The organism is Thermoanaerobacter sp. X514 (assembly GCF_000019065.1).
Taxonomy (GTDB): Bacteria; Bacillota; Thermoanaerobacteria; order Thermoanaerobacterales; family Thermoanaerobacteraceae; genus Thermoanaerobacter; species Thermoanaerobacter pseudethanolicus.
The window spans coordinates 1,937,843-1,995,513 of the sequence record NC_010320.1; the positions used below are offsets into that span (position 1 = coordinate 1,937,843).

54 protein-coding genes, 1 tRNA gene, 2 pseudogenes and 1 riboswitch (2 of these 58 running past the window's edge) are annotated in these 57,671 nt (G+C 34.6%); of the genes and pseudogenes, 6 read left to right on the forward strand and 51 right to left on the reverse strand.

Features of this window, described 5'->3' with window-relative positions; translation table 11 throughout:
• The 16 genes from TETH514_RS09690 to TETH514_RS09755 form a co-directional block, all read right to left on the reverse strand.
• Positions 1-1,200 carry the 5' portion of a sigma-54-dependent Fis family transcriptional regulator gene (locus TETH514_RS09690; RefSeq protein WP_009052510.1) on the reverse strand. 528 nt of this gene lie to the left of the window's left edge, so 1,200 of the gene's 1,728 nt are visible here — the first part of the coding sequence; it begins with the start codon at positions 1,198-1,200; its stop codon lies off the left edge, out of view.
• Positions 1,201-1,801: 601 nt separating this feature from the next.
• Complete coding sequence (locus tag TETH514_RS09695; RefSeq protein WP_369791826.1) at positions 1,802-2,104, reverse strand: bifunctional adenosylcobinamide kinase/adenosylcobinamide-phosphate guanylyltransferase; 303 nt, start codon at positions 2,102-2,104, stop codon at positions 1,802-1,804.
• A gap of 48 nt (positions 2,105-2,152) precedes the next feature.
• On the reverse strand, positions 2,153-2,251 hold the full coding sequence (locus tag TETH514_RS13185) for a bifunctional adenosylcobinamide kinase/adenosylcobinamide-phosphate guanylyltransferase (protein WP_012268755.1): 99 nt from the start codon (positions 2,249-2,251) through the stop codon (positions 2,153-2,155).
• Entirely contained in the window at positions 2,248-2,379 is a 132-nt protein-coding gene (locus tag TETH514_RS13060; RefSeq protein WP_255345456.1) for a hypothetical protein, read from the reverse strand. Before TETH514_RS13060 ends, TETH514_RS13185 begins: the two co-directional genes overlap by 4 nt.
• Positions 2,380-2,409: 30 nt before the next feature.
• Positions 2,410-3,141, reverse strand: a complete 732-nt coding sequence (locus TETH514_RS09700; RefSeq protein WP_009052511.1) for an AIR synthase related protein — start codon at positions 3,139-3,141, stop codon at positions 2,410-2,412.
• A 3-nt stretch (positions 3,142-3,144) separates the two neighbouring features.
• On the reverse strand, positions 3,145-3,630 hold the full coding sequence (locus tag TETH514_RS09705) for an ECF transporter S component (protein ID WP_009051851.1): 486 nt from the start codon (positions 3,628-3,630) through the stop codon (positions 3,145-3,147).
• A gap of 71 nt (positions 3,631-3,701) precedes the next feature.
• Complete coding sequence (cbiB, locus tag TETH514_RS09710; protein WP_009052512.1) at positions 3,702-4,643, reverse strand: adenosylcobinamide-phosphate synthase CbiB; 942 nt, start codon at positions 4,641-4,643, stop codon at positions 3,702-3,704.
• Positions 4,644-4,733: 90 nt separating this feature from the next.
• Positions 4,734-5,534, reverse strand: a complete 801-nt coding sequence (locus TETH514_RS09715) for an ABC transporter ATP-binding protein (RefSeq protein WP_009052513.1) — start codon at positions 5,532-5,534, stop codon at positions 4,734-4,736.
• Positions 5,535-5,538: 4 nt separating this feature from the next.
• Positions 5,539-6,531 (reverse strand): iron ABC transporter permease, encoded by a 993-nt coding sequence (locus tag TETH514_RS09720; RefSeq protein WP_009052514.1) that lies wholly within the window; start codon positions 6,529-6,531, stop codon positions 5,539-5,541.
• A gap of 1 nt (position 6,532) precedes the next feature.
• A complete protein-coding gene (locus TETH514_RS09725; RefSeq protein WP_009052515.1) occupies positions 6,533-7,480 on the reverse strand; it encodes an ABC transporter substrate-binding protein in 948 nt (315 codons plus the stop codon).
• A gap of 115 nt (positions 7,481-7,595) precedes the next feature.
• Positions 7,596-7,788: riboswitch (cobalamin riboswitch) on the reverse strand.
• A gap of 126 nt (positions 7,789-7,914) precedes the next feature.
• Positions 7,915-9,063 (reverse strand): iron-containing alcohol dehydrogenase, encoded by a 1,149-nt coding sequence (locus TETH514_RS09730; protein ID WP_029687714.1) that lies wholly within the window; start codon positions 9,061-9,063, stop codon positions 7,915-7,917.
• A 301-nt stretch (positions 9,064-9,364) separates the two neighbouring features.
• Positions 9,365-10,579: an acetate/propionate family kinase gene (locus tag TETH514_RS09735; protein WP_009052517.1), complete on the reverse strand. Its 1,215-nt coding sequence runs from the start codon at positions 10,577-10,579 to the stop codon at positions 9,365-9,367.
• 15 nt (positions 10,580-10,594) lie between these two features.
• Positions 10,595-11,044, reverse strand: a complete 450-nt coding sequence (locus TETH514_RS09740; protein WP_003870152.1) for a EutP/PduV family microcompartment system protein — start codon at positions 11,042-11,044, stop codon at positions 10,595-10,597.
• A gap of 12 nt (positions 11,045-11,056) precedes the next feature.
• Positions 11,057-11,398, reverse strand: a complete 342-nt coding sequence (gene eutS / locus TETH514_RS09745) for an ethanolamine utilization microcompartment protein EutS (RefSeq protein WP_003870151.1) — start codon at positions 11,396-11,398, stop codon at positions 11,057-11,059.
• A 4-nt stretch (positions 11,399-11,402) separates the two neighbouring features.
• The gene (locus TETH514_RS09750; RefSeq protein WP_003870150.1) at positions 11,403-11,951 is read right to left on the reverse strand and encodes a BMC domain-containing protein; all 549 of its coding nucleotides are present in this window, start codon (positions 11,949-11,951) and stop codon (positions 11,403-11,405) included.
• A gap of 58 nt (positions 11,952-12,009) precedes the next feature.
• Entirely contained in the window at positions 12,010-12,813 is an 804-nt protein-coding gene (locus tag TETH514_RS09755; protein ID WP_009052518.1) for an MIP/aquaporin family protein, read from the reverse strand.
• A gap of 160 nt (positions 12,814-12,973) precedes the next feature.
• Here TETH514_RS09755 and TETH514_RS09760 point away from each other — a divergent pair, with 160 nt between their 5' ends.
• Positions 12,974-14,392, forward strand: a complete 1,419-nt coding sequence (locus tag TETH514_RS09760; RefSeq protein ID WP_009052519.1) for a transposase — start codon at positions 12,974-12,976, stop codon at positions 14,390-14,392.
• Positions 14,393-14,714: 322 nt separating this feature from the next.
• Here the strand turns inward: TETH514_RS09760 and TETH514_RS09765 are convergent, their stop codons facing one another.
• The 22 genes and pseudogenes from TETH514_RS09765 to TETH514_RS09875 form a co-directional block, all read right to left on the reverse strand.
• Positions 14,715-16,115, reverse strand: a complete 1,401-nt coding sequence (locus TETH514_RS09765; RefSeq protein WP_003870148.1) for an aldehyde dehydrogenase family protein — start codon at positions 16,113-16,115, stop codon at positions 14,715-14,717.
• Between the two features lie 14 nt (positions 16,116-16,129).
• Positions 16,130-17,131, reverse strand: a complete 1,002-nt coding sequence (locus TETH514_RS09770; RefSeq protein WP_009052520.1) for a cob(I)yrinic acid a,c-diamide adenosyltransferase — start codon at positions 17,129-17,131, stop codon at positions 16,130-16,132.
• Entirely contained in the window at positions 17,128-17,430 is a 303-nt protein-coding gene (locus TETH514_RS09775) for a EutN/CcmL family microcompartment protein (RefSeq protein ID WP_003870146.1), read from the reverse strand. The genes TETH514_RS09770 and TETH514_RS09775 overlap by 4 nt, the downstream gene beginning before the upstream one ends.
• A gap of 38 nt (positions 17,431-17,468) precedes the next feature.
• On the reverse strand, positions 17,469-18,284 hold the full coding sequence (locus TETH514_RS09780) for a flavoprotein (RefSeq protein WP_003870145.1): 816 nt from the start codon (positions 18,282-18,284) through the stop codon (positions 17,469-17,471).
• Between the two features lie 6 nt (positions 18,285-18,290).
• The gene (eutJ, locus tag TETH514_RS09785; protein ID WP_003870144.1) at positions 18,291-19,127 is read right to left on the reverse strand and encodes an ethanolamine utilization protein EutJ; all 837 of its coding nucleotides are present in this window, start codon (positions 19,125-19,127) and stop codon (positions 18,291-18,293) included.
• 35 nt (positions 19,128-19,162) lie between these two features.
• Positions 19,163-19,822 (reverse strand): phosphate propanoyltransferase, encoded by a 660-nt coding sequence (locus tag TETH514_RS09790; protein ID WP_003870143.1) that lies wholly within the window; start codon positions 19,820-19,822, stop codon positions 19,163-19,165.
• Between the two features lie 4 nt (positions 19,823-19,826).
• Complete coding sequence (locus TETH514_RS09795; protein ID WP_009052521.1) at positions 19,827-20,393, reverse strand: BMC domain-containing protein; 567 nt, start codon at positions 20,391-20,393, stop codon at positions 19,827-19,829.
• Between the two features lie 22 nt (positions 20,394-20,415).
• Positions 20,416-20,781 carry a glycerol dehydratase reactivase beta/small subunit family protein gene (locus tag TETH514_RS09800; protein ID WP_003870141.1) on the reverse strand — a complete coding sequence of 122 codons (366 nt, stop codon included), beginning with the start codon at positions 20,779-20,781 and terminating at the stop codon, positions 20,416-20,418.
• Entirely contained in the window at positions 20,778-22,592 is a 1,815-nt protein-coding gene (locus TETH514_RS09805) for a diol dehydratase reactivase subunit alpha (protein WP_003870140.1), read from the reverse strand. Before TETH514_RS09805 ends, TETH514_RS09800 begins: the two co-directional genes overlap by 4 nt.
• A 20-nt stretch (positions 22,593-22,612) precedes the next feature.
• Complete coding sequence (locus TETH514_RS09810) at positions 22,613-23,137, reverse strand: diol dehydratase small subunit (RefSeq protein ID WP_003870139.1); 525 nt, start codon at positions 23,135-23,137, stop codon at positions 22,613-22,615.
• A complete protein-coding gene (locus TETH514_RS09815; protein WP_003870138.1) occupies positions 23,127-23,816 on the reverse strand; it encodes a propanediol/glycerol family dehydratase medium subunit in 690 nt (229 codons plus the stop codon). The genes TETH514_RS09810 and TETH514_RS09815 overlap by 11 nt, the downstream gene beginning before the upstream one ends.
• A 33-nt stretch (positions 23,817-23,849) precedes the next feature.
• A complete protein-coding gene (locus tag TETH514_RS09820; protein WP_009052522.1) occupies positions 23,850-25,514 on the reverse strand; it encodes a propanediol/glycerol family dehydratase large subunit in 1,665 nt (554 codons plus the stop codon).
• A 63-nt stretch (positions 25,515-25,577) separates the two neighbouring features.
• Entirely contained in the window at positions 25,578-26,375 is a 798-nt protein-coding gene (pduB, locus tag TETH514_RS09825; protein WP_003870136.1) for a propanediol utilization microcompartment protein PduB, read from the reverse strand.
• 36 nt (positions 26,376-26,411) lie between these two features.
• Complete coding sequence (gene eutM, locus TETH514_RS09830) at positions 26,412-26,693, reverse strand: ethanolamine utilization microcompartment protein EutM (RefSeq protein ID WP_003870135.1); 282 nt, start codon at positions 26,691-26,693, stop codon at positions 26,412-26,414.
• A gap of 496 nt (positions 26,694-27,189) precedes the next feature.
• Positions 27,190-27,813 (reverse strand): sporulation membrane protein YtaF, encoded by a 624-nt coding sequence (ytaF, locus tag TETH514_RS09835; RefSeq protein ID WP_009052523.1) that lies wholly within the window; start codon positions 27,811-27,813, stop codon positions 27,190-27,192.
• A gap of 398 nt (positions 27,814-28,211) precedes the next feature.
• Positions 28,212-29,255 carry an IS30 family transposase gene (locus tag TETH514_RS09840; RefSeq protein ID WP_009052524.1) on the reverse strand — a complete coding sequence of 348 codons (1,044 nt, stop codon included), beginning with the start codon at positions 29,253-29,255 and terminating at the stop codon, positions 28,212-28,214.
• A 315-nt stretch (positions 29,256-29,570) separates the two neighbouring features.
• On the reverse strand, positions 29,571-31,163 hold the full coding sequence (locus tag TETH514_RS09845) for a response regulator (protein ID WP_003870131.1): 1,593 nt from the start codon (positions 31,161-31,163) through the stop codon (positions 29,571-29,573).
• Positions 31,138-32,382 carry a PocR ligand-binding domain-containing protein gene (locus tag TETH514_RS09850; protein WP_003867645.1) on the reverse strand — a complete coding sequence of 415 codons (1,245 nt, stop codon included), beginning with the start codon at positions 32,380-32,382 and terminating at the stop codon, positions 31,138-31,140. The genes TETH514_RS09845 and TETH514_RS09850 overlap by 26 nt, the downstream gene beginning before the upstream one ends.
• A 1,482-nt stretch (positions 32,383-33,864) precedes the next feature.
• A pseudogene (locus TETH514_RS13190) lies at positions 33,865-34,591 on the reverse strand (aspartate/glutamate racemase family protein).
• 220 nt (positions 34,592-34,811) lie between these two features.
• On the reverse strand, positions 34,812-36,362 hold the full coding sequence (locus TETH514_RS09865; protein ID WP_003867641.1) for a hydantoinase/oxoprolinase N-terminal domain-containing protein: 1,551 nt from the start codon (positions 36,360-36,362) through the stop codon (positions 34,812-34,814).
• Positions 36,363-36,378: 16 nt separating this feature from the next.
• On the reverse strand, positions 36,379-37,482 hold the full coding sequence (locus TETH514_RS09870) for a DUF917 domain-containing protein (protein WP_003870126.1): 1,104 nt from the start codon (positions 37,480-37,482) through the stop codon (positions 36,379-36,381).
• An 83-nt stretch (positions 37,483-37,565) separates the two neighbouring features.
• Positions 37,566-38,885 (reverse strand): cytosine permease, encoded by a 1,320-nt coding sequence (locus TETH514_RS09875; RefSeq protein ID WP_009052526.1) that lies wholly within the window; start codon positions 38,883-38,885, stop codon positions 37,566-37,568.
• 442 nt (positions 38,886-39,327) lie between these two features.
• On the opposite strand from TETH514_RS09875, the gene TETH514_RS09880 reads away from it, so the two are divergent.
• From TETH514_RS09880 to TETH514_RS12405, 4 genes and pseudogenes are all read left to right on the forward strand, one after another.
• The gene (locus TETH514_RS09880; RefSeq protein WP_003867970.1) at positions 39,328-40,908 is read left to right on the forward strand and encodes a sigma-54-dependent Fis family transcriptional regulator; all 1,581 of its coding nucleotides are present in this window, start codon (positions 39,328-39,330) and stop codon (positions 40,906-40,908) included.
• An 8-nt stretch (positions 40,909-40,916) separates the two neighbouring features.
• Complete coding sequence (locus TETH514_RS09885; protein ID WP_003867969.1) at positions 40,917-42,026, forward strand: DUF917 domain-containing protein; 1,110 nt, start codon at positions 40,917-40,919, stop codon at positions 42,024-42,026.
• Positions 42,023-43,234 carry a hypothetical protein gene (locus TETH514_RS09890; protein WP_009052527.1) on the forward strand — a complete coding sequence of 404 codons (1,212 nt, stop codon included), beginning with the start codon at positions 42,023-42,025 and terminating at the stop codon, positions 43,232-43,234. The genes TETH514_RS09885 and TETH514_RS09890 overlap by 4 nt, the downstream gene beginning before the upstream one ends.
• A gap of 149 nt (positions 43,235-43,383) precedes the next feature.
• A pseudogene (locus TETH514_RS12405) lies at positions 43,384-43,638 on the forward strand (transposase); the annotation flags it as partial.
• 235 nt (positions 43,639-43,873) lie between these two features.
• Here the strand turns inward: TETH514_RS12405 and TETH514_RS09895 are convergent.
• The 3 genes from TETH514_RS09895 to TETH514_RS09905 all read right to left on the reverse strand — a co-directional run bounded on the left by TETH514_RS09895 (position 43,874) and on the right by TETH514_RS09905 (position 46,411).
• Complete coding sequence (locus TETH514_RS09895; protein ID WP_003867967.1) at positions 43,874-45,322, reverse strand: MFS transporter; 1,449 nt, start codon at positions 45,320-45,322, stop codon at positions 43,874-43,876.
• Positions 45,323-45,437: 115 nt separating this feature from the next.
• Entirely contained in the window at positions 45,438-45,944 is a 507-nt protein-coding gene (locus TETH514_RS09900) for an ABC transporter ATP-binding protein (RefSeq protein WP_003870120.1), read from the reverse strand.
• A 26-nt stretch (positions 45,945-45,970) separates the two neighbouring features.
• Positions 45,971-46,411, reverse strand: coding sequence for a MarR family winged helix-turn-helix transcriptional regulator (locus TETH514_RS09905; RefSeq protein ID WP_003867965.1), 441 nt, complete (start codon positions 46,409-46,411; stop codon positions 45,971-45,973).
• A gap of 214 nt (positions 46,412-46,625) precedes the next feature.
• On the opposite strand from TETH514_RS09905, the gene TETH514_RS09910 reads away from it, so the two are divergent.
• The gene (locus TETH514_RS09910; RefSeq protein ID WP_009052528.1) at positions 46,626-47,975 is read left to right on the forward strand and encodes an SEC-C domain-containing protein; all 1,350 of its coding nucleotides are present in this window, start codon (positions 46,626-46,628) and stop codon (positions 47,973-47,975) included.
• A gap of 291 nt (positions 47,976-48,266) precedes the next feature.
• Here TETH514_RS09910 and TETH514_RS09915 read toward each other — a convergent pair whose 3' ends face one another.
• The 10 genes from TETH514_RS09915 to der all read right to left on the reverse strand — a co-directional run.
• A complete protein-coding gene (locus TETH514_RS09915; RefSeq protein ID WP_003867963.1) occupies positions 48,267-50,156 on the reverse strand; it encodes an APC family permease in 1,890 nt (629 codons plus the stop codon).
• A 593-nt stretch (positions 50,157-50,749) separates the two neighbouring features.
• A complete protein-coding gene (locus TETH514_RS09920; protein ID WP_003867962.1) occupies positions 50,750-51,394 on the reverse strand; it encodes a lysophospholipid acyltransferase family protein in 645 nt (214 codons plus the stop codon).
• Between the two features lie 262 nt (positions 51,395-51,656).
• Positions 51,657-52,457: a response regulator gene (locus tag TETH514_RS09925; RefSeq protein WP_003867961.1), complete on the reverse strand. Its 801-nt coding sequence runs from the start codon at positions 52,455-52,457 to the stop codon at positions 51,657-51,659.
• 73 nt (positions 52,458-52,530) lie between these two features.
• Positions 52,531-52,680, reverse strand: a complete 150-nt coding sequence (locus tag TETH514_RS13195; protein WP_003867960.1) for a diguanylate cyclase — start codon at positions 52,678-52,680, stop codon at positions 52,531-52,533.
• Complete coding sequence (locus TETH514_RS09930; RefSeq protein ID WP_003867959.1) at positions 52,662-53,030, reverse strand: PAS domain S-box protein; 369 nt, start codon at positions 53,028-53,030, stop codon at positions 52,662-52,664. Before TETH514_RS09930 ends, TETH514_RS13195 begins: the two co-directional genes overlap by 19 nt.
• Before the next feature lie 680 nt (positions 53,031-53,710).
• Positions 53,711-53,786, reverse strand: a tRNA-Pro gene (locus TETH514_RS09935).
• 54 nt (positions 53,787-53,840) lie between these two features.
• Positions 53,841-55,319 carry a stage IV sporulation protein A gene (gene spoIVA / locus TETH514_RS09940; protein ID WP_009052529.1) on the reverse strand — a complete coding sequence of 493 codons (1,479 nt, stop codon included), beginning with the start codon at positions 55,317-55,319 and terminating at the stop codon, positions 53,841-53,843.
• A gap of 121 nt (positions 55,320-55,440) precedes the next feature.
• Complete coding sequence (locus TETH514_RS09945; protein ID WP_009052530.1) at positions 55,441-56,433, reverse strand: NAD(P)H-dependent glycerol-3-phosphate dehydrogenase; 993 nt, start codon at positions 56,431-56,433, stop codon at positions 55,441-55,443.
• 15 nt (positions 56,434-56,448) lie between these two features.
• Entirely contained in the window at positions 56,449-57,045 is a 597-nt protein-coding gene (gene plsY / locus TETH514_RS09950; RefSeq protein WP_009052531.1) for a glycerol-3-phosphate 1-O-acyltransferase PlsY, read from the reverse strand.
• A 19-nt stretch (positions 57,046-57,064) separates the two neighbouring features.
• On the reverse strand, positions 57,065-57,671 hold the end of the coding sequence (gene der / locus TETH514_RS09955) for a ribosome biogenesis GTPase Der (protein WP_009052532.1). 713 nt of this gene lie beyond the right edge of the window; only the last 607 of its 1,320 coding nucleotides appear in the window; its start codon lies off the right edge, out of view — the gene reads right to left on this strand; the stop codon is at positions 57,065-57,067.

The following is a 57,671-nucleotide window of genomic DNA, read 5'->3' on the forward strand; positions in this document are numbered from 1 at the left end:
AATTATTCGTACATCTACTTTGATAGGTTTTATACCACCTACTCTAATAAATTCTTTTTCTTGTAAAACTCTTAATAATTTTACTTGCAATGATAAAGGCAGTTCACTAATCTCATCTAATAATAAAGTTCCCTTATCTGCAACTTCAATAAGCCCCGGTTTACCTTCGCTTTTTGCTCCTGTAAATGCCCCTTTCTCATAACCAAACAGCTCTGCTTCTAAAAGATTCTCAGGTATCGCTCCACAGTTTATTTTTATGAATGGTCCCTCACTTCTGCTGATATTATGAATGTATTTTGCTAAAACTTCCTTTCCTACCCCTGTTTCTCCATAAATAAGAATAGTAGATTCTGTAGGTGCGACTTTATTTACTAATTCTATCAATCTTTCCATTTGTTTACTTCTATAGATAATCTCAGAATTCTTAAGATGGGCAATTCTAAGTGAAGATAGTTCCTCTTCATATTTTTGAAGTAATTCTTTTGTTTGTTTTAACTCAGTCTTTAATTTTTCCTCGTCTGTAATGTCTTTTGATATACTAACAATTCTTTTAATGTTATTATCTTTATCAAAAAATGGTGTAGCTGTAACTAATAATTTTCTGCCTGTCTTTGTTTTTTGAATTACAGTAACTTTCTTTTTTTCCTCAATAGCAATCTTTGTAGCTGACGGAAAATACATACCATTCTTTTCAAGTTCACTCACATTTTTACCTATGAGATCTTCCGGTTTTAAACCATATATTTTTTCAGCAGAAGAGCTAATTCTCACTTTTAAACCAGATCCGTCTGTAATACAGGCCAAATCGTCTGAACACGCCATAAAAGCGTCAAGGTCAGTTTTGACAAGGTCAAATTCAGCCTTAATAGATTTTAAATTATCTAGTAAGAAAAAGATTATTTCTCTATTTGTAACAACACCTTTTATCTCATTGTAATCGTCAGTCACCAAAAAAACTTCCCCATTATAACTTTCTAAATCAATATCTTCGTTTTCCTTAACTGTCAAAAAGGATGTTATAGCTAAACGTTCAGCTGTATTCCCATTTTCTAATATTGGAATTATTTTTTGAGGTAAACGATTAGAAGTTAATATAATATAATTATACTTTTTAAAATTAATTTTGCCATTTCTATTTAGGTCTTCTTCCCTGAACAATATTATTTTTTTGTTAACAAATCGAGCAATTTTTTCTTTCATAAAACATCACACCTTTTAAATAAAATTAAGACTAAGATAAATCAAGTATTGTCACCTCACGTAACTTTTTAAACTTTTTATGTGTTATATTTTATAAATCGCTAGTCTAAAAACTAAAAAAGTATTCCTATTTGTAATTTAATTACCACAAAGTTAGAACGGAGAATTTCTTATTGAGAAGAAGTACAATTCTTAGAAATGTTAAAAACAGATATTTAGTTATTAAAGCACAATAAACAAAATTAGTTCTCTCATTAAAATTTATAAGTAATCATATTTTTGGAAAACAACAAGTAAGATAGAACTATAAAACTAACTTAAAACATTGTAAAATATTGATAAAATAAGAATAATACTGAATTTGTTAGTGTCACTTTTTACTCTTTTTGTTTAAAAATGTTATTAAAACATTTAATTTTCCATATCTTAATTTTACGTTTTCGCTTATATTATATATCACTGTAGTAAAAATTAAAAGCCCCTCCCTTTCAAAGTTCGTGTCAAGGTATTGTAGGATAATTTTGGGCAACAACCCCTGTTTGCATTAGATTTCACCAATAATATAACAAAAGTTTGGTGTAAAGTTTATGTAGGAAATAGTTTAAATAATTTTTATTATTAAAGATTTGAATACCAGTTTCTCTATGAAAATTTTACAATGTTTGCAAAAGAAAGCAATTTTGAAGCTATCCAAATGAGCATTAGGCATTCTTTGAATGCCGCAGTCTGCATATATCATAAAAGCAGTTAAATTATTTTGCCAAGTCAAATCGACTTCTATTAAAAGATTAGTAATCATAACTGTAAGACAGTCAACTAATACAACTTTTGCATTGCTTTCCACTATTACCTTGTTTAGATTTTTATAAACTTTTGTCTGCCATGAAGCTGGTCTTTTTTTTATGCCTTTTGATCCTTTTTTTCATTTCTTCGTCAAAAGGAATAGAAGTAGCTATATAAAGGACGCTGTCTCTTCCTTTTCCAATGCCAATTTTTCAGCAAATTCACTTTTGCCAGACCTTGCACCGCCTGTAATCATAATGAGGCTCATTGTATTGCAACCCTCTCTTTCTCTTCTATTAAATCTTTATCTATTTCTTTTAAAGCCTTTATCAATTTTTCATTGTCTTCATGTGTTTTTATAGCAACTCTAAAAAAACTTTTGTCAATTAGAAGCATCTCTTATGAGAATTTGTTTTCTCCTTTATCCTAAATTAACCTTCCAATGTATGTTAAAGACTTGTCTGTCAGTCCTTTAATAGAGGCTGTATCTTCCTCACTGTGGACTACAAGGCAGCAGGTAGAAGGCCCCCCTGATTTTAATACATCAAGATGTTGTGGAAAATTCGCCTCCACCTTTAATCCTGATATCTTCTCTAATATGCCAATTTCATATTTTATCCCTTTTGAACCCACAGGTATTGCTTCCACTATTTCTTTTGAGTTGGAAATTTTTACGTAGTCTTTCAATGTAAGCACATCGTTTGAGCTTAAAACTTCACTTCCTACACGTGGATAACCTAAAATAGAAACATGCATACCTGTTTTGACTTTTTTTATTTTTAAGTCTCCAATATTTGCTTTTGCTATTACAGTGATTCCTATACCTGTCATAGATGTGGGAAAATTTTCTTCAGTACTTCCTGTAAAAACTACGTCTGAAAGTCCGTTCTCTTCAAGCTCGCTTTTTATGCCTCTTAAAATTTTTTGCCCTGTTGGATTCATTTCAACGGATAAAGTATCGGATATGACTAAGGGTTTTGCTCCTACACATAGTACTTCCGAAAGAGCCACTTTTACAGTAGTCCTTCCTACAATCTCTTCATCAACTTTTAACACATCATGCTCTTTATTCCCTATTGCTCCGAGGCTGTCACAAGATATCACATATGCTACATCATTTTCATAAATTACAACTAAATCTCTGTATCTCTCAATCACTTTTTATTCCCTACTCCTTTTCGGTATCGCTTTGTAAACCAATGCTGCAAGAAATACATTTGCAAATGACGCAATTGTTAGTGGTAATACCCATGCCGCAAAAAATCCCCATCCGAATATGGGCACAAACAAAAGGGTTGCAACAGGACCATTTAATATCGTAGCAGCGATTACTGCAATATAGATGTTAAATTTTCGATAAAAAAATTTAAACAAATAGGCGTATAATGCCATTTGCACTGCTATGTATATGTGATTTGTAAGCCCTAAAGGAAATCCAGAAGTAATTGCTGTAAGCATATGCCCTAAACTTATCACAAGGGCTCCATACCAACCTCCAAGGTATAATGCGGCAAAGTATCCTGGCATTGAATCGAAAGCAACTGTGTTAAAAACTTTTATGAGAGCACCTACTGCACTTAAGGCTATAAGCATAGCAACAAGAGTAAGAGTTTTAACATTTTTTAATGCATTTGCTTTTTCTTTCACATCAATCTCCTCCTATTTACAATTTTTAGGTGTTTTTATGTAATATTTTGAGGCAATTATAAGTTATTCCTTTATGGTACCAAAATCTTCATCCCATAAAACACCACAAGACCTAAAAATGAAGTCATATACATTATTTTTATGCTGTATTTTATGTGTTGGGGGGTAATTTTTTCTTTTCCATCCCCAAGAGTTGGTTTAATTTCAGGCTTTCCAAAATAATAATTAAGCCCTCCCAGTTGTATATTTAAAGCACCGGCAACTGCTGCTTCTCCGTGAGCACTGTTTGGACTTTGATGTTTCAACCTGTCTCTTAAAAAAATCCTCCAACTATTTTTATAATCATAGCCTAAGAGAAAAGCAGCTATAACAATCAAAAAACCTGTTATGCGAGCAGGGATAAAATTTAATATGTCGTCAAGTTTTGCAGAAGCAAATCCTAAATCGAGGTACTTTTCATTTCCATAGCCTACCATAGAATCAAGAGTGCTTGCTGCCTTATAAAAGACAGCCAACGGCGCACCTCCTATAAACGCGTAAAACATAGGGGCTATTATACCGTCTGATATATTCTCTGCAACTGTTTCTATCGCTCCTCTGGATATATTCTCAACATCAAGCCTATCTATATCCCTACTGACTATATAAGATAATCTTCTTCTTGCTTCAACTATATCACCCTTTGCCAACGCTTCGTATACTCTTCCAGCAGCTTTACCAAGGTCTTTTGTAGCAAGACAGGTATATATAATTAAAACGTCGAAAGCATATTTTAAATATGGATGTATAAGTCCTGCAATATAAAGTAGTACATATGTTGCTGCAAATGCCAAAGTTACTGTAAGTCCACACAGTATAAAACCTGCTATTTTTAAAGCTCTGTTGCTTTTAGCATATTTTCTAAGTATACTCTCTAAATGCGATACCACTTTCCCTATAATTCTTACAGGATGAGGATATCCTTCAGGGTCTCCTATCAACAAATCTAATAAGTAGGCTAATACCACTTCCATTAATCTCTATACCTCTCCATAATTTCATAGACTTCTTTCATGTCGATACTTTAACCTGCTCCTGAATGGGTGCCTGCAATCATTAAAGCTTTACACAACTTTGAGTTGCTCCTTTCCATTTAGCGATGGAATGACGTAAGGAGTATGTGTGATGGGATTTTCAAACACTTCCACATCTATTGAAAAGGCTGATTTTATGTTGTTCAATGTTAAAACACTTCTGGGAGACCCAGATGCTATTATTTTGCCTTCTTTCATAATGAAAATCTCATCACAAAACTGTGAAGCGAGGTTAATATCGTGAAGCACAATAATTACAAGTATCCCTTTTAAGGATAAATCTTTTACAAGAGACAGTATTTCAACTTGGTATTTTATATCAAGTTGAGAAACTGGCTCATCCATGAGTAAAATTCGAGCTTTTTGTGCTAATGCCCTTGCTATATACACTCTTTGCCTTTCACCGCCGCTTAACTCTTTTATACTTTTGTCTTTAAACTGCCATGTATTTGTAATTTCCATGCACTCTCTTACAATATCTCTGTCCTCTTTTTTCTCCGACTGAAACCTTTTAAGATAAGGAATTCTTCCCATCATTACCACGTCATAACAGCTAAATTCAAAGTCGTAAACTATATCTTGAGGCACATACCCTATATATTTTGCCTTTTCTTTTATAGTAAAGTCTTTGATATTTTTCCCTAATATAAAGACATCCCCAGCTGCTGGCTTTAAATAGCCTGATATATTTTTTAAAAGAGTAGTCTTACCACTGCCATTAGCTCCTATTATTCCTAAAACCATATTTTTGTTTATGGTAAAATCTATTCCTTTTAAAACTTCCTTTTCTTCATAAGAAAAGTGCAAATTATCCACCTGTAAAATAGCCATATCATCACATTCCTTCACTTTTTTGTTTGCTCTTTATTAACAGATATAAAAAGAATGGTCCTCCAAGTGCTGCTGTAATTATCCCAATTGGAATTTCCATTGGCTTTAAAATAATTCGTGCTAATAAGTCTGCAAAAGTTAAAAATATCGCTCCTGATATAGCACTAAAAGGTACAAGAATTCTATTGTCAGGTCCTACAATAAGCCTTGATATATGAGGCACAATAAGTCCCACAAAACCTATAATTCCACCAACTGACACAGCAGTTGCAGTCACCAAAGACCCTGTAATAAGAATTATTTTCTTGACTAGTTCTGTGTTGACACCTAAATGTTCGGCAACTTCTTCTCCTGTCAATATCGCATTTACATCCCTTGAAAATACATACATCACAAAAGAGCCAATTACTATTATAGGAGTAGTAAAGACCACACTATTCCAATTTATGAGGCTAAATCCTCCCATAGTCCAAAAAACAATTCGAGAAAACTCATCATGGTTTAAAAGCATCATGAGAGAGATAATTGCAGACATAAAAGCACTTATAGCTATACCTGCCAATAACATTGTGGTCATGGATACTCTTGTGCCAGTTTTAGAAATAGTGTATACGAAAAATACAGTCATTAAAGAAGTAACAAAAGCCATAAAACTCAGTCCAAATATTCCAAGCCCCAAAATTATCGCAATAGTAGCTCCAAAAGCCGCTCCTGATGATACACCCAATACATAAGGGTCTGCCATTGGATTTCTCAAAAGCCCTTGAAAAAATGTCCCAACAACAGAAAGTCCCATACCTACAATCGCAGATTCAATAGCTCTTGGAAGTCTTAAATTAAGGATTATTGTCCTAGAGGTTTCACTGCCACCGCCCAAAAAAACATTTAAAATCTCCTGCAGGGGTATTTTTACCGCCCCTGCAGAAATTGATAAAATCATGGTAAAGACAAGCAGTGAAAAGGCTGTACCAAAATATATCCCTTTTTTTACTCCCACTTTACTTAAATGCCTCCGGATGTAAGAATTTTGCGATTTCTTCAAGTCCTAAAACAATTCTATTAGAAGCTCTTGATATTATGTCGTCATTGCTTATCACAAATACTTTGTCATTTTTAACAGCATTAGTATCTTTATATCCTGCCATGTTTTTAATGTCTTTCACATCCCCTGCATGAGGAGAAGTTATTATCACATCTGGATTTTTCTTGACTAATTCTTCTACGCTGTACTGCGCCCAACCATTTACATCCTCTGCAACGTTTTTGCCACCTGCAAGGTTTATGAGCTCATCAATAAAAGTCCCTTTTCCAGATGTCCAGTTTCCGTCAAGAGAGACAAGATAAAATACGCTGACTTTCGGAAGGTTTTTGACTTTGTCGTTTATTTCTTTTATTTTGTCCTGCATTTCTTTGATTATTTCTTCACCTTTTTTCTCAGTACCTGTTATTTGGCCTATTATTTTTATAGATTGGTATATCTGGTCAATGTCTTTAGCCTCTAGCATCACGACGGGTATACCCATTTTTTCTAAAGATTCCATTTGCTCTTTACCGGAAAGAGTGGAAGCAAATATTATATCAGGCTTTTGAGCAGTAATCGCTTCTACATTTGGCCCTTTAAACCCCCCCACTTTGGGTACATCCTTGACCTCAGGTGGATAATTGTCAAAGTCTGTAACACCCACTACTTTATTTCCTGCTCCTAAAGCATATATAAGCTCTGTTGTAGAAGGCGCAAGAGAAACTATCCTTTGGGGTTCTTTCTCTATAGTTACTTCTCTTCCTAAAAAGTCTGTAACTTTTAAAGGAAACTGTGTTTTTACAATTTCAGTTGCTGTTTGAGATGTATCTTGTGGCTTTGTAGCATTGTTTGTTGAACAAGCCGCCAGTGAAAACATTAAAGCAAAGACTACCAATAAAGCAAGTAAACCTTTAAATCTTCTCATAAGTACCCTCCTAATTTAAATTTTTCAAGTATCAAAAAAAGACCTACCCCACGGAGGTAGACCTTTTTTGCCAAAATTAAGCATAAAAATTCCATTCCACCTTCCCTCCGAAGGCGAACTTCCGAAATCTTATGGCAGGTCTCCTGGCTCGCGATTCATCTTCCACCCTGCCTTCCCACCCGGCACATCTCTTGAACGCCAAGCAGTGGCTTATTAGGGCTTCATCCTCGCTCACAGTAGCGGGGGCTGCAGCGGATTTTCACCGCTTTCCCTTTTAACTTCTCAAGACCATAAGATTTTTTGTATTCACTTGTACACCTATATATTTAATTACTCATTATTTATAAATCTATTTATAACTCTATGCGTTGTGGCATTTAGAAGCAAGGTAAAATTTAATTAACTTATTCCCGCTAAAAATTTTATGCTAGTTTTTACATTGCAGACTTGAAAATATTAATAATATCTTCTAATGTTGCCTTTTTAGGATTTGTAAAACCACATACATCTTTTAATGCATTTTGCGATAACTCTTTAATGTCTTCTTCTTTTACCCCCAGTTCTTTTAACCTCGATGGTATACCAATCTCTTGAGAGAGCTGGTTTATGCTTTCAATAATTTTGCCTCCTATTTCTTTTGTTGTTAATTTATCTACATCTATACCCATCGCTTTCGCTATATATATAAGTTTATTTTGAACTGCCTCAAGATTATATTCCAAAACATGAGGTAATAATACGGCATTACATACACCATGAGGAAGATCGTAAAATCCTCCTAATTGATGAGCCATAGCATGGACATAACCTAAACCTGCGTTATTAAAAGCAATCCCCGCCAAGAACTCTGCATATGCCATCTTTTCTCTTGCTTCAATATCATTTCCATTTTCTACCGCTCTTTTAAGGTAGTTGAATATAATTTCAATAGCTTTCAAAGCAAGTGCATCTGTAAATGGATTTGCATCAATCGAAATGTAAGCTTCAATAGCGTGAGTTAGTGCATCCATGCCACTTGCAGCTGTTAGAGATTTTGGCATACCTATCATCAAGAGAGGATCATTTACTGCTATTAGAGGTGTAATGCGCCAATCCACAATTGGCATTTTAATACGTTTTTCTTCATCTGTAATTATAGCAAATTTAGTAACTTCACTACCTGTTCCAGCCGTGGTATTTATAGCAACTAGGGGCAGTAATAATGCACTATTCCAACCACCACACTTTACTTTGTCTAGACGCTCTACCTCATCAATGAAATTCTTCTCTTTAGCAATGAGGCCTATCCCTTTTGCGCAGTCATGAGCTGATCCTCCGCCGCACGAAATAATAAAATCACACTTATTCTCTATCAAAAGCTTAAGTCCATTTGTTACATTTTTAATTGTAGGGTTGGGTTTTGTTTCATCAAAGACAACATATTCTATTCCTTCTTCTTCTAAAACACTAATTACATTATTCACAAGCCCAGCTCTGACAAGTACTTTATCTGTAACAATAATTCCTTTTTTAAAACCTAATTTTTTGATCTCCCTTCCCACATCTTTTAAACATCCCACACCTATTAAATTTATAGGGGGCATATGGAATTTAAATATTTTCACATTTATCACCTCATATCAAAAACTTTTTTAAAGTTTATAGAAAATACAATCCTTCCTCAATCAATAAATAAGAATACTCTCCTAGTTTATAACTGTAATTTTTGTAAACAAGTCAGTCAACATACTTAGTTTAAAGATGACTATGTTCTCAAAAATGCTAATAAGCCGGTATGCAAAGTTTTTACTTTTGGTCTTTGACTTTTTGTATTTTTAATTTCTTGTGTTGTTTTTTTGGTTTTACAATCCACTAAATCCACTATATATACAGGAAGAACAAAGATTATTTGTTATCAAAAAAGCTCATTACTTCCGCAGTTTCCTTAGCAATCATGAGTTCTTCATTTGTAGGAATTACAAGCACCTTAATTTTCGAATTTGGTTTTGTTATTTCTACAATTTGATCGCATTTTTTATGGCTATAATTCTTTTCTTTATCATATTCTATACCAATCCATTCTAACCCAATTATAGTTCTTTCTCTTACTTCTGGGCTATTTTCTCCAATTCCTCCCGTAAAGACAATAGCATTCACTCCATCTAGAGTTGTCATGTATCCACCAATATATTTTCTTACTCTATAGCAAAACATTTCTATAGCAATTTGAGCTCGTTGATTTCCGTTGTTTGCTGCCTTCAATATATCTCTTAGATCATTGCTTACCCCTGAAATCCCCAACAACCCAGACTTTTTATTTAAAATCTCATTCACCTTTTCAACACTCATATTTCCCTTTTGCATAAGATATATAACAATTGCAGGATCAATTGAGCCGCTCCGTGTTCCCATCATTAAACCTTCTAAAGGTGTAAAACCCATACTCGTATCTGAAGACTTCCCTTTTTTTATAGCACAGATACTTGCTCCATTTCCTAAATGACAGGTTATCAAATTCAACTCTTCTACTCTTTTATTCAAGTATTCTGCAGCTTTTAATGCTACATACTTATGCGAAGTTCCATGAAATCCATATCTTCTTATCTTGTGTTTTTCATACAGTTCATACGGTAAAGGGTATAAATATGCATATTCTGGGATAGTTTGATGAAATGCGGTATCAAAAACTCCTATATTGGGTTTGCCAGGTATCTTGTGTTCACAGGCTTCTATCCCCCTTATATTAGCAGGGTTATGCAATGGGGCTAAATCTATGCACTTTTTAAGTAATCTTTTCGATGTTTCATCAATAAGGGTGGGTTTTGTAAAGTATTCTCCTCCATGAGCAATGCGATGGCCAATAGCATCAATTTCATCCAAGCTGCCTAATACTCCTATTGATTGATCTGTAATAAGTTGCAAAACTTTTTGAATCGCTTCTTCATGATTTTGGATCTGCTCAGTAGTTGCACATTCTCCATTTAATGAACTATATTTTACCGTTGAGTCATTCAAACCTATTCTATCAATAATTCCTTTTGCTAATGCCAACTCATTATCTGTTTCAATTAGTTGGTATTTTACAGATGAACTTCCACAGTTAAGGACCAATATCTTCATCAAAGCTTCCTCCATTCATTCCTTCAATATTTTGTTAATTGTTTCTTCCAGTTTCTTCATCCCTTCACCCGTTATTGCTGAAACGAAAATAATATTTTCCATTTTAACTCCGCTTTCAAGTAATAGCTTTTTTCCCTTTAAAGGATTAGCTCCTTTTATATCTATTTTATTTACTACTCCAAAGATTTTTTTGCCTTCAAATGTACTGCAAAAACCAGGTGGTACTGCCATTTTACTGCTTGTCGCATCCTGAACAATAACCACTGCTTTGGCACTTAAGATTTCATTTATAACTGCATAATTGAATTTTCGTATCTCTATATATTCACCGGGAATATCTACAAATTCTCCCATATAAGTTATAGTTTGTGTCTTTAAAACATGATTTTCGCTTTTTCTAAGATTTGCTATCAATGTAGATTTGCCTGCACCTACTGGTCCTACAAATACTATTTTCTTACTCATTACTCTCTACCTTTAACTTTTTGTTATAGGGCACGGAGAAAAGTTCAAAACTCTCACAAGAGTATTCATTATTCGATGAATTGCTTCATCCACTGCTGAAATATTACCTATAATTACCAAAGAACCACTAAAACGGTCTAAAAAACCTATCTTTACTGTGGAAGTTTTCAGAGCAATATCGGCTGCAATTATTGCACCTTCCGCTGGAGTAATTGTCATAATTCCAATCGCTTCTTTTTTCTCTATTCCTAGTTTTTCGCACAACTCTATTTGAGGGCTTGCAATTATATGAGCAAGTGTAATCTGTTTGCCAGGAACATACTCCTGAATGATTCTCTGTTTTTCTTCCATCATTTATTTACACCCACATTTCTAATAACTTTTCGTTAATATTAGCAACAACAGTTGAGGAAACCAATTTTCCCTTTTGCACAGCACTTATTCCTGCATCTATTGCTACTTTAACTGCACTTATTTCACCACCTAAAACAACTATAGCTTTTCCTCCTAAAAATCTTGCTATTTTAATATCAATTATCTCAACGTTTGCTCCTTTTGCTGCCTTATCTGCAGCTTTTATAGCCGAAGAAACTGACAATGTTTCAATAATTCCTATTGAATTATAGTTCAACTTTTTTGATTGCTTTTTTCGTGGGAATACCGTACTTAAAGACGGATGAGGATTTGTTAAAACAACTTCTTCTATTACTCCTTCACTAAACACTTCTTTACCTCTAGATATTGCATTTTTTACCGCGCTTACCTCTCCCTCAATCAACACAATCAGCTTTCCAGGACATATATTATCAATTAATAGTAATTCTACAGGAGTAGCTTTTAGCATCACGTCAGCTGCGTATACTCCTCTCGTTATTTCTTTAAACTCTAACAATCCAATCGCCCGCATAAAAAATCCTCCTTTTAAAACGGTCTCATCTTCCATCAAATGTAAATTTGGGTTTTTTCTAATTTACACTTTCTTTTTCCGCTAATTCTTCTCTTTTCTTCGGCAGATTTGGAGCTATGCAGTAATCATAAATAATTGCTCCCAATACACCACCTACTAATGGTCCTATTATTGGAACAAGTAGCCAATAAGCTCCAGAAAATGCTGCCTTGTCTCCTATTAATGCTGCAAATACTCTTGGACCAAAATCACGGGCTGGATTAATCGCATAACCAGTTGGCCCACCTAAACATAATCCTATCATCAGTATTATAAAGCCTACTCCTACTGGCCAAAGGTTTGCTGCCATACCTATATTATACTGTACATCAGTTACTGCATATATTCCTAATACCAGGACTGCAGTAGCTATCATCTCGACTAAGAACGAATTAGCAAGTGTATAGCTGTCGTTAGCAGCTCCTGTATAGAATATATTCATATATCCATCTTTTATAAAATTGCCTCTATATATTACATATGCTAAACCAGCACCGCAGAATGCTCCTGCTACTTGAACTATCATATATGCTATCGCTTTTCCTAGCGGAAAGCCCCTCCTTACTACTGCTGCTAATGTTACTGCTGGATTAAGATGTGCACCAGTTACGCCTCCTGCTACGTATACTGCTATCGTCACTGCCATTGCCCACCCAAAAGCTATCACATTCCAATCGTAACCTGCACCTGTTTTGAAAATTCCAAAACCATTTAGCCGTGGTGCAAAAAGAACATTAGCCACAACTCCACAACCTAGCATAATCAACAACAAGGTTCCTAAAAATTCTGATAAAAGCTCCCCTTTTAAATTTTCTCTTTTCATAAATTATTTCTCCCTCCCTACGATAATTTATTTAGGTCTTTGCAGAATCCCAAAATCCTTATGGATTAAGGGATTCTGCTATATATTTTCAAAGGAATTCCTCCACTTTCGTCGAATTTATATAGAGAACCAAATCCCAAAAAGAAATGGAGGAAATCCTATGAAAATCAAAGCTAAACAACTTTCTCTCTCCGATATTTACGATGATGTTCAATCCTTCTTTGAAGAAGATAAACCCAAGTTTATTAAACTCTTTGATTCCTTTGTTGATTTATCTGAACTTATTCCATCTTCTTTTTATGCCCACTATTATTCCCACTTTGGACGTCATAGAGATTTTTCTCTTGAATCTATGCTCACTGCTTTGATTATCCAAAAAATTCTCTCTATCCCTACTGTTCAACTCCTTGCACATGTTCTTAAACTATCTAAAGAATTAAGAGAGCTTTGTGGCTTTAAAAGAGTCCCTCATCCTTCTCAATTCTCTAGATTTAAATCCATTTTCCTCAAAGATTTGGAGAATTTCTTCAATAATCTTGTTAATTTAACTGAGCCTATTTGTCAGGCTATTAATCCTTCACTTTCTAATATCCTCATCGCTGATACTACTGGCTTTGAACCTTATGTCAGAGAAAATAATCCTAAGTTCTTTGATTCCCTTTATAGAAATATTAAAAAGTTCTCTAAATCTAATCCTGATTTTGATGCCCACTCTTATGCTTGTTCTAAAATGCCTAAGTTCGCTCACTCTAATCCTGATGCTAAATTCTCTTATATTAATGGCCATTATTGTTACTCTATCAAAGCTACCATCCTCACTAATGGCTTAGGCATTATTCAGCATATTAGTTTCTATGACGATGATTCTTTAAATGTCAATACTGCTAAATCTGCTGCCGAGTCTAAAGATTTGTACGATTCTAAAACTTTAATCCCTTCTCTTAAGGAATTCTTTAATTTACATCCTAATTTCTCTTATAGATACTTCTTAGGTGACGCTGGGTTTGATTCTTTTGATAATTATAAATACTTGTTCTCAAAGCTTGGCATAATCCCTATTATCCCTATTAACCCTCGAAATTCTAAAAACTTACCTCAGCCTACTTTTAACTCTGATGGTATCCCTACCTGCCCCCGTGACCCTTCTCTTAAAATGTCCTATGATGGCATCGTTCGGGAAAAAGGTAGAGCTACCAGAATTAAATGGCTTTGCCCTATGTCCAAAAAAGTTAGACTAAATGGTAAAACTACTTATATCCTTCAATGTGATAACCCCTGTACCTCTTCTAAATGTGGCAGAATATTCTATACTACCCTTGATATTGATTTTAGAAAAAATACTGTTGTCCCTCGTAACTCTAAAAAGTGGTCCAAACTTTATGAAAAACGCCCTATTATTGAAAAATCTATTTCTCTTTTAAAAAGTTCTATCGCTGTTGATAGCTTTAAACTCATAAATACCAGGTCAATCAAAGCTGATGTTTTTCTTGGGGCTATCACTCAACATATTGGTTTAATTATTACTGCAAAGCTTGGTACTTTTGAACATCCTTTATCTTTGAAAAAACTTTTGGCTTGATAACTTGTTCTTATGATTTGATTTGTTTGTCATCTTTTTACATTAAAAAGGTGTGTTAAGTATTGTCTTTTTTGAATTTGTATCTTTCTTCCATTTCTCTTTTTCCGTCTTGAGTGTGCCTTTAAAATGTAATTTCTTTATTTTGTTCCTTGTAATGTAACTTTTTTACTCTAATATTTATCTCATTTTGCAATCACCTAATAATTTATTTTTTGTTGTTTTTAGAATTAAATAATCATTTTTACAATCTTATCTGCAAGTTTCTTAACCAGTTGGAAGATGAGACCGTTTTTCTCCCCCCTCTCAATTTTTCGCCTATACTTTAAACTATCCTAAAAGCATCAACTAACACACATCTTCTTTGTCTGGTAAATGTTCTTGCTGAAGTCAAACCCTCACCCGTAGGTCCTGCAATGGTAAATGTTGTATATCCTTCTCCTCCAAACCCTATCCCCGCATATGAAGGAGCATTTTTAACAAAGATGGTAGTTTGGATAGCTCTTGCAAATGCAGTCATGTTTTCTACATTCTTTGAATGCATCATTGCAGTATGTCTATTACCACCTTCTGCTTTTACAGCAAGATTTATAGCTTCTTCTACAGTAGGTACTGTTACAAAAGGGATTACTGGCATGAGCTGTTCGTGGTATACAAGGGGATGTGAAACATCAACTGGCATTACTACTAATCTTATGTCCTTACCTGTTTCGATACCTATCTGCGATAGGATAAAATGAGCATCTCTTCCTATTAAATCTTTATTTATAGCCCCTCCTTGGAATATTAGTTCTGTCATTCTGTCAATATCTTTACCGTGTAATACATATGCACCTTCTCTTTTCATTCTTTCAAGCAACGTATCAGCGATTCTCTCAACAGCGATTATCTCCTTTTCCGCAATACATGGTAAATTGTTGTCAAAGCTTGCACCACATGCAATATCATGTGCTGCTTTTACTATATCTGCAGTTTCATCAACTACTACTGGTGGATTACCTGCTCCCGCGCCAATCACCTTTTTGCCACATCGCAAAGCTGTCTGAACGACTGCTTTTCCTCCTGTTACAACTACCATATTTACTTCAGGATGCTCCATTAATTTTTGTGCCGTCTGTATTGTGGGGTTATTTATACTGCAAACTAATCCGTTTGGTGCCCCTACTTTTAAAATTGCTTCATTTATTATTTCCACTGCCTTGTTTGAAGTCTTTTTAGCACTTGGATGAGGATTGAACACAACTGCATTCCCAGCTGCAAGCATACTAATTGTATTGTTAATAATGGTAGCTGTTGGATTAGTCACTGGAGTTATAGATGCTATAACTCCTACTGGCGCCATTTCAACTAAGGTTAGCCCTCTATCCCCCGTCCATGCTGTTGGTTTTAAGTCTTCTGTACCAGGCGTTTTTTTAGCAGCTAATATATTCTTCGCTACCTTATCTTCTACTCTACCTCTCCCAGTTTCACTACATGCTATCTCAGCTAATAGTCGGGCATTGTTTACACACGCTTCTCTTATTGCCGCTATTATTTCTTCCCTTTTTTCCAAGTCCATAAGTGCAAATTTCTTCTGTGCTTCTTTTGCACATTCTACTGCTTCGTTAACATCATTAAAAATCCCAAGATCCGGATTATCCTTTTCCTTTTTTTCTTCTGCTTCTTTTAAATTTATTTCATTTAATATTTTTTTTGTAATAGTAACTACCAAATTTTCATCAATCATTTTGCAAGACCTCCTCACTTATATAAAATTTCTAAAATGTGCTCCATTTCTTTTACACAAGAAGTTGCTACAGCAATATCTTCCTCCACACTTCCTCCACTAACTCCTATCCCGCCTATTAACCGTCCTCCCCACCTTAATGGTATCCCGCCACCAAATGTTACAAAATTTAAACTACTAGCATTATTTATCCCATATAATTCACCACTTGGTTGAGCTAATTCATGCAGCTCAGAAGTTTCCATCTTTAACAAAACTGCTGTTTTTGCCTTGTTAATAGCAAGTTCAATACTTCCTAGCAGGGCACCTTCCATACGCTCAAATGCTATTAAATAACCATATTCATCTACTACTGCAATACACATAGGTTTTCTTATTTCTTCTGCTTTTTCCTGAGCTTTCTGAATAATGTCTTTCACAATCTTAAATAGAATCTTTTCCTCTTTCATTTCATTGCTCACCTTTTCTTTTACACTTTTTGAAATTTCAGTTACTGCCTGTTTAATAATTTCTTCTGTTTCCTCAAATAAGGCACAACAGTATAGAAAATCAGATAATCTGTTGAGATACATTAAAATTTCTTCTCTTATATTTTGGCTCCTCTTAAGTTTTACAGCTTCCCTTTCTGCCCTTCTTACAACTGTTCTCGCAAGATGTAAAGACGAGGAAGACAAATAAGGTCCAGGTAAAATAAAATCCCTAGGCAATTTAATATTTTCAGTAATTTCATCTATTTTCTTTTCCACCCATTTAACTTCTTCTTGAGTAAGCCGTACTTCTAGTTTTTCAGGCTCTAATGTTGCCAGTTCACTGTTAAGAATAAACAAGTCTTCTTCTATTTTTTGCAAATAGCCCCTTACTTGTTCCCTTTTTACACACGACCTTGCCAGCGAGATTGCACTTATAGCCTCATCAACTGTCCCATAGGTTTCAACTCGTTGGTCACACTTTTCTACCTTCCTGCCTCCAATTAGAGATGTTTCTCCCTTATCCCCCACTCTGGTATATATCCTCATTTCAAGCTCGCCTCTTCTATTTCAATATTATCTACAATTCCCACTATAGCCGCATCTATAGGAACACTTTCATTCGCTGCAACTCTCGTTGCAGTACTTCCTCTTACAATCAAAACTGTCTCCCCAATTCCAGCACCTACTGTATCTACTGCTACTAATAGTTCACCATTTTTACTTTCTTCTTTTTCATCTGCTTTGTTAATAAACTTCATAGGCTGTACTATTAATAATTTTGTCCCTATTAAAAAGTCATTCTTTTTTGTTGCAACTACATTTCCTACCACCTTTGCTAATTGCACTTTACCCACACCGCCTTACTTTTTACTTACTTTTTAGATTATGTTTTTATAACTTTTAATTGGTTGTCACGGATAAAGTCCATTGCCAACGGTGTTATTATTGAGTCTTTTGCTATCTCAATTGTATCTATCTTCCCTTTTAACCCTATTATATCTTCTCGAGTTATTATTTTCTTTTCTAATCTGATATTTTTCGCTCCATTATAGTAAGAATTTTCCCTTTTGCTTTTTTCTTCTTTATTTATTTTTTCTGCAATTGAAAAGCTATTACTATTAAGATAACCTAGTACTTTTTTTGCCAGCTCAAATGAATTACAAAGTTCTATCCCATAGCTTTCAATGTCTTTGAAAATCTTGTCGTAAGAATTTTTTAAAGCAGGTGGGAAATTCGAAAAACCTAACTCTCTCCACGTCTCTACGTTTAGATCTGCAGCATCCCTTACTGCCACTATTGGAACGTCTGATAATACACAATTAATTGCAATTTGAGTTGGAAGGGTATCTAAAATAAGATGGGATATTTTTGAAGCAGTATTTCTTGTCAAGGTTGCAAAAATGACCATGTTATGTTTTTGAACACATTCTCTTGCGTTTATAGCTTCACCTTCTTCAATAACCTCCACACTCTCAAGCTGGTCAGAGATCATTTTTTTGTTAAAAATTTGCGACGCTGCCCTAGAAAATACAAGAGTATATTCTACCATACTGTTTTCTTTTATTTTTTTCAGCTCGTCTAGCGATATATCAAAATTTACTTTTCCACCAGTAAAAACTACAAGAATTTTTTTTGAAAGAAACTTTTTTACAACTTCCTCTACTATTCTTTTTATCATTTCAATTGAAATATCACTCATTTAAATTCACCCCTTCTCACAGGAAAGAGCTATGCCTAATGGAGTTATAAAAATAGGATACTGAGGGACTATCACTTTTTTCCTTGTCGTATTTTCTACTACTTCTTTCAAACCATGCAATGCACTTGCTCCTCCTACTAGATAAATAGTATCTATATTGTCAAAAGAAAAAGTATGCCTTTTTATAATTTCAGCTACTTTCTCCATGCATGGTTTTAAAATAGGAGTCAGCAATTTCTGCCTTTGGACATCTAGTTTTATTTTCTCTGCCTCTTCAAAACTGATGTTGAAATGTCCCGCAAGTACAAGTGTAAAATGCGTACCTCCCGTAGGCTCATCTGCAACATATACGACCTTCCCATCCTTCAATACAGAAATTCCTGTTGTGCCTCCTCCTATATCCACCACTATACCATCCATAATTTCTAGCAGTTTTGCAGCTGCGGTTGGTTCATCTACCACCTTTATTACTTCTAAACCAGCTTCTTCTACGACATATTTTGTTGCTTTTGACACTCCTTCCCCTGTCCCAGGAGGAATAGCACATGCCGCAACTCTAAGTTTCCCTTCTAACTCTTCATTCAGGAAATCTACCATTCTCTTCACTATCTCTTTTGCCCCCACAAAATCTACTACTACACCATCTTTTACAACCTGGGCACTCTTCATTGCCCCTGCAACTGGTTCATTATTCTCATTTAGCACTGCTACAACTACATTTGCTGTTCCTAAATCAACCCCTATCTTGTATTCTTTACCTTTTTTTTGAGGCTTTTTGTTTATAATATTTGCAAATTTCTCACATATCTTTTCAGATATTTTAGGTACAACTTTTGTATCCATCTCTTTAATGCTCCCTTTTAAATCAGTTTTCCTCCTTATAGTAAGATATACCCTTTTGCTTGGTTCTTAATTCCTGCTGCGTTTGCTTCATCAGTATCTACGTGCATTTCTAATACGAATTTTTCTGAAACTCGTGCAAGGACGTTTTCAAATATCAATTTCCTTTCCTCACCTACTTCTACCTTTAACAAGTTTTTATCTTTTATTCCTATCTTTTCTGCTAAATTTTTTGGCATATGAACATGTCTCATGGCAACAATTACACCTTCTTCAAGTTTAACCGCACCCATTGGCCCTACAATGATACATCCAGGAGTACCTTCATGATTCCCTGAATCTCGCACCTGAGCTTCTATTCCCAATGTATAACAATCTGTTTTGGAAACTTCAACCTGTGTTCTCTTCCGTGCTGGCCCTAAAATTCTCACGCTTGGCAAAATACCCTTAGGTCCTACTATTATAACCGTTTCTTTTGCAGCAAATTCACCAGGCTGCATTAAGTCTCTTATGGGAGTAAGAGTATAACCCTTGCCAAATAAAGCTTCCATGTGTTCTTCGCTTAAATGAACATGTCTTGCTGATACATTTATTGGTACTTCTATTTTCCTTCTACTTTTAACTCCTTCTTTTTCTTCATAATCCCTAATTTCTTTTATTATAATCCGGGTAAGTTCTTCAATATTGAGGCAGTCCATCATATCACCTCATTTTTAGCTCGTTGTAATGAATGCACAGTGTACGTGGTTCACCTTTTTTACGTGGACATCCAGGATCTTTGCAGAGATTGCACGTATATGCCATTCCTTCCTTATCATCTTCTTCCTCTACTTCTCCAGTTTCTTCTTTAGCCTCACTTTTATCCTCTTTCTCAAATTTCTGTTCTATTTCTCTTTTCTCTATTGTCTCTCCTTCTGTTACTTTTATCTTTGGCTCAGAATCGTTTTTCTCTTTTTCCTCTTTCTCGATAACTGGCATCAATAAAGTAAGGTTTTTTTCTTCTCCCACAATAAATCCTACCTGCTTATCAGGCCGAGGTATTATATGAACTGCATAAACTTTGCCTACCCTTAAAGCCGCTGCTTTGCCAGCTTCTACTGCTGCTTTCACAGCTCCAACATCTCCTTTTATCTTTACTGTTGTAAGACCACTACCTCTAGCTAATTCGTAACCTATTAGTTTTACATTGGCTGCTTTAACTGCTGCATCAGCGGCTTCAATTGCTGCAACAAGCCCTACTGTTTCTATTAATCCTATGGCTTCACTCATACCACCTCTCCACCTCACTTTCTTACGCAAAAACTAATGGTAAATTTTTGGCTAACCTGGCTGCATTTATACCAATATTTCTATACAAATTGGGATCGTACTTTTCTCCTCTCAGCGTCTGAATAGGCAAGTTGGGTGGTAAACGTCTCTGCAGCAATGCACAATCTCCATTTTTCAAAACCCCAATCCCAATTCCTAAGTTAGAATTTCTTGAAGCGTTTTGTGCTAAAACCTCTACAGAATCTTCAACCTTTTCTACTTGTTGGATTTGAAAGGGTACGCCTTCTTCTTCTAAACCTTCGCAAATTTTCTTTAAATATATGTTTGTTCCTTCTATTGTATCACAATATATAAGTACTACAGGTTTTTTTATTTCATCCTTACTCATTTCCTTTTACACCTCGACAAAACCAATCCTGTTGCTACCGCATTTCGTGGTCCTTCTACATTTCTTATATTACCCCTTCCCGCTACAATACCATAGCCTGCTAATGTATCAGAAATCATTTCTGGGATTTCAAAATCTAATGCTGATCCTCCTACCATTACCACAAAGTCTATTAGTCGAATATTACCTGCAGGAGCTACTTTTGAAAGAGCACGTAATGCGTTAGTAACAAAAACTTTTCTTTTTGCATTTCGTCGGACATTTATTACCTTTTCCATGTTCAACTCTGGTGGTAATGGTAAAAGCCCATCTTCTCTTAATAAGCACACTCTTGCAAATGTTCTTGGATCTAATGGTTCTTTGAAAAATCTTACTGTTCCATCTTCTAAACGAATGGAAAATAAGCTTTCTACTCTACATACCGGATATTTCTTTATATCTTCTACCAAATATTTATCTTCTATCCCTAGTTCTGTTTTTATTAACATATTAACCATTTCTCCTGCGCCTGCCATATGAACGCTTTTCACTTCCCCGTTTTTAGTCATTAAAGCCGCATCAGTAGAACCTCCTCCTAAATCAAGTATTGCTAATGGCAACTCTGTACCCGGTGTAGTAAGTGCACCTATGATGGCCATATTTGCTTCAATTCCTGCTATTTCAACAGCAATGCCAATTTCCTGTTCTATTTTTTGAGCAACCTTTTCCATTGGTAATTTTGAACTTTTTACCATTGCAGCAAGTGCCACTGCATTTTCAGATGAAAATTCCTCTGCAATTCCGCCTTTTACTTTTTGCCGCACTAAGGTATCTACTGCAAGCACATCTTGAATTTGAATATTAGAACTGTCTTGCCCTGTCACATCTGCCATGGTTTCTTTTATCCTTGCAATTAAGCCTCCAACGTTAGTACCCGGAGTCCCTTCCGCATCTACAAGTGGCCATGTGCTTTCTACTGCACTCATGATTGCCTCTGCACCTTCTTCAATGTCTACAGTAAAGGTTCTGTTGTTTCCCTTTATAATTAGGGTTCCTGCCGGTATTTTCCTTTCCTGAACTTCTCCTTTTGGAGTCCTTATAACTACTGCTGATCGGTTACCTATCAAAGCTCTTGCTACCGGTACAATATTTTTGGTTTCCTCTGCCGTCAAATTAAAAACCGATGCTATTCCATAGGGATTTGAAAGAGTTTTAATTGTGTATCCAGGTTCCGCCACTTCCACACATGCTAACATTCCTATTGGAACTTTCTCTATTTGTTTTACTTCATCAACAATTGGAATCCTTCTTTGAAGTCTAGTGGCAATTAAAACTCCGTCATCCTTTTGTGCAATTGCTCCTTTTACTTCTACTCCTTTGGAAAAAGCATTATTTATAATCTTTGCAGCATCTTCATAATCAACATTTTTAGGGATCACTACAATTACTTCTTCCCCGTGTTTACATTTTTCTAATTCAAAGATGGGGATAGTAATACCTATCCCCAGCCCCACCCCTCCCGGAGTTGTGGGATTGTGACCTATCATTGTAGATTCTGTGATTATTGTTTCAGTAATAGCTTCCATCGCAATATCTGAAATAACGGGTGTAGCTTCATTTATTCTCAGCAAATCTATATCTTTAATAGTTAAATTGGCCTTTCTTACAGCATCTTCTAAAGCATGTCGAACACCTTCAACATTTTGAGGCGTTCCTTTAATACCCGTCGTGTTTGAAATACCACTCGCTAAAAACCTTATTTCGTCCCCGTTCACTTTTGCTAACGCTACCTCAGTAGTGCTATTCCCTATGTCTACACCTGCAATGATCATATTTGTCTCCTCCACCCATGTTATTCCATACCTTTTAACCTACCACGTCTCTCATACACCTCCGCAGCTTCTCTTACAAAGGCTGCACACACCTTCGCCCCATATGCATTATCAAGTTCATCAGCTATCGCTAACAATTCTTCTTTAGTAGAACGATAAGGCCTCAGCGCATTGTAAATTTCAAGAATTCTTTTGTCAGGCACTTTTGTAAGCTCGGCTGCACGTCTAAAGTTATTTGCTAGTTGCTTTCTCCCTGCTGCTTCAGCTATTTCTGCTTGAGCTAACAAGGTTTCTGGTGAAATCTTAAGATCATCTGGTAATACTTTGCCTTCTCTTACAGCTTGAAGTGTTATTTCATTTATTGTCTTGCCTGTTATACTTTTCGCTAATTCAGGTTTATTTTTCGCAAGTGGATAATCTCTCTTAGGATCTAACTTTGGCAAAGAAGAGCTTGCCGTTTTTTGCTGATTTTGTGTTCCTTTATCACTTGTCAAGTTGGTTAATACTTCTCGTACTATTATTTCAAGGGTCTTTTCATCTATCACTCTTATTCCCCCCTTTTCTAGCAAAAGACACCTTTAACTCTACTGGTTTAGCACCAGTTTGCACATATTTGGTTTCAAAATTATGCATTACTGCAGCTATTGCCTGGTATTTAGGCCTTGCCATTTGATCGTTTTGTACAGGAACTGGTGTAGGAGATTCGCCTTTGGCATACAGTGCAGCATTTCTTCCAATTGCTCTATACGTTTCTAGAGTCAAAACTGGACATTGTGGGAAAAGTTCTAGGTTGTTCAAAGGTTGTAAGTCTTTCTGATGAATAACAACCGTACCTCGTGATTGAATACCAATTCCAATTCCCGACCCCGAAAGTTTTGCAGCTGTGTGGGCAATGAACCCAACATCAGCTGTGTGTTTCACTCTTACTATTCGTGCTTTTAATCCTTGTTCTGTAATTCCTGATATTATTTCGCGAAGGATATTACCCAGTGGTATACCAATGATATTTTTCTTAAATTTTATATAAAAGCCAGGAGAAACCCCTATTACAACCTCATCCACATTTACACCTTGTTTTGCTTCCCCTATCTCCTCAATTATCATTTCCCATTCTTGATTTGCATCATCTGATGATTGTGTCGCTGGAGCTGCAATTTCAACATTTTCCAACTTTTTCAAAACTTCCTTTACAATTTGCTCAACCAATGATTCTGTTTTAACCATTCTTACACTATCCCCCTTTATTTATCAAACTCTTCAGGCTAGATCTTCTGGCTTAAGCGCTTGTGGTACATTCTTGATTCGCTCCCATCTCTCTTTTGAAAGCCTGAAGCCTGTACCAGGGCCTTTATAGTCATTTGAATTATTTACAGCCGAATCTATGTTAAAGTCTTTATCCAAAACAGCTGACGTCTGCAAATAATCACCTGCTATCCTCTGTTTGAGCATGTTCAACACATTTTCTGCTACATCTGTAAATCCACTTTCCGCTAATGCCTTTACAACGTCAAGACCTGTTAGCCCTTTCTCCATGAGTTCTGTTGCAGCTTTGAGATCTGCATTGACATCTCTTGGAGGCATATCTTTTGAACCATGCGCATATGTTGCTGCTTCCACTTCTTCATCTGTAATAGGCGGCAGATTCAACTTCTTGAATACCGATTGTAAAGCTCTTGCTGCCTTGTTCCTTACAGCAATAACCTCATCTTCTGTCACAGGACTTACTCCACCTTCTACCATCAGATCTCTCTGCAACATGAGATAATCGTCAAAGTCCTCTGCATCAAAATTAGAACCTGCAAACATATTATCATAGTTTGGTACAGCACTATATCCTGAGAAGATAAGGTCGGTACCTGGCAACATTAGCAATAATGTTCTTGCCGTTCTTCTGATATCAGAATGAGAGAATGTCTGGTCATTACCAGATGCAACTTCTAAATCCTCCATCATTGTGATAAGGTTCTCAGCAGCAACAGCTCTAATGCCCCCTGGTACGGCACCTGGAACACCAATGCAACTTATAGAACCATTTTGTAATCCTTGAACTCCTGCACCTTTTGCTATCATCACACAGCGTGCTTCAAGGTAAAGCATTGATTTCCCTTCTGCGAATCCCATTTGACACTCAGAACCTGTTCCTGAAGTGAATCTCATCTTCAACCCTCTTGAAGCATATGCAGAAGCAAGAAATGCTTTTGACCATGGAGTATCATCGCCATCTACGAATACTTGCTCTGTGCCATACACAGAAATGGTTTCCGCATAGGAAGTAAAGCCTCTCATACCAATCGTTAACTCAAATGATTCCTCTAACGCATCTTGTGTAAGCACTCCACCACGTCCTGTTTGAGAACCAACTAGTAATGCTAAGGCGTTGAAAGGTGCATATCTTGTTATTCCTACTGTCGTTTCTAGCTCATCAAATCCACGTAATGCTGCTTCTGCTGCATCTGCTGCAATAAGCACTGGATTATCGCGTAAATTTGTAACATGTGCCTGGTTACCTGGTCTCTTTCTTGCTCTCATCTTTTGTATAGCCATCATAATCTCAACAACATTCAAGTGGTTGACAACTTCCACTACTTTTGCAGGTGTTAAGCCTGATACAATCTTTACTATTTCTTCTCTTGGAACGTTTATATCTACCAACATCCTTGCAATTTCTAGGCTATCCATCCCCATAGCCTTTTCAGCCATTTCTATGTTGATTGCGTAATCTGCGATAAACTGCTCAATCATATCAAATTCTTCGCGTTTTTTACCATCCATTTCAACAATTTTACCATTTTCTATTTTAATGCTTGGTTTAGGATCATTAGGACTGTTTACAGCAATCAAGCCTACTTCTGGCCATTCTGCTATAATACCGTCTTGATTCACAGGTCTTTTAGCTAATACTTCAAATCGCTTAGACCTCATTCTCACTCCCTCTTTTCTTTCAAATTTGTTTCGCTATCGTGCGAAGTTAGATATATGGATGAGTTAAATATAAGGTTCACCACTCAGAGATTTTGGTGCCTCTCCAAGTGTACTTAGAAGCTTCAATCCCACTTCTCTTGCAGCAATAATAGCTTGTCTCACTGCTCCAGAATCTCCTGAAATAAATAATATCGCCTCATTTGTCATACTGGTACCTTTTGCTGGACTAGCATAGCCAATAACTTCTACTTCTGCTGCCTTTACAGCAGTATCACAGCATAATACTCCAATTGCAGCTGGTGCTCCCACAATCAATCCAAATGCCTTTCCTAACGGAGCTCCAAATGCTTTTTGCAATGCATAGCTTGCTCTTGCAGTATACTGGAATTCTAAATGTCCAGCTTCGTTTACATATACATCGCCAAAGGTGCGTCTCAGCTCTTTCAATGCAACCTCTACTGCTCTTCTTGCATCCGAGACTTCTTCTGCACCGAAGATGATAAGGTTCCCATGTCCAGCGCCACCTTTCGTATCCCTTGGCAATTCAATAGCAACTACTTCTGTGTTTGTAGCTTTTACTGCTTCATCCGCAGCCATTATTTGTGGTCCTGCTCCTGTACGACCACCAATTATTCCTATAGAACGATACTTTGGGTCAATTCCCATTTTCTCATGCAAAGAAGCATCCACATTTGCAATTACCAATCCAATTGTGTCACCTAGTGCAGTACCTACAAATTCAGTCAAGCCTGGATTTGTAATTACTGGCTCTCCTCTATTTGCTTTATTTTCTTCTTTTTGCTCTATTCCTACTTTTTTCAATACATCTTCGACTACTTTTTTGATTACTTGTTCATCCATATTATCCTAGTACCTCCTTTCTTTCACATAAAATTTTTACTCTTCAGCTTTAGGAAGAATCTTCTCAACATCTGCGTGAGGTCTTGGAATTACATGGACAGATACAACCTCACCAACTTTTCTTGCTGCTGCTGCCCCTGCGTCAGTAGCAGCCTTAGTCGCCCCTACATCTCCTCTTACCATTACAGTTACTAATCCTGACCCTATTTTTTCATAACCAACTAGTTTTACGTTTGCTGCCTTTACCATCGCATCTGCAGCTTCAATTGCTGGTACTAATCCTCTTGTTTCTACCATTCCTAATGCTTCACCTGTCATTAAAAGACACCTCCATAATAGTTTGTTTTTTAATATTTTATTTTTCTTTATTTATAATTCGCCTTAATAACAAAATTACCTCTTAATAAAAATGACATATCCACTGTAATAAATAGATGAATTAATTTTATAGAAAAAATTACTAATTAAGTATTATAACTGTAATAGAATTTTTTTGACTTCTAGATGTTCTTTTTTGACATCCCACCAGAATGAGTTCTAATCTTTTGCATAGAAATTTAACATCGCGTTAACAGAAATTATACATAAAATTATATATTTATTAAAAACTAGAAACTTTATAACTAGTATCTAATAGATCTCTTTGACTATTAATTGGCGTCCTCGCATTATTTTAATGAAAAAATATATATATTAAATGTAAAAAAATCCCTTTGTAATAAGGGACATAAGAAAAAAGCACTAAAAAACATCTTATTTCATTTATTAAAAAATTATTAATATTAATGGAATAACGTTAATTTAATATTGTCAATTAAAACAAAGTACTAATTGCTATAAATAGTAAAATAATACCACTTATCAGTGTTCCAAACTGACTAAGTGTAAAAGAACCTATCCGTATTTCCGCAACTCTTTTTCCTAATTTTACACCTACCCAAACAGAAATAAAGCTTCCAATTGATGTAGTTAATGATATAGTAAAAGGAGAAAAGCTTAAAATGCCTGCACCCAAACCGTTGGTAAGAGCATTTGCTGAAAGGGCTATTCCTAAAAGAATTGCTTCAATCAAACTGATTTCTCCTGATTTATCCAAATCTACAATTTCGGGACTTTCTAAAATGTCTTTTATAGAATTATATTTTGACTGTCTTACCTTTTTGTTAACTGACTTGCGAGGTACGGCTAGTAAAATAATTCTAAGTCCGATTATAAACAGCAAAAAAGCCCCTACAAAAATAGAAAGTGACCCAGGCAGTACTGAATTTAACCATTTGCCAAAGATAATCCCAGATATACTGAACAAAAAAGCTATTATTGCGATAATAGCATTAGAGAAAAAACTTATTCGTATATTTCGTATGCCATAAGAAAGGCCTACACCAAAGTTGTCTATGCTTGCTGATATTGCAAGGCCTAAAATAATTAGCCATTTCATATTTTATACATTCCTTTCTATCGAATTAATTTAAAAAATGGCACTGTTGATTAACATTAAAAATGGTTATTTTTAAGATACTCCTGGTTTTTATCTTGATAAAATTATAAATTTTGGAAATAATTTATTTTAATATGAAATTTTTCATTTTCATCTTTTAAAAGCTTTCTATTTTTTCTCTGAAACTTTTAACAAAATTATATTTATAAATTGCAATATTAAATGCAACACCTAATGAAAATCATGTAGATATAGGATTTGGAACAAATCATATATAACCTTAAGCCCATCTTAGTTAACAAATTGAGCGAAGGTCGTGATTTGTCAAGGGTTTAAGTCAGGCGAAGCCTGCCCCTTGACAAATCACGAACGAGCTCTATACTTTATAAGAGATGGGCTTAACAAATTTTTGCCAGTTCCTCATAAAAGCATTCTTTAGGTGTTTTATAATTTAACAATTTTCGTGGAAGGTTATTAAGCCAATTTTCTACTTTCTTTATCGTATCTATAGATAAATCTCTAATACTTTTTCCTTTAGGGATAAAACGTCGTATAAGACCATTATGTCGTTCATTTGTACCTCTTTCCCAAGATGAATATGGATGTGTATAATATACTTCTACGCCATATTCTAAAAGAGCACTTTCTAAATCACTAAACTCTGTACCATTATCAGATGTTATTGTTTTAAAGACCTTGCTTAAATTGTCACCAAACATATCTTTTAATTTTGATAGTGCATCTTTAACAGATTTACTGTCTTTTGTATCCAATAGTAATATTATTTCATGGCGAGTCTTACGCTCTATTAATGTTAAAAGGACCTTGTCATTAGACTTCTTGCCAATTAACGTATCTATTTCCCAATGCCCAAAAACTTCACGGCTTTCAACTTCTTTAGGCCTAAAATCAATACTTTTACCCATAATACGTTTATTTTTACGGTTTTGTTTCTTCCTTGGTTTTAAACGTAGTTTTAAAGGTAAATCAATGTTTTTAACTTTTAATAATCCTCTATCTATATAGTTGTAGAGTGTTTTAGTACAAACAATGGTTTTATTATTCCAACTTGGGTCCTTCTTACAATAACCTACAACTGCGTCTGGTGACCATTTTTCATTTAATATTTTATTTTCAGCATATTTCAAAAAATCTTCTGCTTTAGCTGCTTTAAATTTAGCTCCACAATTTGAACGATTTTTTTCGTAGACAGCCTGACCAGTTTCAGGAAAATAGCTTGTATAAGAAGACAAATCACTTCTAAGTTGTGTAGTAGTTCCACGTTTAATTTCACGGCTTATAGTACTTGGAGATCGATTAAGTTTTTTAGCAATATACCGAATGCTCCTTCCTTCCTTGAGTAATGCATAGATTTCTCCTCGTTCATAGCTACTTAAATGTTTAAAAGAACGCTTTTTTGTGGTACAATTATTATGAACCATAGTGAAAATCCTCCTTGTATGATGTTTAGTTGACACCTATATCATACACGATTTTCACTATGGTTTCTATTTTTTTATCTGTTGCATTTAATTATACAACTAACCAATGCTATTTTTAGTGATAAAAGGCATAAATATTTTTGTAAACAAAAGATATTTCAATCATTATGGAGCCTGAATGGAAAAGCATGGATAAATACCCACTCATACTTCTAACTCTCTCTCTCTCTCTTATTATAACTAATAACTAACAATCATTACCATATTATGTGATAAAATTTAAAGGTTGGCATTCAGAAAAAATACCCACCCCAACTATTGACAAAGAGCCAATTTTCTAAACTCACTAGGAGAAATTCCAACAACTTTTTTAAATACTTTACTGAAATAATTAGCATCTTGATAGCCAACCTTTCTTGCAATTTCAGAAATTGTTAACGAAGGATTAGCTAGATATTTTTTCGCTGCCTCAATTCTTATTCGTGTAAGATATTCAGCATAGGTGCATCCAACCTCTTTCTTAAAAAGTCTACTAAAATATTCAGGATTAAGATATATTGTTTGAGAAAGTTCTTTTAACCTTATTTCTTTTTCAAAATTCTCATTTATATACTTTACTACTCGTTCGACTATATTATTCTCATTCCTTTTGGCACCAGCAAAAAGATCGCTAATTTCTTCTAAAAATGATGTAGCCCACAAGGTAATACCTCTATAATTTTGAGTCCTCATAAGTTTTTGCAAATGACTAAAGCAAAATTGAAATACTCTGCCTTCTTCACCAGTTAGCATTCCTACTTCACTTATTGTTTTGACTATTCTCATCATTATCTCTATAAGATTTATTTGGCATTCCAATAAATTGTTTTTAGTTGTTGTTAGAATTTCCCCTACAACCTCCTTTAGAAGTTGGAGCGCTTTTTGACTATCCCCTAATTGTAAAAATTCTATCATTTCTTCTTGCTTCCTTTTGGTATTTAAAGAAACAAAGTGAGGCTTTAGAAATACTTCTATATCTTCCTTCTTTATTATATTTCCTTCTCCTAGAAAAAATTTTCCTAATTTCACCATTTCATCTGTTTCTTCAAATAACTTTTTTAAATTATTAAATTCTCCTATATCACTTATTCCAATTGTAGTAATAATTCCTGTCTTTGTTTCCACTTCTTCTTTCAATTTAATTGCTAGCTCATATCTATCGTATTTACTACCATTAAATCCAATAACTATTTTTTCTCCTAAAGCAAGTACAAAAATGTCTGAATGTTTTCTTGTAATTTTTTCAATTGTATGGTACACAGCATATTTATTGTGTATTATTTTTTTGCTTTGAGTTTCAATTTCTGGAACAATTATTAATACGGAGTTGGGGAGTGATTGTATTCCTAAATATTTCATTTCTATATCAGATACTTCTTCTTCAAAAAAGCACCCCAGAATTTTTGCCGCTAATATTCCTGTTTTTATAATTTTACTCATATCTTGTATAATCTTCCTTGTTTCTTCTTCTCTTTTTTCATTTAACCTTTCATTCTCAAAGATTTCTATTACTTTTCGGGCAACCGTCTCAACCTCTTCTGGAGTTACAGGTTTTAAAAGATATTCAATAACACCCAATTTTAAAGCTTCTTTGAGATATTCAAATTCATCATAAGCAGTTATTATTATTAACTTCACGTTGGGAAGAAAAGTTATTATCTCCTTTGCAGCAGTTATTCCGTCAATTCCTGGCATTTTAACATCCATAAAGATTATATCAGGTTGAAATTCTTTAGCTTTATTAATTGCATCATTTCCATTTTTGGCATCGCATATTACTTCAATTGGCAAACCTGTTTTATCAACAATCATAGAAAGTACTTCTCTTTCTAAAGGCTCATCATCACAAATCATTGCTTTGTATTTCATTATATTTTCCCACCTCTTTCTTAATTATCGGTATTTTTAAAACAACTAAAGTGCCATTTCCTTTTTCGCTCCTTATTTCTAACCCATATTCTTTTCCAAAGTACATTTTTATTCGTCTATCAACATTTTGTAGGCCTAGTGCCGTTGTATGTCCTTTACCTTTTTCGATATCATTCTTAATTACTTCAAGCATTTTCTTATCTATTCCCACTCCATTGTCCTTTACTTCAATGAATATTGTTTCATCCTTTTGATAAGCTTTTATATTAATTACTCCCCCTTCTTCTTTTTCTTCCAGACCGTGAATTATAGCATTTTCTACTATGGGTTGTAGACTCATGACCGGAAGAAGTACGTTTTCGATTTCAGTTGGAACATCAATTTGCGATTTTATATGGTCTTTATATCTTATTTCTTGGATATGAAGGTAGTGTTTTAAGTACGATATCTCTTCTTTTAAGGCAACAAGTTGATCTAGATTTCGAAGTGAATACCTAAGAAGACTAGCAAGAGAATAGATAATTTCCGCTGTTCGTGGCGCATTTTCTAAATAGGCTAATCGAGCAGCCGTATTGAGGGTATTGAATAAAAAATGAGGATTTACTTGAGACTGAAGAGTTTTTAGCTCTAAACTTTTAATAATATTTTCATATTCGGACCTCCGTTTAGTTTCCTCAAGAAGTTTTTCTTGCATAAGTTTATTAAGGCCAAGTTCTATTAAGTAACTAGCAATAATCTGGAGCATATTCCCAGCTGCTATAATGTAATCTTGGGGCACTACTTTTATCTTTAAAAATTTTTCAAGATATACTTCAGGAGCTATGCCGAAATTCTTTGCCCGATCTATTGCTCTTTTAACCATTTCTTCTGTAGGAGGAGATAAAAATACTTGTCCACATAATACATATCCCCAACATTTCCCATCTACCAGTAATGGAGCTGCCAAGTCAATTATCTCACAATGGCAAAGTGAAATAGCTACCCCCCCTTTTTGTAAAGAAAGCCTACCTAATTCTGCATCAGATCTAAAACACCCTTTTTTTCCATGCAAAGTATCTCTTACGAGTAAACAATGTTCTGTAAAATTACTAGGTTTTGTAATACTTTCTCCATCTGGTGTTGCGATAATGGCACCAAGTCCTGTAACATCCGAGAAATTTTGTAATATTTCTTCTACTTTTTTTACGTCAATTACATCTCTTAACTTAACTTCTCCCATTTTTCTCACCTTCTCGCCTCAAAATAGGTATTATCTAAATTGCAAACACCACAAAATTCATCAGTGTTCTCTTCCCTTCTGCTAAGATAAATAATTATACATTCTTATTTTACACCTATATTCCAAGAAAGAAAGGATGCAGCTTTTTTGATGTAATGAAAACCAATTAAAATTTTTAGCTTTTGATAACTTTATTTAATGTCTAAATTTTAACAATCTTCCTCTGCAATAGCTACTGTTTTATACTTTTAAATTTTTAATTTCTACACATATTCTCAAATTCCTTCTCTATTTACATCAAAATCTTTATAAAAAATAGTCAAGTCCAAATTTTTGTGTAAAATTCCTCTGGTTAGAATCTGATTTCTCTCTATCACCACCGTTCAATTCATTATACCGCTTCCAGCCCTTTTGGCATCAAGGATAAACTATCACCGGTCTTTTACCCTTCTTGACACCAAGGGCCTTCGGCAGTCACTAAAAGTGTTGCATGAGCTCAGCCCATGATAGTGGGAACCCCTCAGCGTCGAAACTCTTCAGCAATTTCATAAGCTCTTGGCGCATGAGGAGTTTCAGCAGTGAGCCCGACGAGGTTAACAGGATCATGGTAAGGTATATCTTCTATTTGATCATCAACAATCTTGACTTCTACATCGGGGTAGGGACATAGCGCAGCAAGCGCGGCAGAGTAAGAGCAAAATTTAGTGTGGAAAATTGAAGTATTCTTCGCTTCATTTGCCGAAGTGCACACCCTGCTAGTAATGAGAAGTAGTCGCATATACCTCACTTCCATTATTCTTCTTTCTCTTCTCATCTACACAGTCAGATCTTTTTAGTTTATAGTGCTTAATTCTCTATTAATAGTGAGATTCCCGCAAAAAATTTTATATGTTTATTATGTTTATAAATTATAAAAATAACGGTTCTATATAAATGTTGACGTGGCTAGGGATTACATCAACATTTATTATAGAACCAAATTAAAGAAGTCTTAAGTGCCATTGACTTAATAGTAATTGGAATAAGCAGAATTATAGATACAGGTATATTTGTAATTACTAGTGTTGCTACAACTGAAAAATTTTGTCTTGCAGTTGTGCTCTCATATATTCTAGCAAGATTAGCTTGTGCTTTTGCGGCAATTTCTATGCAGAATTGGCATACATATTTCCAATTATAGGTTCTACCTATAACTACATCTATATGCTAATGAAAAAACTTATTGCTTGGACAATAGGATAGGACTTAATGCTTGATTACGTATTTGCTCTTCTGGCAATCTCTTTGGGCTGGTTTGTTTATTATTTCACTAACCTAAATATTAGTGCTGCTTTTAAAGCATTTGTACTTCTCTTTTTTGTCTTAGTCGATAAACCACATGTAAAACCAGCTAATTGGTAATATTTTTATCTTATGATATAATTTATCTTTTACGCATGTAAAAGGAAAGTTTACCTGGCCATTATAAGCAAAAGTTTTTTACTATTTTCCCCACCAAGTATATGGTTTTGCAGGAGGAGTCATGTAAGTCAACCGGCTATGCTTCAATCCCATGCGTATATAAGTTTTAACCATTCTTACCGCAGCAAAGGCCGGGTCTATTACTGGAACATCATAACCAGCTTCTTTTAACCTGTTCATTAGATTATTAGCCACTCCCATCATGCCAGTACAACCTAATACAATAACATGAACATTTTCTTTTTGAATTGCATCTAAGCTTTCCTTGAATAAGGCATCTTCTAATTTTTTCTTATCGCCCAAATCTAATACTGGAATGTTAATATCGTAGTGCTTTTATTCGCTTTTCTATTCCCATCTTGGCAACTAAATCGTGTAGCATTGGAATAACATTGGGCAAAACTGTAACAGCACCAATGTTTTGACCAAGTCCTAAAGCAATTTGCATAGAAGGTTCAAAACCACCGCAAACGGGTATATCAACAAGTTCCCGTGCAGCATGTACCCCCGGATCCCCAAAACAATCAATAACTATACCCTCAAATCCTTCTTCTTGAGCTTTCTTTACCTTATTTAAGATATCTGGTACAGCCATAGCTTCATCATATTCACACTCGATGGACGCCGGACCATAATTCAAATTTTCAACATCAACATAATCATCAGGATCTACATAGTGTTTGATTTCCTTTTTAACTTCCTCATTAAATACCTCTGAAGTAATTGGCACAATAATTTTTAGTTTCATAAGTAACCCTCCTTGTTTTTTAAAATTAAATGAATTGCCTTCCATCTATATTAGGCAGTGGCTCCCTGCTTCATAGAATGCTATCGCATCCTCCACAGACACTAGTTCATGTCGTGCTCACCTACTACTCGTAAGGTAAATGCCTCCCCAGATTTGGTTTCCATTTATACTCTAATTCATCTCCATTTTATAGAAGATGGAAGTAAATTACTAAAGTCTGTTAAATTAAATTTCCTGCTGCTTTAACTCTAATTCTAACTGCATTTCCGGGAAGATAAGCTAAAGGTATATCTTCAACATAAACGACATCCACTGATTCAGGATTAGCCCCTGCTTTTATTGCTTCATTTATTGCCCGTTGCTTTGCATCGTTTAATGCTGCCTCTCTGCTCATATCACTCAAAGAATAAATGCGATCTATTTCACCACTAACCTGAGCTATAGCAGCACCTAAAGCATTGGCTACTCCAAAATTTTTCGGCCTTACTATTTCATTTACACCGTGTACTTCATCGGCAACAATAATACTTCCTCCGCCAACCAATACAAGAGGTTGTGGTTCTTTACTGGTTTTCATTTTGTCAATGGCTTCATTAATCATTTCTTGCATTTTGGCATGTGCTCGCTTAGCAAATTCTAAAGGTATATCTTTTACTTTTTCCTTAGAACCTACTTCTGCCAATCCTAAACGAACTGCAATGTCAGTAGCAGTTATGGTTTTCCCTCCAAATACCAAAGCCTCTTCGGTAATTCTATACCCTACACTTTCAGGACCTACTTTAATTTCGCCGTTCTCTTCACGAATAGTTGTACCACCGCCAAGTGCGAGTGAAATTAAGTCAGGCATTCTAAAGTTTGTCCGCACCCCGCCAATTTCTACTGCAATGGAAGATTCTCTAGGAAATCCCTGAGAAATAACTCCAATGTCACTTGTAGTTCCACCAACGTCAAGCACTAATGCATTTTCTAGCTTACTAAGAAAAGCTGCTCCACGAATACTGTTTGTAGGACCACAAGCAATTGTTAAGATAGGATAACGCATCGCATAATCAATCGACATTAAAGTTCCATCGTTTTGACAAAGATATACGGTAGCCTCTGTAAGACCTTCTCGTTTCAAAGCATCTTTAAAACTATTAGCAGTTGTCCGAGCAACTTCAACTAAAGCGGCGTTTAAAACAGTAGCATTTTCCCTCTCAAGTAGGCCAAGGGAACCAATTTCATGAGATAGAGATATTGGTATTTCCCCAAGAACTTCTTGCAATATTTCTTTTGCTCTTAATTCATGTTTATTGCTAACCGGAGAAAATACAGATATTACCGCAACACTTTCTACTTTGCCTTTAATTTCCTTGGCGATTTTACCAAGCTCATCTTCATCTAGTGGACTTATTTCTCTGCCATCAAATTCATTTCCACCGGCAATTAGGTAATAATGATTCCCTACCGCCTCAACCAAATCCTTAGGCCAACCAACTAGCGGAGCAATTGCTTCGGTTGCGGGTTTACCAATTCGAATAATTGCAGTCTTACAAAGCCTTTTGCGCTCAGCAATGGCATTTGTAGCATGGGTTGTTCCTAACATTGCATATTTTATCTTTTTGCGATCTATGTTACTTTTATCTAATACCTTATTCAATGCTTCAAATATACCGCTTGAAACATCTTTAGTAGTCGGTACTTTAACACTCTCTATTAGTTCCATATTTTCATTTACTAAGACTGCGTCAGTATTGGTCCCACCAACATCAATTCCAATACGATATTCCATCTTTTTCTACCTCCTTTTAACCTCTATTGAGTTCTTCTAAAGGTATATAATCAACATCATATCCAAAGTAACGCGGACCAACAGTTTCAATGCCTTTTTCAGTTCTCCACTTCTTATCACACGGAATTCCTATAATAAATACTCTCTGTCCATAACGTAATCCTTCGGTGGTTATAGGTAAAGCTGTATGGGCGTCAACGGTACAAATCAAGTCAGGTACGGTAGCTACAACTTTTCCATTGCGGCGAGCTATTAAATTTTCATTTTGGAAATTAATAGTCATGGCTTCCCCTTTATATTGGTCAATTCCATCAATATGAGCTTCCCCGCGGACAAATCCACCAGTAGTACGCCTTTGCACATCAGAAATTTTGCCTTTGAAAAGCATGTATCCACCTGTCACTTCTAAAAGTGCCTCTATAGGATCTTCACCTTTCTTGTGGGCTTCGCGTATCGCTCTTCCAATTTGAGCCGAATAAGAAATAACATTTCTTATTCCTGCTCGTTTTAAATCTTTTCCAGTCATCGGATAAATTGCTATCATAACTGATCCACCCATAACTACCGTAGCATTTCTAGCAAGACTTTCCGTCCAGAAATTACTGATTGTGTGTAAAAGTATAGAATTACCTTTTTCATCTGCTAAAACCATAGGTGTTGCAGAAACTCCATAAAGGTGATATGTCACCATTTGCAGCTCCGGGAAAGCCCTTCCCATGCCATCTACGTCTACCAGTGGTAGTTTCTTCTCAGCTGCAACCATAATAGGTATCATTGAATTAACTCCACCAGCTTCAATAGGAAGAACCGCATATACTTCCTTCCCAAGGAAACTTTGGAGACTATCAAAAGCCTTGAAAATCTCTTTTCCTGAGGGTACTTTTTCTACTAATACTGTCGGCGCTCCCATCATTGCTACAGGAACAACTAATGCATCATCGGGGATATCGTCAACATCAATAAGTTCTACTGGACCATTTTTTTGTAGAGCTTGAATAGCCATGAGTTTGCCTACATAAGGGTCTCCTCCTCCCCCAGTTCCGAGAAGAGCAGCTCCAACCGCAATGTCTTCGACTACTTGCACATCGATTTTCTTAATTTTTTCTATATCCTTTTTCATTTTTTGTTGTACCTCCTTTTAAACATTTTTAATAGATTTTTTGTAAATTTTCCTGAAAAAGTTATATTTTACTACCATCCTTTTCATGCATTCTCACCTTTTACAAAACGAATCATTTTACGGCCTGTGGTTATAGCCCACATTTTCGATATTAACCAGTGTGCTAAACCAGCAGCCACTAAAGAATTTAATGCTGGAATACCCCACTGAACATAATAACCTATTAAAGCTCCAATTAACCAAGCTAATAATGCAATAGGATTGATATGCTCCACAATCTCCGGTAATTTGCCCTCTGCACGACTTTCCTCAAGTTCTTTTTTGAAACGCCTTAAGATAAAATAATCAACAACCATGATTCCTGCAATAGGTGGTATTGCAATTCCTAATATCATCAAAAAACTTGTAAATTTCTCTAATATTCCCATCATAGAAAGTGCTGTTCCTATTATTCCAATAATCAATGTAACTATTCCTCGGTTAACTTTTACATTAAAGGCAGCATCTAAAAAATTAGTAACACCCAATGAAGCAGCATAAAGATTTAAATCATTAATTTTTATAGTTGAAAAAATAACCAACAATGCAGCAAACCAACCACCTAGATTATACATTATCTTAACAACATCGCTTGTACTTGCTGCATGTGCCATCGTGGCTCCTATAAAGTTTAGTAATATTTCTCCTAAAAGTAGACTTAGTAAAGTCATCCAAAAAACATCTTTGGCATTTCTGTTAAACCTACTCAGATCAGGCGTTATAACCGAACCTACCATAAAGCCACCCGCTATCATAGTTGCAGCAACACCAATAGTAAGATGCGGACCCGGAGGGGGAGATGAAAGAATTTCGCTCATATTGTAGTTACCTAACATTTTAAATGTAGCCCACAATACTCCGGCTATAAAAGCAGGAACAGCAATATTTGCTGTATAGCTAAGCATTTTATAACCATAAACTACAATTAATGTAATTGCAATACCACTTATAAGCATTAATAACTGAATATTAACCTTACCCCTAAAAGCACTATAAAGTCCCTCAGCAAAAACAGAATTTTGAATACCAAACCAACCCGTAGCCGTAATTGAAATTACAAGTCCAATAAGACTCGAACCTAGTTGACCAAAGCCTGCCCAGCGAGAAAGAAAACTAGTAGACATTCCTTCTAAAGCTCCAGCTACCCCAGTTAAAAAACTGACAATTTCCATAATTGTAACACCCAATAAAGTAGCAATAATTACATCTTTCATTGTCATGCCATAGCCTATAGTGGCACCAGTCATAAGTAAAGGCAAACAAACCACACTGCCAAAACGAATCATGAAAACCTCCCACATAGGACGTCGTGCATCTAATGGAACACGACTTAAAGAATAGTCATCAGCAGTCTTAAAAGCCATTTTGACTCCTCCTCTTTAAAAAGTTAATTTTTTAAAGTTTAAAAAGTTAATTCTGTGAAGCAATAGTTTAGCAAAAATCATGCCAATTTCTTCGCCAAACTTTTATGATTTTAACTAAGGATGTGTAAAGTTATACGATGGGAAAGTTCTTGATAATAAGTAGAATTCCATTTTGAAAGGTAAAAAAACAAAAAGTGAGATGTGTTAAAAAAATTTTCTTAATCTTAAAATGCCAATTGTAAGCAAAATTAAAACGTTTAAAAATTTTATAGCTAAGAAAAAATTATTGACGCAGAATTTCTTTTGAATTAAAATATAATAAAAATTAACTTATATTTTTTATATTTTATTTTATTTTCTCATTTATTCTCAAAATTTCTCATTTTTTATCATGTTTTCTCATGGCTATTAAAATTTTTCATTTTAAGTGGTGATAAAATTTATGAGAAAAGCTTTTATTGATTCTTTTATTGATTCTCTTAAAGAAACTTTTGGCGTTGTGACCAATCTTCCGGAAAAATGTTTCTCATTTATTTCACTTCCGAAAACAGGCTATCGTGTTTGGGCACCACCCTGTACGCCCACTTGCCCGGAAGGCACTGCTTGCCCTTATGAGCTAATACTTTCCTTTAAACTAGAAGAAGATATTTTTGTGGTTGCATTGCCTAAAAACATTGATAGAGATTTAAAGCTAACACCCGCATTCCTTGTTAAATTTCTTTTGACTGTATTGGAAATGTTATATATTCCTGAACAAAAATCCGATAATTTGTTAATCGCGGAAGCATTGCAATTTTTGGCAAATCAATTTAATATAGAGTTTTTCCTTTTTGACAATAAAGGACAACTAATTTTAAGTCAAACTCATTCGCCTATCCAACTTTCTACCTTTACCCTTTGGGAAAAGGTAAGTCAGACAGGTGAGCCAGAAGGTTTTATAAAAACCACATGGGGAAACTTTTATTATCGTATTTTTACAAAAGATGGAATAACAACGGGTTCGATAGTCTGGAAAACAGAACCAACCAAGCAGGAAGAAAACAAATTCCTTTTTCACGACGATTCTTTTTTTACTATTCCAGGTAAAAACCCTCGTTTTTTAGAAATAAAAGACCTTGTACGACAAATCGCAGTAACCGACAGCACAGTACTACTTCAAGGTGAAAGTGGCACTGGTAAAGAACTCTTTGCCCGCTATATTCACTACTTAAGTCCTCGGAAAAACCATCCTTTTATTGCAATAAACTGTGCTGCAATTCCCGATAACCTTCTTGAAAGCGAACTTTTCGGCTACGAAGACGGCTCATTTACAGGTGCTCGTCGTGGCGGCAAGCCTGGTAAATTTGAACTTGCTAATGGTGGAACAATTTTTCTTGATGAAATTGGTGACATGCCTCTACAATTACAAGCAAAACTTTTACGGGTTTTGGAGAACCGACAAGTAGAAAGAATTGGAGCTACTGTTTCCCGTCCAATTGATGTAAGAATTATTGCGGCAACTAATAAAGATTTAAAAGAATTAATTGATGCTAAACTGTTCAGAGAAGACCTATTCTTCCGCTTAAATGTTTTTCCAGTTTTCATACCACCACTACGTGAGCGTCGAGATGATATACTTCTCCTTTTAGACTTTTATTTAAAAAATATTTGTCTTGAACAGGATAAGCCATTTAAAATTTTCAGCCCAGAAGCTATTGAAATTCTTCAGAATTATGACTGGCCAGGAAATATACGAGAATTAAAAAATGTAGTAACTTACGCCGTCTCTATTTGTAAAGGTGATATAATTACTCTGCATTATCTACCAAAGTACTTACAAAACGGTTTATCATCCACTAAATCCCAGTTTGGTGAAGTTAAAACTACTCATCCAATTATCCAGGTCGATCAATTAAAAGATCAATTAGAAATTCTATTAGCTAAATACGGTAATTCTACCCAGTCCAAAAAGTTAATTGCCCAAGAGTTAGGTATTAGTCTGGCAACTCTCTATCGTTGGCTTAGAAAATACCATCTAAGGTAGGTGTAACTATGCAAGAAATTACCATTGATTGGATTGAACCACTTTGGTATGGCAGTATCTTCCTCGGTTCGGGTGGTGGCGGGAAAAGTGAACTTTTGGCATCTGTACTGTATAAAGCTTTACAAAACCGTTCTATTCCATTACTAACCCTTGATGAATTGCCAGAAAACAATTTTTTTTGCGGCGTAGGTCTTCTAGGCTCACCGGAATTAAGTGAAGAAAGCCTACCTTCAGGAATGGAAGCACGTATTATTATTGAGGAGCTAGAAAAATATACTGGTGCTAAGTTTAAGGGGATCTCAATCGTTGAAGGAGCAGGGGTTAATATTTTTTACCCACTCTTAACTGCGCTTCAAACAGGCTTACCAGTTACTGATGGTGATGCTATGGGGCGAGCTTTTCCCGAATTGCAAATGACCACCTATCATCTTGAAAATTTAACTGTTACTCCTTTAGTGTTAATTGACAGCAATTATAATTTGCATTTGTTTCTTGATAAGCAAGATACCTTCCTTTTAGAATTGAATACTCGCCAGATTATTTCCCAGCAGGGAGGAGTAGGTTATTTTGCTGGTTTTCCTTATCCTGGTTCTGTGCTAAAAAGAGTCCTTCTTCCAGGCACGTTAACTTTTGCTCGAGAAATAGGTGAATGCTTTCTACAAGCTGATAATTATCGTGAACTGTTTAGCTTGCTTTTAGAAGTAACTTCTAACTCTTTCTACGGGCCAGTAGTGGAAATTTTCCAAGGTACCGTAACAAACATCTCCACATATGAAATTACTAAATGGAAAGCTGCAACATTAATTTCGCCAAAAGGTGAAAAATTACAACTTCTTTTTCAATATGAAAATCTGCTCGCTTTTAAAAACGGTAATATGGTTGCTAGTGTGCCTGATTTAATTTCTGCAATTGATTTAAATAAACTTAAACCAGTAAACAACAACGAAATTTATGAAGGACAACAGCTGGCACTTCTGGGCCTTCCAGCACCGCTTCGACTCAGAATCAGCAAAGCTCTAGATGTCGTTGGCCCTCAATGTTTTGGCTATCGAACTATTTATGTACCGCTGGAAAAGCTATATTGGGACTACTACCATAAAAAGGAGGTATTTTCTTGAAACTTACACTTGGAATTTTTTTGAATGGTCAATCTGGAACTCTTATCGCTGGCTCAGGTAAGTACTTTCTTTATGAAGGAAAATTTTCTTGGCAGACTTTTTTAGATGAATTAGAGCACTGCCTTTCCATACTAGGCTTATCTAGAAAAGATGTAATTAAAGTCTATTTTACTCCACCTCTTTCTTCTTCAGCAAAAAGTGATATTAAGCCAATCTTTCATCTTCGCCTAGTACCAGAGCAATTTAGTGCTTTTTTTACCCAATCCCAAAATTTACAAAAACTAGTAACAATCTTTCAAGTAACCCCAGAAAAACTTTTACAAAAATTAGAAGAAAATAAAGAGCAGATTAAAAAAGCCAATGTAATCTCCATCATTGCGCCTTTTGGTCTAGTCTACCCTGAAAAAGAAGACAAAGCTATTCGTATACTTAAAAAACTCGCTTCGGCAACAATCTTAAAATCTCAGGATTATCCCCAGCTTGGCTTTTATGAACGAGAAAAAGCTTTGCTAATAGCTGATAATTTTATGGTTACAGTATATCCTTATCTTAAGCAACTTAGAGATTTTTTTGCTCCTTACCCCCCAGGAATATATTGGGTTGAAAACGAAGCAGTCTGCTTAACCGAAGATTTTTTACCACAAACTTGCGGTAAAATTTACGAATTTGCTCCTTTGTTACAAATAGCCCGAGGTGCTGCCGTTTTATTTGGTTACCGTTATTCTTTAGCTCTTTTTAAAGTCGGTTCTACATTTAAACTTTTTCAAGTGCAGAATTCTTTAGAAGTCAGCGAATTATCTCCACCTTTTAGTTTCATTAGCGCCTCGTCAGTGCAACCTTTACTTGCCAGCCTTAAATACCGCCTTCCTGAAAATGTGCAGGGCATAATTCCTATTTTTAATTTTTCCAGTTACTATTTTTCTGATTCTTATCCATACCGATTTTATCAGCTTGCTTTTTCAAAATTACTCCGTTATATCGGTTTTCTTACAGCTCCAGCGGTTTTAACATCTCTTACCATCTGCAAACAAGAAGAACTATATGAAAACAAAAAAAATTTATTAAAAAATTTACACCTTATTAATAAAAAGCATAATTTTCTGGAAAAGCCTGTAGTTTTTTATCAAGAAACTCCTATTCGTTATTTAACTTTTAATCATACAATCTTAAAAGTGGGTCTAAAAGAGTCAAGTTCATTGCAATTATAGTTATTACATTAGCGGCTTCTCTATGTATTCTGCAATTTTGTGACCTGGTTTTTTCCTATATTCCTAATGCCTTAAGGATATTCACCTTTTTGCCGCACTATTATGCTTTAATAAAGTAGTGTGGACGAAATTGAAATAAAGTAACTAAGGCAATACAAGTTTTAGAAGAGGGGTTTAAAGATGCGATAGCGGTCTTAGAACTTCCTGAACCTTATCGGAGAAGGCTTCGTACTACTAATATGTTAGAACGGTTAAATGAAGAAATTCGTTGATGTGAAAGAGTAATAAGGATATTTCCCAGTCGAGAATCTTCTATTTGCCTAATTGGATCCTCATTAATGGAACAAGATGAAAAATGGGCCTCAGGAAGAGAGTATTTGGACACGACTGAGTATTTTGAGTAGCAAAAAAAGTTTCAACAAAATCGAAGGACAAGGTTATTCCAATAAAATGACCAGTCTTAGGATAAATTAATTTGAGAAATTGCATTTATCTACTTTTTTGTTTTAGTTGTTATGCTATAAAAGTAAGGAATCCCTCTGCTGTAAAGGGTTCCTTAGATTTTATCAAAAGCAATATTTTCTCTCTGCGTTGCAATCCATCTTTCTGCTACTGGTGTTTTTTATTATCTTAACTTACTTACATTCTTTTATTAGCACTATATTCTGATTCCCATTTGGGCTGTGGTCCTCTTAGATAGGATATAAAAGCTGCAACCAAGCTTATTGCAAAAGAAATCCCAAAAGTAGACCTTAAGCCCTTAATAAATTGAGCAACTGCTATCCCTTTTGCCCCAACTTGGGTTCCTACAAAAAGTGCTTGCATTGCTTGTGGATCTATGCTTGAAGAAATTATTCCCATTGCTAATGCTATACTTATTACTGTTCCGGCATTGTTCATCATTGTCCTTACTCCTGCCGCTATTCCTCTTTTGTCGACCGGAACATTGCTCATTATAGCATTGGTATTAGGAGATATAAATAGTCCGGAGCCAAAACCCATTATAGCCATCCACAGTATTAACTTTGTAATTGACGTTGTAGCATTTATTCCCATAAAACCTAAAAGTCCTACTGCAGATATAAGTAGCCCTATACTACTTAACTCTCGTGACCCATACCTATCAGATAGCCAACCGCTAATTGGTGAAACCACCATCATTGCTAGAGCAAATGGTGTCAATAAAATACCTGCAGTCAATGGATCCATTGCCTTAATACCCTGCAAGTAAAAAATCAAAAGAAAAGTAACTGCTCCTCTTGCTATTCCATTTAAAAGATTACTCGTATAGGCAAAAGCTAATATTCTCGTTTTAAAAAGATTCAAATCAAGCATTGGCTGTTCCACGGTATTTTCAATATAAATAAATAAAACAAACAAGGCTATTGAGACAACAAAGAGAGTAATAATGTGTGGATTTCCCCATCCTGCAAATCCTCCAAAAGACAGGGCAATTAAAAGTATTATCATAGCAATAGTAAATACTAAAGTACCGCTGTAATCAAATTTTTGATGTTCGGGAAGAGCCTCTATTTCCCTAAGCTGTAGTGCTGCCCACAGCGTGCCAATAATCCCAAATGGCACATTGATGTAGAAGATGCTTCTCCATCCAAATTTAAGCAAAAATCCTCCTAAAATAGGTCCTATGACATTTGCAATGCTTATAACCATGCTGTTTATACCTAAAGCTTTCCCTAATTCGTTTTTAGGAAAAGCGTCTGTTACAATCACTGTACTATTAGCCATCATTAAGGCGCCACCAATAGATTGAATAATTCTAAACAAAAGCAATTGAATACCCGAATTTGACATTCCAGATAGTAAAGAACTTAAAGTAAATATCGCAAAACCTGTAACATATAATTTCTTTCTTCCAATCATATCTGCAATTCTCCCTATTGTCGGTACAAGTATTGTAATAGAAAGCATGTAACTCATGACAACCCACATGATTATAGTCATATCAGCATGTAAAGCTTTCATAATATCAGGCAAAGCAATTAAAAGCATACTTCCATTAAGAACAGAAAAAAGAGCACCTATTGTAGTGCATGAAAGTACAATCCATTTGTATTCCAATTTTTTCACAGTATGCATCTCCTTTCATACAACGATTCTTGGATATAATAATGCGGCACATAATTGCAAAATAACAGTTATGAATATTATTATTAGCCAATCCAAGCCTGCATTTGGTATAGGACTATTTAATAAATATCCTCTTAAAAGTTCTACAATATAACTCAGAGGATTTATGTATTAATGCCTGGCCGATTTCCAGTTTTCTAACCATACCACCAGAGTACTCTTTGACAATCCTGTTTGCTGCTTCACTTAAATTTAATATGTCAAGAATATGATTAATCCTTTCTTCTCTCTCTTTTTTAGGTAAGCGCAATAATTTTGCAACAATTAGAAGATTTTCATACCCTGTTAAAGTTGAATCGGCTGATAAGGCTTGCGGTACATATCCTATTAAATTTCGAATATAACCTCCATTTTTTATAACATTTATTCCCTCTATTTTGATTTCGCCTGATGTCGGAGGCAAAAGCGTAGTTATCATACGAATTGTAGTTGTTTTTCCTGCTCCATTAGGTCCCAATAAACCAAAAACTTCTCCTTCGTTTATGGTAAAACTTATACCTGCAACTGCTTCATACTTTCCAAAAAGCTTCCTTAGATTTTTAACTTCAACAGAAAAAGGCATATAAACACCTGCTTCCAAATTAAAATTTAGCAAGTCTCACATTCTTTCAATTGATTCCAAATTAACCTCAAATCCCTGTTTAGACGTTCTACGTCAAGTCCATCAATCTTTTTCAAAATATTTGCGAGTATTGATGTACGATATTGTAAGATCTCTTTTAATAGTTTATCACCTGCTTGGGTTAATTTAAGATAAACAAGCCTTCTGTCAGTTTCATCTCGCCATCTTTCAACGAGCCCATCACTTACAAGATTGTCAACAAGCCCTGTCAGAGTGCCAGGAGCCAGCAGCAACCTTCTTTGCAATTCTTTCATGGTTATTGGGTTGTCAGCCGACAACTTGTTCATAACCCAAAACCTCGCCATTGTTATATTTTTTTCGTTGAGATAGCTTCGAGTATATAAATTTAATATGTGGTTTATCTCTCGTAAAAACATTTCTAAATTGTCTATATACCCTAGTTTCATCAATTTGCCTCCCTAATATTTTGGTTTCCAAATTATATTATAACATTATTTTTACAAAGTCAATAGGGTGTAAACATTTTATTATAAAAATGATAGATAAAGATATAAATAAATGCGTGAACAATGAGATAAATATCCTTAAAAATAATAGACAAGAAGAAAACAGTGTGGTAATCTATAAAAAGAAAGTAAAAATCAATTTGGAGGGCGTTAAATGAGTAAAATTTTTGATATTGATAGAAATGATGAATGCATTTGTGGAAGTGGAAAAAAATATAAAAAATGCTGTCTTCCTAACATAGAAAAAATTGAGAAAACCCTCTTAAAAGAAATGGAAAAAGATGACGTATTTTTACCTTATGATTATGAATTTATACGAATATTAAGTGTAATGTATGGAATTAAGCTGGATGGTAAAAATGAAGCTGTAAACGTGGAAAAATTAAAAGTATTACTAATAGAATCATTGGAAGAAAGAAAACGACAGGCGGAAGAACTTAATGAAGAAAATGAAGATGAAATAACCGAAGAATTATTTAGAAAAATTGTAAGCATATTCAGAAAAAATGAAGGGTTGAAAGACTTAAGGATCCCGGTTACTTTTATAATGAATGTAGATCTTGATAATGAGGAAGAAATGGAAAGAGTTTTAGATGAAATATCTAATACATCTTTTTTAGAAAACTATTTATTGAATTTAGCCTATTCTCTACGTACAGAAAAATTTACCGAAGAAGAAATGAAAAATATCTTTATCTGGCTTTCAATAGCAGTTATAGATAAAACTTATAAGATATTTACAACACCTATCTTAGAAGCAACGGAATTTGACCTTGTGGATGGAGAAGATGAATTAGAAAAAGTTATAAATGATGCAGAAAAATTACCTCATGACTTAGTGAAGGAGAAAGTGATGGAAATATTCTATAAATATCCTATATTTGCCGAATATTTAAGTGCCAATATGCTTATGGAAATGGAAGATGATTTAAATTATATTTTAGACCCTGAAATGGAAATTGAAATACCATTTTATGTATTTTATATATTTTATTTAAAGTTCCTTACAAAAGCTGCTGAATTCTTTAAAAAGAAAAACACAGAACAACAAGAACTTTTTGATTCTATATTTGATGAAGTGATAGATGAAATTTTTGATGAAGATATAGTTGCAGAAAAAGTGTATTTTTCTATATTAGACAAAATAGTAAAAATAGAAAAAACTACAAAAAATAATGACCTCAAAGAAAAGCTTCAAAACATATTAGAATTTTTAACTATACCAACAACATTCCAGATTAGTTTAATAAAGATAAGATTTGTTATATCCCTATCTAACTATGTTAATACTTTACCTCAAAGAATAGATGATAGCAATATGATTTTAGAAAATCTAGAACAGCTATTATCAAGAAAATTTTTTAATGAATATATAGCCTATTTAGAGTCAAAGGATTTTGAAGAAGTGCAATACTTAAAACAGCTTTACAATAAAATTGAAGAACAAAAAGCAATTATATATGATAATATGAATGCGATTGTAAATGCATTAAAAGGTTTTTGATTTTTGTTGTGTAGAAATGTTATGAATTTATAAATAAATCAAAAAGAATTAATATAAAGCTACTTTAAAGGCTTTTTAAAGTTTTAAGGTAGCTTATTTTTGTTAACATTTTAAATTTTATTATTCGATGAGATAATGGCTGACTGTGGCAAAACTTTTAAGCTTTTTCTTTTTAATTAAAAAGTTAATTAAAAAAGAGCAATTAACCACTGCCCTGGCATTGCTCTTTCCAAGATAACACATTAATTTTTCTTATATTAAAATCTGTAAATACTTGATAATCACAAAAATCTAATCTTTCTCTAACACATTCCACAAAGATTGCTTTTTATTCTTCAAAACAATTTCATCATCTTTTAGTTGAAGGGGCATAACAGACACAACAATGTGCTTTTCTTTTAACAGCTCTTTTTCAATAAACAACCATGTATGATTGTGCAACAGCTTTTGCCACCACTTTGGTGCAGTAAATTTTGGTATAATTACAGTTATTATATCTCCCTTTTGATAGTTATACTCTTCTGACTTTATATATTCTAAAAGTGGTTCGATGATTTTTCTGTAAGGTGAGTATCTGATAACTAAAGGAATAGAACAATTTAACATTTTATATCTTTCTTGCAATTTCTTTGCTTGCTCCTCGCTTATAGAAACATTGAATGCAATTACATTATCAGATATAGTCCTTGCAAACCTTAATGCTCTTACACTTGCTTTGTTTAAACTTTCTATTGGAACAATTACTCTATTTCTATAGATATTGTGTTCAATATCTAACAATTCTTTATCAGCAGGTGTTATTCTGAGCTGGTCAGCAACAGCAATATAATGAAGTTTTACTTTTACCATTGCAAGAACAAGTACAGGTATTAAAAGAACAACAATCCAAGCGCCTTCTTTGAATTTGGTTATTGCAATTATAATGACAACAACAAAGGTAGTAAGAGCTCCAAACCCGTTTATAAAAGCTTTTATGTGCCAGCTATTACCTTTATGTTTGAGCCATCTTACAAACATGCCACTTTGAGACAATGTAAATGATATAAATACACCAATAGCATAAAGACCAATTAAGGCCGAAACATTGCCTTTAAAAATGACAATTAATAAAGCAGATATTAATGAAAGAATTATTATTCCATTTGAATAGCTCAATCTGTCTCCTTTCATACTTAGTTGTCTTGGAACAAATTCTTCCTTTGCCATGACAGCTACAAGCATTGGAAAACCTGCAAAAGCTGTATTTGCAGCAAATACAAGAATTATAAATGTTGTTGCAGCAACGAAATAATACATAAAAGTTTTGCCAAAAACTTCTTGAGCCATTAAAACAAGCATTGCACCTTTTTCGGGATTTACTCGATAGTAAGTCGCCAGTAAAGATGTCCCACCAAATAATATAAAAATTATCAAAGATAAAAGCATAAGAACCATTTTTGCATGTTTTGTAGCAGGCTCTTTAAAGTTGGGAACAGCATTAGCAACTGCCTCAACACCTGTTAAGGCAGTACATCCACTTCCAAATGCTTTCAAAAGCAAAATCATTGTAACAGGGTGTATTGGATAATTTATTTTTGGTTCAGGCGGTATATAACCAGTTTTGAGCTTGAAAAATCCCGCGATTATTAGTGAAACTATCGCCAACATAAAAGCATAAGCCGGAATACCAAATATACGTGAAGATTCTCTTATTCCCCTTAAGTTTCCTATCATCAATAATAAGACTAAAAGCAAGCATATCTCCAATTTATATGGTCTTAACACACTGATAGCAGTTACAATTTGATCAACACCAGATGATATAGAAACAGCAACAGTAAGTATATAATCAACTGATAAGGCAGCACCAGCAATGATTCCTGCTAAAACTCCAAGATTGTCCTTGGCAACAATAAAGGCTCCACCACCGTTTGGATAGTTATCAATGGTTTGACTGTATGAAATCATAAGAATAAAAAGTAATACAATTATAGCTAGTGAAAGAATAGGGATTTTTTCAAACGCTAAAATTCCTACAGCAGGAAGTAATGCATATAGCATTTCTTGCCCTGCATATCCAATGGATGATATAGCATCGCTTGACAAAATCGGCAAACCCCATAAAACACCGTATTTTTCTGATTTTTCAACTTCATTTGGCAATGGTTGTCCAATTAAAACCCTTTTAATTTTTTCGAGCAAGGAAATCCTCTCCTTTGCCGATAATTTGAAGTATTAAATGGTTTTACAGTCAACTATATTATTATATTACCTTATTGCAACAAATTCAATTACTAACGTAGTTCATCCGTGTCAAGATTTTGTAGTGTAAATTGCAATATTAAACGCAACATTTATTTACATTAAATGCCATTATTTCATAACCATGTATGATACTTATATGTACTTCCCCTATAGGGGAAGTACAGTTCCATAATTTTACATATTAACTAAATCTGCAATAACTTCTGTTTTAAATTTTTTGCTCCCATTTGTTATGCTAGTTAATAGCTTGAGCTATCTCTTGCAAAAAGAATTCTTCTGGTGTCTTATATCTTAAAATTCTTCTTGGAAGTCTATTACAGTGTCTTAGTACAAACTGTTTCTTTTTTTTCATCCAGAACTCCTTCTGCAAATAACCTACTACTGCATCTGGCGACCATTTGTCTTTTAATATTTTTTCCTCTATAAATCTTAGAAATTTTTCTACTTTGGCTATTTTGAACTTTGCTTCGCAATTTTTTTTATTCTTCTTATATACTTCATACCCAATTTTCGGAAAATATTACAACCTTTTAATTTATTACAGGAGTGCTAAATTTTGATATGAACTTTAAAATCATTGCCCTTGTATAATTTACTAAAAAACTGTAAATTTCTTTTTTATCCTTTATATTTACTTTTTCTAAAAATATGGGTTCCCCAATGCAAATTTTAACTTTTGCCCTTTTTGGAATCCATTTTCCTGGAGGAAGCACTCTTTCCGTCCCTATTATCGCTATAGGAAGGATAGGTGCATTTGTTTTAACCGAAAGGAAAGCAAAACCAGGTTTAAATTCTTTAACATTTTCATTTACGCTCACCCCGCCTTCCGGAAAAACGCCGACTATATTGCCGTTTTTTAGCAAATCTATTGCTCGTTTTAATGTCCTTAAATCTTGCTTTTTTTCTTTTACAGGAAGCACACCCACAAGCTTTAAAATTATATTTAAAAACGGTATTTTAAATAGGTATGAAGCAGCAAGAAAAGTTATATAATAAGGTAATATAACCATTAGTATTAATGGATCCAATATGCTTTTATGATTTGATGCGATTATAAGAGGCCCTTTTTCAGGAAGGTTTTTCTTTCCTTCAACTTCAATTTTGATAAATATTTTAAATAAAAAATAAAATATCCACTTTCCTAAAAAGTAAAAAAATTTTCCTATAATCTTCATAGATCTTCACCCGATAAACTTATGTGTTGTTATATAAGTCCATCTTTTGAATTTCACTTTATATTATAATACTTTTTAAATTTTCCCAATAAAAATGTTTTGTAAATAAAGGGGTAAATAAAATAGGTCAAGAAAAGCCTTGGCCCGCCTATCTTCAGAGTATTTAATTTAGCAGCTTTTTTTAACATTTCCTTTGCAATAGCAATTTTATTATTTTTTTGTCTAAAAATATAATACCAAAAAATTACTGTCTGTATAACTCCTATATTTCTTTCCTTTCTGCCGTCTCTTGTTTTAAATTCGATATTTCTTTCATTAAGCTTTCTTTTGCAAAATTAATTAGCTCCTCTTCATCTTTGCCGTTATCGGGATATGTACTTATACCAAAATACCATTTACCCGGCAGTTTACCTTTAACTTTTTTTATTACAACCACTGCGCCATTAGCTCCTGTAACAGGAAGAACTAAAGCCAAAGTATTTTTATCAATCTCAAATACTGTATCTATGTCGCGAAGTCTGTTCTTTACCTGTTTTGCTATTTTTGAAATTTCTACTCTGATTTTTCCTTCGCATTGTGCCAGAACTAAAGAAAGATTTACATTGCTTCTCTTGGCCCGGTTTATTTCTTTTTTTAGCAGCTCTTTAAGTTCCGGATAGTGATCTTCTTCTTTAATGTATCCTATTAGTTTTACTACACGTTTTACAAGCTCAGCTGCTTTAAAGGGCTTAATGAGATATTCTACCGCACCAGCTTCTACTGCCTGTCTAATTGAAGGTGCTGTAGCATCTGCGCTCAATATCATTACCGGGATGTCTCTGTATTTTTCCTCTGACTTTAATTTCCGTATAAATTCAAAACCATTCTGATTCGGCAGATTAATGTCTACAATTACTAAATCAAATAATTCTTTTCTATTTTTTACTTTCAGCATCGCTTCTTCAGCGGTAGCTGCAGCTTCAACGTTATATCCTTCTGCCTCTAATATATTTTTAGCCATAAGCCGTATTAATACAGAATCATCTATTACTAGAATATTTTTACTATCTTTCCTTTCCTCCATAGTTCTTTTAGTGAGGCTTCATTACAAGCCTCTCTTTTTATCCTCCTCCCACATTATATTTCATTTCCATTTTTTATTCGCTTTTTACACAATTTCTTCCTTCACCCTTTGCTTCATAAAGCATGTTGTCTACTCGAATAAGAACTATGTCAATGGTATCAGTATCCCTATATTCAGTTACTCCAAAGCTTGCTGTTACATCCCCTATTCCTTGCAGTTCCATCCTTCATCTTGAATCATAAGTGCGTGTAATTCTTTTCCTATTATTTCTTCTCTTGAATATCCAAGTATACGCTCCGCTGCAGGGTTCCAAAAAGTTACGTTCCCTTTGTCGTCAATCATAATAATGGCATTTCCTGCAGACTCCATTATAGTGCTTAAAATCTCATTCCTTTCCTTCAGTTCTTTTTCCATTGTTCTACTCTCCGTTATATCAATCACAAGTGCTGCATATACTTTTTCTTTCCCAAATTCTACAAGTTCCAAGTGAACTTCTACTGGATAAAGAGAACCATCTTTCCTGCGGTGTACTGTGTTAAAGATAATTTGCTTCTGTTCTCCTTTAAACAGCATTCATCAGTTAATGCCTCCAATTAACTAGATTTCAGCAAATATAGCCAAATGTAACTTATAAAAACGTTTTGCTATATTTTCTGAAAATCACTCAAGACTTCTATTTCCGAAATATTATTATACTCTTTTTACTTAAAAACACAATAAAAATTTTCCTGGCATAATATTATCCCTATGATATTCTTCTGTCAAAAAACTTATAGATAGCTACATTAAGACAAGTCCAAATTTTTGGGGTAAAATTTCATTTTTGCTTAGAATAAGATTATGAGCATGAAATGAAAGCCAAAAATCAGGCATGGATTAGATGTTTTATAAATTATGTTAATCAAAAAGAACATCTTTATCCAACAAATATACAATAGTTGAAGATCTGATAATGAAGTATCAATATTTTACATTCATAGAAATTGAATTTTTAATCTAGTTGCTACTTGTCGAATTGAGGTTAAAATAAGATTAGAGTAAAATAAAGTTATTTGCATTCAATATATAAAATTGCCAATAATAGTATTACGTTCCAATCTAAAAACTAAGGGCAGGCATTCAGAAAATACCCACCCCAATTCTTGATAAAGAAACAAAATAAAAAATATGTTTGCAAAATGTTTGCAAATTTCGATTTCTAATTGTATTTCCAAAAAAGAAAACCGCAAAGCCTTGCGGTTACTGATCTTCACTGGTCTGAGTGGGGGGACTTGAACCCCCGGCCTCCAGAACCCCATTCTGGCGCGCTACCAGCTGCGCCACACCCAGAAAGAAACTATGTTCAGCTTTTATTATAAACGAGATAAAAGAAAAAATCAATAGTTAAATGATTATAAAGATTATTCCGCCTCCGCTGTCATTCACTACTCTTTCTAATGTATCTCTCAGTTTATGACTTAAGTTTTCGGGAATGGTGCCAATCTTGTTTTGCATTCCCTCTTTTACAAGGTCACTCAAGGTCTTGCCAAAAATGTTAGATTCCCAAATTTTTTCTGGATCGCTCTCAAACTGTTCTGTCAAATATTTTACAAAATCTTCACTTTGCTTTTCTGTTCCTACAACTGGCGATACTTCTGCCGTAATATCAGTTCTAAATATGTGATATGAAGGAGCAGAAGCTCTAAGCCTTACCGCAAATCTCCCACCTTGCCTTACTATTTCGGGTTTTTCAAACTTCATGTCATCAAGGCTTGCAGGTACCACTCCTACACCTGTTTTTTCAGCTTGTAAAAAAGCATCTTTAACTCTATCATACTGTCTTTTTGCATAAGCCAATTCTCTCATCATTGTCATTAATTCTTTATCACCATGAATTTCAAGTCCGCTTTCATCACTTAATATCTTAAAGAATAAGCCTTCCTGGGTTTTTATTTCAACATTTGCACAGCCTTCACCTGGAGTTATCTTCTTTATAAACACCTCAGAAAAGTTTTCATTTGCTTTAAGACCACCAACTAACTTAGGTATATCTCTTAATCTAAACAAATCTTTTATGTTTTCTTTTACTGTTTCCATTATATTTTGCTTAAGCCAATGACTTTTATCAAGAGCATCTACCCATTTAGGCAAATCAATTGCAATCTCCCGTATGGGAAATTCAAATAAGACTTTTTCCAAAATTGCATGAATGTCTGGTATTTCCATTTTAAGTACATTTAAAACAACAACAGGTACATCGTATTTTTTCTCTAATTCTTTTGCTAAATTAATTGTTTCGGGACTTTGAGGATCAGTTGTATTTAGCACTATTATAAAAGGTTTATTCAATTCTTTTAATTCTTTTACTACCCTTTCTTCTGCTGCTACATAATTTTCTCGCGGTATGTCGGTTATGCTTCCATCAGTGGTCATCACTAATCCTATTGTAGAATGGTCATTTATGACTTTTTTTGTTCCTATTTCTGCCGCTTCCTCAAAAGGTATTTCATAATCATACCAAGGAGTAGACACCATACGGGGCTTATCCCCTTCCATGTATCCCAGTGCACCTTTGACCATATATCCTACACAATCTACTAATCTCACTTTAAACCTCGTGTTTTCATTAATTGTTATCTCTACCGCTTTTTCAGGAACAAATTTAGGCTCAGTAGTCATTATGGTTTTGCCTGCTGCACTTTGTGGCAATTCATCTTTTATTCTCTCTTTTTGGGGAAGATTTTCTATGTATGGCAGTACTAATATGTCCATAAATCGCTTAATAAAAGTCGATTTACCTGTTCTCACTGGGCCTACTACTCCTATGTAGATATCCCCTTGTGTTCTTTCTGCAATATTTTTATAGATATCGTAGTTTTCCAACCCATTTCCCTCCTTTTTATATCCCCATATCCTTTTCTTCTCACTCATATATATATGCTTTAACAGTACATTTATATGTAAAAAATATTGAAATATAATAAAATCTCCGGAAAACCGGAGATCAAATACCGTGCAATTCATGTTTTTTATCTCTCGTCATAAGGCTATAAACAGCCTCATAGGGATTTTTACCCTCAAAAAGTATGGAATAAATTTCTTTAGTTATTGGCATTTCTATTTTATGAATTTGAGAAAGTCTGTAGGCGGATTTTGTAGTATTAACTCCTTCTACTACCATTCCTATCTCTTTTAATGCTTCTTCTAAACTTTTACCTTTACCTATAAGTATCCCTGCTCTTCTATTTCGTGAAAGCATGCTGGTACAAGTGACAATGAGGTCTCCTACACCTGCCAAACCTAAAAACGTCAACGGATCAGAACCTAACGCGACACCCAAACGAGTAATTTCCGCAAGACCTCTTGTCATAAGAGCAGCTTTGGTATTATCGCCAAATCCAAGCCCGTCTGAAATTCCAGCTCCCAAGGCTATAATATTCTTTAATGATCCTCCTAATTCCACTCCCACAACGTCCTTGTTTATATACAACCTAAAGTTTTCATCCATAAAGGCATCTTGCACTACCTCACAAGCTTTAACATTTAAAGAGGCTAAAACACAGGCTGTAGGAATTTGCCTGACTACTTCCTCAGCATGACTAGGACCTGACAAAACAACTACATCATTTGAAAGATATTCTTTTATGACTTCAGACATTCTTTTTAAAGTGGAAGTCTCTATTCCCTTTGCAAGATTTACCACAATAAAGTTTTTATCAGCTACCTCTTTTAATTTTTCCGATATCTCTCTCACAGCATGAGAAGGTACTGCGATTACTACTATTTCAGAGTTAGTTACTGCCTCTTTTAAATCAGTAGTAATGGAAATTTCTTGAGGAATATCAACATCAAGATATTTTTTATTGTGACGAGTAGACACAATTTCCTCAAACTGATTTTTATCTCTCAGCCACAATGTAATTTGATGCCCAAGTCGGTTTAAGTGTATCGCTATAGCTGTTCCCCAACTTCCCGCACCTAATACTGATATTTTCATGACCACTTTCCTTTCTCATTTTATTTCCGTCTTTTGTCCCAGCTTGGATTCTGTTCCCGCCAGCAAACGTTTTATATTAGAACGGTGTTGGAAAATTGCTAAAGATGCCAGAATAAGCGAAAATATGAATATTTGTGTTGAATTCCAAAAGATTGCATTTAAAAGCACAAAAGTAACCGACCCTGTTATGGACCCTAAAGATACGTATTTTGTCAAAACAATTACTGTAACCCCAATTGCTAAGGCTATGAGCCCTAAAAGAGGACTTACAGTCATTACAACTCCAACACTTGTAGCAATTCCTTTTCCACCTCTAAATTTTAAAAACACAGGCCAGTTATGACCGCATACCACTGCTATTCCTGCAATCATAGCACCAGTATTACCCATTAAATACTTACCGATTAATACGGCTATTACTCCTTTTAACACATCCAATGCAAAAACAGGAGCTGCAGCTTTATATCCTAATACTCTCAAAACATTAGTAGCTCCTGCATTTCCACTTCCATAATTGCGAATGTCTATGTTTCGCGTGTATTTTGTAAAAATATATGCATTGTTTATGCAACCAATCAAATAAGCAATGATGGCCGTTAAAACAGCGTACATATTTCCCCCCCTTTCTCTTTTAATTTTCTCCTCTTTTTTTAGTAGAAATCACAATAGGTACCCCTTCAAAGCCAAAATTTTGTCTTAATGTATTCTCAATAAATCTTAAATAGGAAAAATGCATCAGCTCTGGTTCATTGACAAATACTACAAAAGAAGGTGGCTTAATTCCTACTTGTGAAGTATAATATACTTTTAATGGTTTGCCCTTATCAGCAGGTGGCGGAAACATAAGTATAGCTTCATTTAGCACATTATTTAAAAGACCAGTAGTAATTCTTTTATTATATTCCTCCCACACTTTATCTACAGTCTCTAAAACTCTGTGTACTCTTTGCCCTGTTTTCGCTGAAATAAATAGTATAGGAGCAAAAGATATAAAAGATAGTTTTTCTCTTACCATCTTAGTATACTCATTAACAGTATTATTATCTTTTTTTATTGCATCCCATTTATTAACAACTATGATGATTCCTTTTCCATTCTCAAACGCATATCCTGCTATTTTAGTGTCCTGTTCTGTTGGACCTTCTGTAGCATCTATCATCAAAAGGCATATATCAGACCTTTCAATTGCAGCTAAAGCTCTTAGTACACTGTACCTTTCTATAGATTCGCTAATTCTA

What these genes read in the sequence shown, in the direction of transcription:
- TETH514_RS13185 (WP_012268755.1), bottom strand. Translation starts at nt 2,251, where the DNA reads ATGAGCCTCATTATGATTACAGGCGGTGCAAGGTCTGGCAAAAGTGAA.
- TETH514_RS13060 (WP_255345456.1), bottom strand. Translation starts at nt 2,379, where the DNA reads ATGCTTCTAATTGACAAAAGTTTTTTTAGAGTTGCTATAAAAACACAT.
- cbiB (WP_009052512.1), bottom strand. Translation starts at nt 4,643, where the DNA reads ATGGAAGTGGTATTAGCCTACTTATTAGATTTGTTGATAGGAGACCCT.
- TETH514_RS09715 (WP_009052513.1), bottom strand. Translation starts at nt 5,534, where the DNA reads ATGGCTATTTTACAGGTGGATAATTTGCACTTTTCTTATGAAGAAAAG.
- TETH514_RS09725 (WP_009052515.1), bottom strand. Translation starts at nt 7,480, where the DNA reads ATGAGAAGATTTAAAGGTTTACTTGCTTTATTGGTAGTCTTTGCTTTA.
- TETH514_RS09730 (WP_029687714.1), bottom strand. Translation starts at nt 9,063, where the DNA reads ATGCCCCCTATAAATTTAATAGGTGTGGGATGTTTAAAAGATGTGGGA.
- TETH514_RS09735 (WP_009052517.1), bottom strand. Translation starts at nt 10,579, where the DNA reads ATGAAGATATTGGTCCTTAACTGTGGAAGTTCATCTGTAAAATACCAA.
- TETH514_RS09740 (WP_003870152.1), bottom strand. Translation starts at nt 11,044, where the DNA reads ATGAGTAAGAAAATAGTATTTGTAGGACCAGTAGGTGCAGGCAAATCT.
- eutS (WP_003870151.1), bottom strand. Translation starts at nt 11,398, where the DNA reads ATGATGGAAGAAAAACAGAGAATCATTCAGGAGTATGTTCCTGGCAAA.
- TETH514_RS09750 (WP_003870150.1), bottom strand. Translation starts at nt 11,951, where the DNA reads ATGCGGGCGATTGGATTGTTAGAGTTTAAAGAAATAACGAGAGGAGTA.
- TETH514_RS09755 (WP_009052518.1), bottom strand. Translation starts at nt 12,813, where the DNA reads ATGAAAAGAGAAAATTTAAAAGGGGAGCTTTTATCAGAATTTTTAGGA.
- TETH514_RS09760 (WP_009052519.1), top strand. Translation starts at nt 12,974, where the DNA reads ATGAAAATCAAAGCTAAACAACTTTCTCTCTCCGATATTTACGATGAT.
- TETH514_RS09765 (WP_003870148.1), bottom strand. Translation starts at nt 16,115, where the DNA reads ATGATTGATGAAAATTTGGTAGTTACTATTACAAAAAAAATATTAAAT.
- TETH514_RS09770 (WP_009052520.1), bottom strand. Translation starts at nt 17,131, where the DNA reads ATGAGGATATATACCAGAGTGGGGGATAAGGGAGAAACATCTCTAATT.
- TETH514_RS09780 (WP_003870145.1), bottom strand. Translation starts at nt 18,284, where the DNA reads ATGAGTGATATTTCAATTGAAATGATAAAAAGAATAGTAGAGGAAGTT.
- eutJ (WP_003870144.1), bottom strand. Translation starts at nt 19,127, where the DNA reads ATGGATACAAAAGTTGTACCTAAAATATCTGAAAAGATATGTGAGAAA.
- TETH514_RS09790 (WP_003870143.1), bottom strand. Translation starts at nt 19,822, where the DNA reads ATGGACTGCCTCAATATTGAAGAACTTACCCGGATTATAATAAAAGAA.
- TETH514_RS09795 (WP_009052521.1), bottom strand. Translation starts at nt 20,393, where the DNA reads ATGAGTGAAGCCATAGGATTAATAGAAACAGTAGGGCTTGTTGCAGCA.
- TETH514_RS09800 (WP_003870141.1), bottom strand. Translation starts at nt 20,781, where the DNA reads ATGAGTAAGGATGAAATAAAAAAACCTGTAGTACTTATATATTGTGAT.
- TETH514_RS09805 (WP_003870140.1), bottom strand. Translation starts at nt 22,592, where the DNA reads ATGATCATTGCAGGTGTAGACATAGGGAATAGCACTACTGAGGTAGCG.
- TETH514_RS09815 (WP_003870138.1), bottom strand. Translation starts at nt 23,816, where the DNA reads ATGGTTAAAACAGAATCATTGGTTGAGCAAATTGTAAAGGAAGTTTTG.
- TETH514_RS09820 (WP_009052522.1), bottom strand. Translation starts at nt 25,514, where the DNA reads ATGAGGTCTAAGCGATTTGAAGTATTAGCTAAAAGACCTGTGAATCAA.
- pduB (WP_003870136.1), bottom strand. Translation starts at nt 26,375, where the DNA reads ATGGATGAACAAGTAATCAAAAAAGTAGTCGAAGATGTATTGAAAAAA.
- eutM (WP_003870135.1), bottom strand. Translation starts at nt 26,693, where the DNA reads ATGACAGGTGAAGCATTAGGAATGGTAGAAACAAGAGGATTAGTACCA.
- ytaF (WP_009052523.1), bottom strand. Translation starts at nt 27,813, where the DNA reads ATGAAATGGCTAATTATTTTAGGCCTTGCAATATCAGCAAGCATAGAC.
- TETH514_RS09840 (WP_009052524.1), bottom strand. Translation starts at nt 29,255, where the DNA reads ATGGTTCATAATAATTGTACCACAAAAAAGCGTTCTTTTAAACATTTA.
- TETH514_RS09845 (WP_003870131.1), bottom strand. Translation starts at nt 31,163, where the DNA reads ATGAAATACAAAGCAATGATTTGTGATGATGAGCCTTTAGAAAGAGAA.
- TETH514_RS09850 (WP_003867645.1), bottom strand. Translation starts at nt 32,382, where the DNA reads ATGGGAGAAGTTAAGTTAAGAGATGTAATTGACGTAAAAAAAGTAGAA.
- TETH514_RS09865 (WP_003867641.1), bottom strand. Translation starts at nt 36,362, where the DNA reads ATGGAATATCGTATTGGAATTGATGTTGGTGGGACCAATACTGACGCA.
- TETH514_RS09870 (WP_003870126.1), bottom strand. Translation starts at nt 37,482, where the DNA reads ATGAAAAAGGATATAGAAAAAATTAAGAAAATCGATGTGCAAGTAGTC.
- TETH514_RS09875 (WP_009052526.1), bottom strand. Translation starts at nt 38,885, where the DNA reads ATGGCTTTTAAGACTGCTGATGACTATTCTTTAAGTCGTGTTCCATTA.
- TETH514_RS09880 (WP_003867970.1), top strand. Translation starts at nt 39,328, where the DNA reads ATGAGAAAAGCTTTTATTGATTCTTTTATTGATTCTCTTAAAGAAACT.
- TETH514_RS09885 (WP_003867969.1), top strand. Translation starts at nt 40,917, where the DNA reads ATGCAAGAAATTACCATTGATTGGATTGAACCACTTTGGTATGGCAGT.
- TETH514_RS09900 (WP_003870120.1), bottom strand. Translation starts at nt 45,944, where the DNA reads ATGCCTTTTTCTGTTGAAGTTAAAAATCTAAGGAAGCTTTTTGGAAAG.
- TETH514_RS09905 (WP_003867965.1), bottom strand. Translation starts at nt 46,411, where the DNA reads ATGAAACTAGGGTATATAGACAATTTAGAAATGTTTTTACGAGAGATA.
- TETH514_RS09910 (WP_009052528.1), top strand. Translation starts at nt 46,626, where the DNA reads ATGAGTAAAATTTTTGATATTGATAGAAATGATGAATGCATTTGTGGA.
- TETH514_RS09920 (WP_003867962.1), bottom strand. Translation starts at nt 51,394, where the DNA reads ATGAAGATTATAGGAAAATTTTTTTACTTTTTAGGAAAGTGGATATTT.
- TETH514_RS09925 (WP_003867961.1), bottom strand. Translation starts at nt 52,457, where the DNA reads ATGGAGGAAAGGAAAGATAGTAAAAATATTCTAGTAATAGATGATTCT.
- TETH514_RS13195 (WP_003867960.1), bottom strand. Translation starts at nt 52,680, where the DNA reads ATGGAACTGCAAGGAATAGGGGATGTAACAGCAAGCTTTGGAGTAACT.
- TETH514_RS09930 (WP_003867959.1), bottom strand. Translation starts at nt 53,030, where the DNA reads ATGCTGTTTAAAGGAGAACAGAAGCAAATTATCTTTAACACAGTACAC.
- TETH514_RS09945 (WP_009052530.1), bottom strand. Translation starts at nt 56,433, where the DNA reads ATGAAAATATCAGTATTAGGTGCGGGAAGTTGGGGAACAGCTATAGCG.
- plsY (WP_009052531.1), bottom strand. Translation starts at nt 57,045, where the DNA reads ATGTACGCTGTTTTAACGGCCATCATTGCTTATTTGATTGGTTGCATA.